General features: G+C 29.0%; 53 protein-coding genes, 1 pseudogene and 1 riboswitch. Of the genes and pseudogenes, 48 read left to right on the top strand and 6 right to left on the bottom strand.

Annotated features, from left to right (window positions below; genetic code table 11):
• Nucleotides 1–66: 66 nt before the first annotated feature.
• Nucleotides 67–792, bottom strand: coding sequence for a helix-turn-helix transcriptional regulator (locus Q5O44_RS01385; protein ID WP_022166592.1), 726 nt, complete (start codon nucleotides 790–792; stop codon nucleotides 67–69).
• A gap of 180 nt (nucleotides 793–972) precedes the next feature.
• On the opposite strand from Q5O44_RS01385, the gene Q5O44_RS01380 reads away from it, so the two are divergent.
• The 38 genes and pseudogenes from Q5O44_RS01380 to Q5O44_RS01195 all read left to right on the top strand — a co-directional run bounded on the left by Q5O44_RS01380 (nucleotide 973) and on the right by Q5O44_RS01195 (nucleotide 33,864).
• The gene (locus Q5O44_RS01380; RefSeq protein ID WP_022166591.1) at nucleotides 973–2,919 is read left to right on the top strand and encodes an NEAT domain-containing protein; all 1,947 of its coding nucleotides are present in this window, start codon (nucleotides 973–975) and stop codon (nucleotides 2,917–2,919) included.
• Nucleotides 2,920–2,978: 59 nt separating this feature from the next.
• A complete protein-coding gene (locus Q5O44_RS01375) occupies nucleotides 2,979–3,623 on the top strand; it encodes an NEAT domain-containing protein (protein ID WP_022166590.1) in 645 nt (214 codons plus the stop codon).
• A 15-nt stretch (nucleotides 3,624–3,638) separates the two neighbouring features.
• Nucleotides 3,639–4,517: a heme ABC transporter substrate-binding protein IsdE gene (gene isdE / locus Q5O44_RS01370; RefSeq protein WP_022166589.1), complete on the top strand. Its 879-nt coding sequence runs from the start codon at nucleotides 3,639–3,641 to the stop codon at nucleotides 4,515–4,517.
• A gap of 2 nt (nucleotides 4,518–4,519) precedes the next feature.
• Nucleotides 4,520–5,512: an iron ABC transporter permease gene (locus tag Q5O44_RS01365; RefSeq protein WP_022166588.1), complete on the top strand. Its 993-nt coding sequence runs from the start codon at nucleotides 4,520–4,522 to the stop codon at nucleotides 5,510–5,512.
• Nucleotides 5,509–6,294, top strand: coding sequence for an ABC transporter ATP-binding protein (locus Q5O44_RS01360; protein ID WP_022166587.1), 786 nt, complete (start codon nucleotides 5,509–5,511; stop codon nucleotides 6,292–6,294). The genes Q5O44_RS01365 and Q5O44_RS01360 overlap by 4 nt, the downstream gene beginning before the upstream one ends.
• Before the next feature lie 108 nt (nucleotides 6,295–6,402).
• Entirely contained in the window at nucleotides 6,403–6,966 is a 564-nt protein-coding gene (locus Q5O44_RS01355; RefSeq protein ID WP_022166586.1) for a GNAT family N-acetyltransferase, read from the top strand.
• A 93-nt stretch (nucleotides 6,967–7,059) separates the two neighbouring features.
• The gene (locus Q5O44_RS01350; protein WP_022166585.1) at nucleotides 7,060–8,442 is read left to right on the top strand and encodes a PH domain-containing protein; all 1,383 of its coding nucleotides are present in this window, start codon (nucleotides 7,060–7,062) and stop codon (nucleotides 8,440–8,442) included.
• Between the two features lie 115 nt (nucleotides 8,443–8,557).
• The gene (locus Q5O44_RS01345) at nucleotides 8,558–9,994 is read left to right on the top strand and encodes a deoxyguanosinetriphosphate triphosphohydrolase (protein WP_022166584.1); all 1,437 of its coding nucleotides are present in this window, start codon (nucleotides 8,558–8,560) and stop codon (nucleotides 9,992–9,994) included.
• 153 nt (nucleotides 9,995–10,147) lie between these two features.
• Entirely contained in the window at nucleotides 10,148–10,603 is a 456-nt protein-coding gene (locus tag Q5O44_RS01340) for a GNAT family N-acetyltransferase (protein WP_022166583.1), read from the top strand.
• 40 nt (nucleotides 10,604–10,643) lie between these two features.
• Entirely contained in the window at nucleotides 10,644–11,171 is a 528-nt protein-coding gene (locus Q5O44_RS01335) for a GNAT family N-acetyltransferase (protein ID WP_022166582.1), read from the top strand.
• A gap of 30 nt (nucleotides 11,172–11,201) precedes the next feature.
• Nucleotides 11,202–12,068 carry a diaminopimelate epimerase gene (gene dapF, locus Q5O44_RS01330; RefSeq protein WP_022166581.1) on the top strand — a complete coding sequence of 289 codons (867 nt, stop codon included), beginning with the start codon at nucleotides 11,202–11,204 and terminating at the stop codon, nucleotides 12,066–12,068.
• Nucleotides 12,069–12,190: 122 nt separating this feature from the next.
• Nucleotides 12,191–12,358 carry a hypothetical protein gene (locus Q5O44_RS01325; protein ID WP_022166580.1) on the top strand — a complete coding sequence of 56 codons (168 nt, stop codon included), beginning with the start codon at nucleotides 12,191–12,193 and terminating at the stop codon, nucleotides 12,356–12,358.
• A gap of 24 nt (nucleotides 12,359–12,382) precedes the next feature.
• Nucleotides 12,383–12,796 (top strand): GNAT family N-acetyltransferase, encoded by a 414-nt coding sequence (locus Q5O44_RS01320; protein WP_022166579.1) that lies wholly within the window; start codon nucleotides 12,383–12,385, stop codon nucleotides 12,794–12,796.
• Between the two features lie 31 nt (nucleotides 12,797–12,827).
• On the top strand, nucleotides 12,828–13,256 hold the full coding sequence (locus Q5O44_RS01315) for a GNAT family N-acetyltransferase (RefSeq protein WP_022166578.1): 429 nt from the start codon (nucleotides 12,828–12,830) through the stop codon (nucleotides 13,254–13,256).
• Between the two features lie 24 nt (nucleotides 13,257–13,280).
• Entirely contained in the window at nucleotides 13,281–13,442 is a 162-nt protein-coding gene (locus tag Q5O44_RS01310; RefSeq protein WP_022166577.1) for a hypothetical protein, read from the top strand.
• Between the two features lie 20 nt (nucleotides 13,443–13,462).
• On the top strand, nucleotides 13,463–13,585 hold the full coding sequence (locus Q5O44_RS01305) for a hypothetical protein (protein WP_022166576.1): 123 nt from the start codon (nucleotides 13,463–13,465) through the stop codon (nucleotides 13,583–13,585).
• Between the two features lie 47 nt (nucleotides 13,586–13,632).
• Nucleotides 13,633–14,517 (top strand): class I SAM-dependent methyltransferase, encoded by an 885-nt coding sequence (locus Q5O44_RS01300; RefSeq protein WP_022166575.1) that lies wholly within the window; start codon nucleotides 13,633–13,635, stop codon nucleotides 14,515–14,517.
• A gap of 37 nt (nucleotides 14,518–14,554) precedes the next feature.
• Complete coding sequence (locus Q5O44_RS01295) at nucleotides 14,555–15,070, top strand: DJ-1/PfpI family protein (RefSeq protein ID WP_022166574.1); 516 nt, start codon at nucleotides 14,555–14,557, stop codon at nucleotides 15,068–15,070.
• Between the two features lie 179 nt (nucleotides 15,071–15,249).
• Entirely contained in the window at nucleotides 15,250–15,939 is a 690-nt protein-coding gene (locus Q5O44_RS01290) for a Crp/Fnr family transcriptional regulator (RefSeq protein ID WP_022166573.1), read from the top strand.
• 130 nt (nucleotides 15,940–16,069) lie between these two features.
• Nucleotides 16,070–17,077 (top strand): anaerobic sulfite reductase subunit AsrA, encoded by a 1,008-nt coding sequence (gene asrA, locus Q5O44_RS01285; RefSeq protein WP_022166572.1) that lies wholly within the window; start codon nucleotides 16,070–16,072, stop codon nucleotides 17,075–17,077.
• Nucleotide 17,078: 1 nt separating this feature from the next.
• Entirely contained in the window at nucleotides 17,079–17,870 is a 792-nt protein-coding gene (asrB, locus tag Q5O44_RS01280; RefSeq protein WP_022166571.1) for an anaerobic sulfite reductase subunit AsrB, read from the top strand.
• Nucleotides 17,871–17,883: 13 nt separating this feature from the next.
• A complete protein-coding gene (gene asrC, locus Q5O44_RS01275) occupies nucleotides 17,884–18,864 on the top strand; it encodes a sulfite reductase subunit C (protein ID WP_022166570.1) in 981 nt (326 codons plus the stop codon).
• Between the two features lie 35 nt (nucleotides 18,865–18,899).
• Nucleotides 18,900–19,850, top strand: a complete 951-nt coding sequence (locus Q5O44_RS01270) for a TDT family transporter (RefSeq protein WP_022166569.1) — start codon at nucleotides 18,900–18,902, stop codon at nucleotides 19,848–19,850.
• Nucleotides 19,851–20,006: 156 nt separating this feature from the next.
• Nucleotides 20,007–22,088, top strand: coding sequence for a molybdopterin oxidoreductase family protein (locus Q5O44_RS01265; RefSeq protein ID WP_022166568.1), 2,082 nt, complete (start codon nucleotides 20,007–20,009; stop codon nucleotides 22,086–22,088).
• Nucleotides 22,089–22,121: 33 nt separating this feature from the next.
• Nucleotides 22,122–22,529 (top strand): 4Fe-4S dicluster domain-containing protein, encoded by a 408-nt coding sequence (locus Q5O44_RS01260; protein WP_022166567.1) that lies wholly within the window; start codon nucleotides 22,122–22,124, stop codon nucleotides 22,527–22,529.
• On the top strand, nucleotides 22,529–23,755 hold the full coding sequence (locus tag Q5O44_RS01255) for an NAD(P)/FAD-dependent oxidoreductase (protein WP_022166566.1): 1,227 nt from the start codon (nucleotides 22,529–22,531) through the stop codon (nucleotides 23,753–23,755). Before Q5O44_RS01260 ends, Q5O44_RS01255 begins: the two co-directional genes overlap by 1 nt.
• Before the next feature lie 141 nt (nucleotides 23,756–23,896).
• Complete coding sequence (gene mobB, locus Q5O44_RS01250) at nucleotides 23,897–24,394, top strand: molybdopterin-guanine dinucleotide biosynthesis protein B (RefSeq protein WP_022166565.1); 498 nt, start codon at nucleotides 23,897–23,899, stop codon at nucleotides 24,392–24,394.
• A riboswitch (molybdenum cofactor riboswitch) is annotated at nucleotides 24,391–24,525 on the top strand. It overlaps the preceding gene by 4 nt.
• A 229-nt stretch (nucleotides 24,526–24,754) precedes the next feature.
• The gene (glp, locus tag Q5O44_RS01245; RefSeq protein WP_022166564.1) at nucleotides 24,755–25,960 is read left to right on the top strand and encodes a gephyrin-like molybdotransferase Glp; all 1,206 of its coding nucleotides are present in this window, start codon (nucleotides 24,755–24,757) and stop codon (nucleotides 25,958–25,960) included.
• Nucleotides 25,961–25,966: 6 nt separating this feature from the next.
• Nucleotides 25,967–26,434, top strand: a pseudogene (locus tag Q5O44_RS01240) (molybdenum cofactor guanylyltransferase); the annotation flags it as partial.
• Between the two features lie 111 nt (nucleotides 26,435–26,545).
• A complete protein-coding gene (locus tag Q5O44_RS01235) occupies nucleotides 26,546–27,037 on the top strand; it encodes a molybdenum cofactor biosynthesis protein B (protein WP_186834626.1) in 492 nt (163 codons plus the stop codon).
• A gap of 33 nt (nucleotides 27,038–27,070) precedes the next feature.
• Complete coding sequence (locus Q5O44_RS01230; protein WP_291662209.1) at nucleotides 27,071–28,090, top strand: molybdopterin-binding protein; 1,020 nt, start codon at nucleotides 27,071–27,073, stop codon at nucleotides 28,088–28,090.
• A gap of 21 nt (nucleotides 28,091–28,111) precedes the next feature.
• On the top strand, nucleotides 28,112–28,588 hold the full coding sequence (moaC, locus tag Q5O44_RS01225; protein WP_022166561.1) for a cyclic pyranopterin monophosphate synthase MoaC: 477 nt from the start codon (nucleotides 28,112–28,114) through the stop codon (nucleotides 28,586–28,588).
• Nucleotides 28,589–28,611: 23 nt separating this feature from the next.
• Entirely contained in the window at nucleotides 28,612–29,583 is a 972-nt protein-coding gene (gene moaA / locus Q5O44_RS01220; RefSeq protein ID WP_022166560.1) for a GTP 3',8-cyclase MoaA, read from the top strand.
• A gap of 7 nt (nucleotides 29,584–29,590) precedes the next feature.
• Complete coding sequence (locus Q5O44_RS01215) at nucleotides 29,591–30,046, top strand: MOSC domain-containing protein (RefSeq protein WP_022166559.1); 456 nt, start codon at nucleotides 29,591–29,593, stop codon at nucleotides 30,044–30,046.
• Between the two features lie 225 nt (nucleotides 30,047–30,271).
• Nucleotides 30,272–31,081 (top strand): amino acid ABC transporter substrate-binding protein, encoded by an 810-nt coding sequence (locus Q5O44_RS01210; RefSeq protein ID WP_022166558.1) that lies wholly within the window; start codon nucleotides 30,272–30,274, stop codon nucleotides 31,079–31,081.
• Between the two features lie 21 nt (nucleotides 31,082–31,102).
• On the top strand, nucleotides 31,103–31,771 hold the full coding sequence (locus Q5O44_RS01205) for an amino acid ABC transporter permease (RefSeq protein ID WP_022166557.1): 669 nt from the start codon (nucleotides 31,103–31,105) through the stop codon (nucleotides 31,769–31,771).
• Nucleotides 31,772–31,783: 12 nt separating this feature from the next.
• The gene (locus Q5O44_RS01200) at nucleotides 31,784–32,488 is read left to right on the top strand and encodes an amino acid ABC transporter ATP-binding protein (protein WP_022166556.1); all 705 of its coding nucleotides are present in this window, start codon (nucleotides 31,784–31,786) and stop codon (nucleotides 32,486–32,488) included.
• Between the two features lie 104 nt (nucleotides 32,489–32,592).
• Nucleotides 32,593–33,864 carry a serine dehydratase subunit alpha family protein gene (locus tag Q5O44_RS01195; protein ID WP_022166555.1) on the top strand — a complete coding sequence of 424 codons (1,272 nt, stop codon included), beginning with the start codon at nucleotides 32,593–32,595 and terminating at the stop codon, nucleotides 33,862–33,864.
• A gap of 208 nt (nucleotides 33,865–34,072) precedes the next feature.
• Here the strand turns inward: Q5O44_RS01195 and rpsD are convergent, their stop codons facing one another.
• The gene (gene rpsD, locus Q5O44_RS01190; protein ID WP_022166554.1) at nucleotides 34,073–34,669 is read right to left on the bottom strand and encodes a 30S ribosomal protein S4; all 597 of its coding nucleotides are present in this window, start codon (nucleotides 34,667–34,669) and stop codon (nucleotides 34,073–34,075) included.
• A 273-nt stretch (nucleotides 34,670–34,942) separates the two neighbouring features.
• Here rpsD and Q5O44_RS01185 point away from each other — a divergent pair, with 273 nt between their 5' ends.
• From Q5O44_RS01185 to Q5O44_RS01165, 5 genes are all read left to right on the top strand, one after another.
• Entirely contained in the window at nucleotides 34,943–35,818 is an 876-nt protein-coding gene (locus Q5O44_RS01185) for an aldose 1-epimerase family protein (protein ID WP_022166553.1), read from the top strand.
• A gap of 27 nt (nucleotides 35,819–35,845) precedes the next feature.
• Nucleotides 35,846–36,472 carry an HAD family hydrolase gene (locus Q5O44_RS01180; protein ID WP_022166552.1) on the top strand — a complete coding sequence of 209 codons (627 nt, stop codon included), beginning with the start codon at nucleotides 35,846–35,848 and terminating at the stop codon, nucleotides 36,470–36,472.
• A 113-nt stretch (nucleotides 36,473–36,585) separates the two neighbouring features.
• On the top strand, nucleotides 36,586–36,789 hold the full coding sequence (locus tag Q5O44_RS01175; protein ID WP_022166551.1) for a heavy-metal-associated domain-containing protein: 204 nt from the start codon (nucleotides 36,586–36,588) through the stop codon (nucleotides 36,787–36,789).
• A 107-nt stretch (nucleotides 36,790–36,896) separates the two neighbouring features.
• On the top strand, nucleotides 36,897–37,193 hold the full coding sequence (locus Q5O44_RS01170) for a nucleotidyltransferase domain-containing protein (RefSeq protein WP_022166550.1): 297 nt from the start codon (nucleotides 36,897–36,899) through the stop codon (nucleotides 37,191–37,193).
• Nucleotides 37,174–37,569: a nucleotidyltransferase substrate binding protein gene (locus Q5O44_RS01165; RefSeq protein ID WP_022166549.1), complete on the top strand. Its 396-nt coding sequence runs from the start codon at nucleotides 37,174–37,176 to the stop codon at nucleotides 37,567–37,569. The genes Q5O44_RS01170 and Q5O44_RS01165 overlap by 20 nt, the downstream gene beginning before the upstream one ends.
• A gap of 214 nt (nucleotides 37,570–37,783) precedes the next feature.
• On the opposite strand, the gene Q5O44_RS01160 is transcribed toward Q5O44_RS01165, so the two are convergent.
• Together Q5O44_RS01160 and Q5O44_RS01155 are read right to left on the bottom strand one after the other, a co-directional pair.
• Nucleotides 37,784–39,163 carry a GntP family permease gene (locus tag Q5O44_RS01160; RefSeq protein WP_022166548.1) on the bottom strand — a complete coding sequence of 460 codons (1,380 nt, stop codon included), beginning with the start codon at nucleotides 39,161–39,163 and terminating at the stop codon, nucleotides 37,784–37,786.
• Between the two features lie 125 nt (nucleotides 39,164–39,288).
• On the bottom strand, nucleotides 39,289–39,999 hold the full coding sequence (locus tag Q5O44_RS01155; RefSeq protein ID WP_022166547.1) for a gamma-glutamyl-gamma-aminobutyrate hydrolase family protein: 711 nt from the start codon (nucleotides 39,997–39,999) through the stop codon (nucleotides 39,289–39,291).
• Nucleotides 40,000–40,146: 147 nt separating this feature from the next.
• Here Q5O44_RS01155 and Q5O44_RS01150 point away from each other — a divergent pair, with 147 nt between their 5' ends.
• The gene (locus Q5O44_RS01150) at nucleotides 40,147–40,395 is read left to right on the top strand and encodes a DUF1653 domain-containing protein (RefSeq protein WP_022166546.1); all 249 of its coding nucleotides are present in this window, start codon (nucleotides 40,147–40,149) and stop codon (nucleotides 40,393–40,395) included.
• Nucleotides 40,396–40,522: 127 nt separating this feature from the next.
• Here Q5O44_RS01150 and Q5O44_RS01145 read toward each other — a convergent pair whose 3' ends face one another.
• Nucleotides 40,523–41,305: an HAD family hydrolase gene (locus tag Q5O44_RS01145; protein ID WP_022166545.1), complete on the bottom strand. Its 783-nt coding sequence runs from the start codon at nucleotides 41,303–41,305 to the stop codon at nucleotides 40,523–40,525.
• A gap of 345 nt (nucleotides 41,306–41,650) precedes the next feature.
• On the opposite strand from Q5O44_RS01145, the gene Q5O44_RS01140 reads away from it, so the two are divergent.
• The gene (locus tag Q5O44_RS01140; RefSeq protein ID WP_291662164.1) at nucleotides 41,651–42,361 is read left to right on the top strand and encodes a PHP domain-containing protein; all 711 of its coding nucleotides are present in this window, start codon (nucleotides 41,651–41,653) and stop codon (nucleotides 42,359–42,361) included.
• Nucleotides 42,362–42,437: 76 nt separating this feature from the next.
• Here Q5O44_RS01140 and Q5O44_RS01135 read toward each other — a convergent pair whose 3' ends face one another.
• Entirely contained in the window at nucleotides 42,438–42,821 is a 384-nt protein-coding gene (locus Q5O44_RS01135) for a VOC family protein (protein ID WP_022166543.1), read from the bottom strand.
• 259 nt (nucleotides 42,822–43,080) lie between these two features.
• Here Q5O44_RS01135 and Q5O44_RS01130 point away from each other — a divergent pair, with 259 nt between their 5' ends.
• From Q5O44_RS01130 to Q5O44_RS01120, 3 genes are all read left to right on the top strand, one after another.
• Entirely contained in the window at nucleotides 43,081–43,863 is a 783-nt protein-coding gene (locus Q5O44_RS01130) for a hypothetical protein (RefSeq protein ID WP_022166542.1), read from the top strand.
• A gap of 325 nt (nucleotides 43,864–44,188) precedes the next feature.
• Nucleotides 44,189–45,028 carry a sirohydrochlorin cobaltochelatase gene (locus tag Q5O44_RS01125; protein ID WP_022166541.1) on the top strand — a complete coding sequence of 280 codons (840 nt, stop codon included), beginning with the start codon at nucleotides 44,189–44,191 and terminating at the stop codon, nucleotides 45,026–45,028.
• A gap of 97 nt (nucleotides 45,029–45,125) precedes the next feature.
• Nucleotides 45,126–45,311: a ferredoxin gene (locus Q5O44_RS01120; RefSeq protein ID WP_022166540.1), complete on the top strand. Its 186-nt coding sequence runs from the start codon at nucleotides 45,126–45,128 to the stop codon at nucleotides 45,309–45,311.
• The last annotated feature ends 117 nt before the right edge of the window (nucleotides 45,312–45,428 follow it).

Raw genomic sequence — 45,428 nt, 5'->3', positions numbered from 1 at the left:
TGTTTTTTAAACAGGGGGTTTTTCAACAAACTGAAAAAAATCACACAGCTATGGCTGTGTGATTTTTTATGCATAAAGGGCAGTTTCTCTATATTCCTGTGGAGTCATATTTGTATATTTTTTAAAAATAGTACTGTAGTAACTTTGATTATTGAAGCCCACCTCCAGTGAGATATCCAGTAGAGTCATATTAGTATTTTTTAATAAATCCTTACTTCTTTCTATTTTATAATTATTTAAATAGTTAATAAATGTCTGACCAGTTTCTTTCTTGAACATACAGCAAAAATAGCATTTGTTTATTTTAAATTTGTCACAAATATCATTAATTGTAATTTGCTTGGCATAGTTCTTATGTACATAATCCAGTGATTCTTTGATTATTGGTGAGACATCAGAGATTTTTTCATAGGAGCATGTATTCTTATAGGATAAAAATAATTTAAGGAGTTTAATAAAGTAATTAAGCCCTTTTTCACAATTAATATAGTATAAGGATTCATTTTCTTTTAATGAGGTAGTAAAGGGACCTAGTAAAAGAAAAGTAGCAGAATTTTTATTATTGTTGGCAAAAGGAATTGCCACTATTTTTAAATGTCCTGATTGAATTTCTTGTGGTAAATTTATATTATTTTTAGCAATTTTATCTACAATATTTAAATCTATTAATGTATCTTTTGATAATTTGTTTAAATTACGTTCATAAAGAAAATTTGAATTTAAATCTATTATTGAAAGAGGAACATTGCAGCAATTAAAAAAATTATCTAATTTAGTATATAAAGCAGTCATTTTATACCTCCATAGTCAAAAATCTATAAAATAAAACATAAATATCCTTAAAAACAATCTTAAAAAGATATGTTATTATAATAAAAGTAAATGATAATCAGTTTCAATTATCGCAAAAAATAATAAAATGTCAATATGAAATAAAAATAAATATACTACCAGAGTACAGGGGGATATGGAATGTTAAGGAAGAAGATATGTCGTATATTATCAGCAATAATGATTGCTACATCAGTATTTGGAGCTATCACTCCAGTGGCAAAGGCTGATGTGATAAATGCATCAGTTTTAATAAATAAAGAACAATTACAAAGTGGAATATATACTGTAAAAAATACTACTAAGTATGTAGAAGAAGGTAATGCTACAGGCGAAGGTATGGCTAGAAAAGTATTAAAGGAAGATTCAAAGATAGTAGTTCAAAATGACAAAGTATTATTAACAATGTATTTTGATGAAGGAATGTTTAAAATGCTAAGTGATATAAAAGTTTCTATGGATGATACAGAATTAATAGCTGAGGTTAATAATGATGAAAAATCAGTTACTATGGAAGTACCATCTGTGGATTCAAAGGTTAAGGTTGATGTTACAGTTAGCATGATGGGAAGACAGGTATCTTTTTATGTAGAAAATAATATGGATACATTAACATTAGAAGAAGCTTTTGAAGAAGAAACAGGTGCTGTTGTTTTAGGGGATGGTAAATATAAAGCAAGTAATATTACAAGATACTCTACAGATAGTGAGCATGGGAATTCCTCAGCAAGAAGAGCTATCGAAAGTGAAACTTTAATAAGTGTTGAAAATGGCAGAACATATCTGACAATTACTTTTTCATCTATGTATTCTATGTTAGAAAATATTTCTGTTTCTTTAGATGGAAAAAAACTAGATATAGTTGAAGATTCAAATGCAAGAACAGTTACTTTTGAAGTTCCATCAGTAGATACAGAAGTATTATTAGGAATGAACATAAAAGGAATGAATCATCCAGTTGATTTCTATGTGATTAATGATATGGATACATTGGCAAAGATAAGTGAGGAGACAGATAATCCAGCAGAAGATGACAAGAATGACACAGCACCAGAAGTGCCTGAAACTCCAGAAGTTAAACCAGAAACTACACCAGACTCAGGAAATAATGGGGAAGGTTCAGAGACAATACCAGGAACTAAGGTATACACAATAGAAAATCAGGTATATCATGAAAATGCTACTGGTATGACAATGGCAAGACAATATTTAAATTCTACTTCCAAGGTAGAAGAAGTTAATGGTAAGTACTATGTAACAATGACTTTTACAGGTGTTGAATATATGAATAATCATCAAATATATGTAAATGGTAGCAAAGTTGATGCTGAAATTGTTGAAAGCACGTCAAGTAAGATAGCTTTAAGATTTGCCGTAGAAAGCTTAAGTGATTCAATTAAGGTGGGAACTTACGTAATTCCAATGGGCAGAACCATTGATTTTGATGTAAAGATGCTAGAAGATACTCTTACATTAGTTGATGGAAATGTTGAAGAAGATAAGGAAGAAGATAGTACAAATAACTCAACTGGTAATAATTCATCTTCAACAAATAATAGTACAAGCAATTCTGCTGATAACAAGGTAGAAGAAGAAACAAATGTTAAAGAAACAGTTACAGTTAAAGTTTACAATGTGCAAAATAATGTTACTCATCATAATGCAACAGGAGTAGCAATGGCGAGAAAATACTTAAATAGCAATACAGAAGTAAAAGAAATAAATGGTAAGTATTATGTGACATTAACATTTACAGGAACTGAATTCATGCAAAATCATGAAATTTATGTAAATGGTAGTAAGGTAAGTCATAGCATAGTTTCAAGTACTGGTGATTCAGTATCAATTAAATTTACTATTGCAAGCTTAAATGATGCAATATCAGTTAAAACTTATGTTGTACCAATGGCAAGAGATGTTGAATTTGGAGTTGAATTATTATTAGATACCATGACTTTAGTTAATGAGTATACTATAGAAGCTGATTCACTTCCAGAAACAGGAGCGACAACATCATCAGCATTAGCATTATCTATGGGCTTAATGGCAATTGGTTCAGGTGCTCTTTTAAGAAAAAAAGTTAAATAAGAAAAAAATAAAATGGGCTGAAAGGCCCATTTTCAGTGTAAAGGAAAAGGTGGAAAAAAATGAAAATAATTAATAAGATAAAGATATTTATGATGATGGTGTTATCAATAGTTATCATGGGAAATATTAATGTTTATACGGCTTTAGCAGAAGAAAATATTGCAAGTGGAATATATGAAGTAGCAAATGATGTATATCATGATACTGAAATTGGCATGTCTATGGCTAGAAGTTATTTAAATGATACTATGACAGTGAAGATTACCAAAGATGAAGTTCTTTATACTATTGGCTTCTCAGGAACTGATTATATGGAAAATTATAGAGTGAAGGTCAATGATGTTGAAGTGCCAGTAGAAAGAGTTGATGGAGATGGAATAGTAACATTGAAAGTATCTGCAACTTCATTAAGTGATGAATTAAAAGCATGTATATATGTAGGTCCAATGGGAAGAGACGTAGAGTTTGGAATAATACCAAAATTAGAAACAATGTCATTAATTGAATCTATTGAAGAAGAAAGTACAGAAGAAACTACTGAAAATAGTGCTATTGAAGAAATACAAGATAATGAAATAATGCCTATAAGTGAAAATAATAATACAGAAGAAAATAATAGTATTAGTAAAGTAATTTTATTTGGTGGAGTAGCAATATTAGTGATTGGTATAGTTTGTACTATAATGTTAAAAAGAAAAAAGTAAGACTGGAGAATTAATATGAAATTTAAGAATATATTAAGAATGTTAATGGTAACAATGCTTTCTGCAACAATGATAGGTTGTAGTAATGACAAAAAAGATGTTGTTGTTAACAATGATGAAGATGTTGTAGTAGCTACTTCTGTAGCAGTAACAGAAATTTTAGATGCTTTAGGAGTAAAAGTATCAGGAGTTCCTACCACTTCATATGAACTACCAGAAAGTACAAAGGAGGCAGTAGAAGTTGGTAATCCAATGAGTCCTGATTTAGAAATAATAAAGTCATTAAATCCGTCGGTGGTAGTGTCTGTTGATACATTAGGAGCAGATTATGAAAAGCTATTTACAGATAACAATATACCAAGTGAATTTGTTTCATTATCAAGCTTGGAAGGATTAAAAGAGACAGTTAGTAATTTAGGAAATAAATTTAATAAGCAGGCTGAGGCAGAAGCTATACTTAAAGAACTAAATACTAAGGAAGAAGAAATGGCTTCAATAAGTGAAAAAGAAAAACCTAATATACTTATTTTATTTGCAGCACCAGGTTCAACAATGATTGCCACTGAAAAATCTTATATAGGAAATTTAGTTAAAATTGTGGGAGGAAAGAACATTATTGAGGATACTTCTTTAGCGTATGTAACATATAGTAAGGAAGAAATAGCAAAGTTAAATCCAGATAAAATCCTTGTGATGGTACATGCGTTGCCAGAGGAGACGAAAGCAGCATTGGAAGCAGAAATGTCAACTGATTCTGCATGGCAGAATATTGAGGCTGTAAGAAATGGTAAGATTGAATATCTAGATAATACTTATTTTGGCATGAGTGCTAATTTAAAAGTAATTGAAGGTTTAGATATGCTATATGATATAGTACATGATAAAGGTGAGTAAGGATGAAGGTTTTAAGTAAAAAAACTAAAATTGCTTTTATTTTCTCTTTGTTGATAGTATTGATGGTAACTATCTTGATTTCATTAAGATTAGGAAGCATAGATATAAGCTTTACTGAACTAATCAAGGGAATGTTATCAGGAGAAAGTACTGGCAATGTTGGCATAATAAAGGATTTAAGAATGCCTAGAGTAATAATAGCAGTACTTATTGGAGCCAATCTAGCTATTTCAGGAGTACTTTTGCAAGCAGTAATAAGAAATCCCTTAGCTGATCCATATATTACAGGTATTTCATCTGGTGCTTGCGCTATAACGGTGTTTTTTATGGTATTTGTACCAAGTGTAACCACAATGAGACCTATATTTGGATTCTTAGGAGGGCTTGTATGTTGTGCTATTGTTTATTTGATGGCTTATAAAAAGGGTTTATCGCCTATAAGGATAGTTCTAGCAGGAGCAGCTTGTAATGCACTTTTAGGTGGGCTTTCATCAATGTTTACTGTAAGTGCTGGACTTGGAGCAAGTAATATACAAAAGTGGATCACGGGAAGCTTAGCTACAGTTAATTGGGATAATGTATATATGTTATTGCCATACTCAATTATAGGAATTATCTTAGCCATATGTACAAGCAAGATATGCAATGTTCTTCTTCTAGGAAGTAAGAACGCTAAAAGCTTAGGTTTTAATAGCGATTTATATATGATTTTAGTTACTTTAATTGCTGTATTTTTAGCAAGTATCTCAACGGCAATAGGTGGTGTTATTTCCTTTGTAGGATTGGTTGTTCCACATATATGTAGAATAATAGTAGGATCTGATCATAAGTATTTAATTCCTTGTAGTGGAATCTTAGGAGCTTTCTTAGTGTTATTTGCAGATACACTGGGAAGAATTATCATGAAGCCATATGAAATACCAGTTGGCGTTGTAACTTGTATAATAGGAGCACCATTTTTCTTATATCTTTTAAGAAGGAGCGACTTAAAATGATCAATGCAAATAAAATAGCTTTTACTTATGATAAGAAAAAAGAATTTATTAAAGATTTAACCTTTAATATTGAAAAAGGAAAAATAACCACAATACTTGGCCCAAACGGTAGTGGAAAATCTACAGTGCTAAGTTTATTATGTGGACTAAATAAGATTTCAGATGGTGAAATCATCATTAATGATAAAAATATTAATAACATGAAGTATAGGGATATTGCTAAGGAAATTGCCACTGTACACCAACAAAATACTGTACCCGATGACATAACAGTAAAAGAGCTTATAGCATATGGAAGAATGCCACATAAAAAGTATTTCCAAAAGAATGTTAAGGAAGACGAAGAAATAGTCCAGTGGGCAATTGAAAGGACTGGACTTGCAAAATTACAGCACAAGGAAGTCATGAGCATGTCCGGTGGAGAACGACAAAGAGTCTTTATAGCCATGGCTTTAGCTCAAAAAAGTAAGATATTATTTTTAGATGAGCCTACTACATATTTAGATATTTATCATCAAATAGAATTGTTGGAGCTTATAAAGGAATTAAAGGAAGAAGATGGATTAACTATAGTAATGGTCTTGCATGATATAAATCAAGCATTAACATATAGTGATAATATTATGGTTATGAAAAATGGTCAGCTTATTAAAATAGGCAAAGCAAGTGAAGTAATAAGTATGAATTTATTAAATGATGTTTATAATATAGGTGGATTCTTAAGTAATCAAAAAGATAATGTGTACTTTGTACCAATGAAAAGAGAAAAGAATTGCGTTTAACGCAATTCTTTTTGCTGTTTTTAATATAATAAAAGGTATAAATAATAATATAATGATTGTGATATAATAACAAATATGTAATAAAAAATAAATTTTAAGGAGTAGTTTATGATGGGAGAAATACTTGAGATAAAAAGAAAAGATGGAGTAATACTACAAGGTCAGTTTAAGCTTCTAGAAGAAAAAGATATTAAGGATATAATGAGATTACAGAAAATTGTTATAGATGCATTGGAAGATAAGCAATTATTTGCACCATCAGAGGAAGACGAATTCCTTTTATACATTAAAGAATTAGGTAATGTAATTGGATGCTATGAAAGTGAAAGCAATGAACTTATAGCTATGGGTGTATATGGTAAACTAGGACATAGAGAAAATAACTATGGTTATGATTTGGAAATGGCTAAAGAGGAATTGTTATCAGTAGGACAAATTGAATCAACGGTGGTTTCACCAGAGTACAGAGGAAATTCACTGCAAAAGAAGATTTGTCTTGAATTAGAAAGGATATCAAAAAATAATAATGATAAGCTATTATGTGCCACTGTTTCTCCTTATAATAAATATAGTTTAAAAAGCTTCTTAGATCTTGGCTATGAAATAAAAAAGGACAAGTTGAAATATGGTGGATTGAGAAGATACGTTGTAGCTAAGAAACTTCAAAAATAAATCTAAATACAATATGATGAAAAGTTTATGAAGTTATTTATTCTCTATATAGACAATGAATTAGCTTCAACTGGAGAGAGGTAGGAGAGAGTTATGAATATTGTAATGCTGATTACATCATTAATAATTATAGCGGTATGTTACTGGGAGGCACAAAGTGCAGCAAAGCCAAATAAAAATATTATATTAGGGGTAATGATTCCGCCATTAGAATTAAGCAACATGGAAGTAACAAAGATTACAAAAGAATTTATGTATAGTATAAAAATATTATCGGTACTAGCAATTGTCGTTTATTTTCCACTGATGTTTATAAGAACTGTATGGCTATTAATTGGATGGTTTTTATGGTTTGCATTATTTTACTATATCTATTATAAGGTGATTTGTAAGTACAATGGTAAATTAAAAGAAGTGAAAAGAAAAAATCATTGGCTTTTACCTAATAAGCATATTTCAAATATGGATATAGAGCTGAATGAAACAAAGAGTAAAATGCCTATATCAAAGTGGTTCTTTCTTTTAGCTTTATTTATAGGAGTTATTCCTTTTATATTAAATTTAATTAATAAAAATGAATATTTTAGCATAGCGGCTATATGTACAGGTAGTTCAATAGCTGGAACCATTATTCTTTTTATAATATATATGACTTATGTTAAAGGTAGAACTATTGTTTATTGTGATGAAAGTGAAATAAATATTGCTTGTAATAAGATTTATAAGAGAACCTGGAGTATTGTTTATATATTATTAGCAATATTACAAAGTATCACTAATACCATTATATATGTATTTATGCTATTGCCAAGAATAAATAAAAATGCCTTTTTATTTGCCATAACTTTACCAGTTGTAGTAATTGTTTTAGGGATAGTTTATGGTCACAGACGAATTATTAATATACAAAATAAACTTATTTCAAGTGCAAAAAATCCCATTTATGTAGATAGTGATGATTATTGGATTAATGGAATATTTTATAAAAATCCTTATGATAGTAGGGTAGTAGTGGAAGGAAGAATAGGAATAAAGCCTGTATATAATTTAGCTACTAAAAAAGGAAGACTTATAACTTATGGTGAAAATATTCTTGCAGCAGTAAGTGTACTAGCTATTATATTAATGATGATATCTTTTGAATTTTATGGATTTAATATGAAAATAAATGATGATGTTGTAAAGATAAATGCACCATTATATGGCACTGAATTGAAAATAAAAGATATTGAAAAAGTTGAAATAATAGATAAACTTAAAGTGAAGTTAAGGACAAATGGAATAGGAATGGATGAATATTCCGTTGGTAATTTCAATGTAGAAGGTTATGGAAAGTGTAAGCTGTATATTTATAATGATGTTAAACCGTATATACTAATTGAAAGTGATAATGAGCAAATCTTTATTAACGGTGAAGATAAGGAAGACACTTTAAGATATTATGATGAAATTATTGCAGTGATAAATAAGAAGTAGTGATTTTCTTAGGAAAATCACTATTTTTTTGCTTTAAAAGTAAAGAAATTTTTGCATAAGAAAAAAGTTAAATTGAAAAACTATTATATAAGTTAAAGTATTGGTGAGGTTAAAAATGAGCAAATTTAAATGGGAAAAAATTTTAAATAAGAAAAGAATAAGAGATTATAAAATCAATAAGAAGAGTTCAGATTGTAGGGATGAGTTTGAAAATGATTATGATCGAATTCTTTTTAGTGCATCTTTTAGAAGACTTCAAGATAAAGCACAAGTATTTCCCTTAGAAAAGCTTGACTTCGTAAGAACCAGGCTTACTCATTCATTAGAAGTTTCATCTATAGGAAAGTCATTAGGTATTAGTATAGGTAGTAGGTTAGTGAAAAAAACCATAAATTATGAGGAAAAGGTAACCATATCCATGGTTGAAGATATAAGTAATATTTTAGCATGTGCAGGACTAATACATGATTTGGGAAACCCACCTTTTGGTCATTTTGGAGAGGTAGCCATTAGAGAGTGGTTTAAAAATAAATTATGTAAAAATGAAGATGGAAGCTATAATTTTAAGTATGATAAATATGATTTTAATTTAGATAAACAAGAAGCTTTAGATTTATTAAACTTTGAAGGTAATGCTCAAGGACTTAGAATATTAACAAAATTACATTTTGTTATTGATAGATATGGCATGAACTTAACAACAGGTGTATTAAGTGCAATAATAAAATATCCTATTTCATCTTTAGATAAAGAAAATAGTAATTTAAAAAAGATTGGATATTATAAAGCAGAGGAAAAGATATTTAAAGAAATAGCGGAAGATACTGATATATGGAAGTGTAGAAATCCTCTTGTATATATTTTAGAAGCAGCTGATGATATAGCATATCTTTTAGGGGATTTGGAAGATGCATTTAATAAAAAGATAATAACACATGATATTTTTAAAATGAAATATGAAGAATTTATTAAAGAAGAGGGATATGAAGAAAAAACACTAGAAGAAAGCTTATCATTTTATCTTTCTAAAAATTATAATATAGCAAAAGAGGAATATGGATATGAAGATCCAGGAGAATATGCATTAAAATCATTTATTATTAAGCTTAATAGATATTTAAAAGATTCAGTTATTGAAGAGTTTATTAATTCTTATGATGAAATTATGGATGGAGTTTATGAAGGTGATTTAATAAGCAACTCAAAAGCTAATAAGATATCTTTATTTTTAAGAAGTATATCAAAAGAATATGTATATACCAATGAAAAAATAGTGGCAAATGAAATAGTTGGCTATAATATAATTCATAATCTTTTAGATATCTTTGTACCAGCAGCACTTAATAAAGAAGTTAAACCTTATAAAGGTTATGATGGGAAGCTTTATTCACTTATTTCAAAAAATTATAGGTTTGTATGTGAAAATAATATTGAACAAAAAGAATGCAGTGAAGAATATTCAAGATTATTATTAGTAACGGATTTTATATGTGGCATGACAGATTCTTATGCAGCTTATTTATATGAGGAAATAAATGGGATGAAGGCCTAGATAGTTATAAATTTTGAATGGACAGTGATAAATGAATTAGATAAAGAATAAAGTTAAAATCAGTAACATAGCCAGTTGCTGATTTTTTTTTGTAAAATACCACAGTAATATGTTAATATATAACATAAAAGAGATATAAAGTAAGGTGAGAGAGTGAAATATAATTTGACTACAGAAAGTGATAAAAAAGAAATATGTAATTGGCAGTATCCTGATGAGTATGCTATCTATAATTTTTCACCATATGAGGAGCTATTGAAAAATAAGCAGAGTTTTTGTAATCCAGCAATAGAAAAGAATTTTTACTCTTATTATGATGGGGAGACTTTAGTTGGTTTTATTAATATTTTTGAGGAAGAAAATAAAGTGTTTATAGGCATTGGTGTAAACCCGCAGTACTGTAACCAGGGGTATGGGAGGATGATCTTAGATACAGCTTATAAAATTTCTAAAGAATTATATCCTCTGAAGCCATTATATTTGGAAGTTAGAACATGGAATAAAAGAGTTATTAATTGTTATAAGAAAGCTGGTTTTGTAATTGAGAAGAAATTAAGGAAAACTACTACAATTGGAGAAGGTGAATTTTATAGGATGATAAGAAAATAATTTAACATTATAGAATTTGAAATAAGAAAAGGGGTATAAGATGGGAATTTTAAAATTAGTTGAAGTTAGTGAAAATTTTAGAGAACAAGTTTTAGAATATAAAGATGAATTTGATAATAATAATGAAATTTTACATGGTACAGCAGGCTTAGGAAAAGCTGAAAACTTTGAAGAATGGTTGAAGGCAATAGTTGACAATTCATTTGAAGAAACAGTAAGGCAAGGCTTTGTTCCATCATCTACTTATTTAGCTGTAAGGGTAGAAGATGACAAATTGCTAGGAATGATAGATATAAGGCATAAGCTAAATGAATATTTATTTAATTTTGGTGGACATATTGGCTATAGCATTAGAAAAAGTGAAAGAAGAAAAGGTTATGCAAAAGAAATGTTAGGACAAGCCTTAGGAAAATGCAGAGAAATGGGATTAGATAAAGTGCTAATCACCTGTGATAAAGAAAATATAGCTTCTGCTAGTACCATTAAAAGCCAAGGTGGGGTATTAGAAAATGAAGTAAATGAAGAAGATGAAATAGTTCAAAGATATTGGATTAATTTAAATAAATAGCAATAAGCATAAATAAAAGGGGAAGAAAAAATGAAAGAAAATACTTTTGTAAAAACACATGGATTAGGAAATGAATATATAGTTTTAGATAGTGATAATATCAGTTTTCAATTAACAGAAAAGGCTATAAAAAGGATTTGTAATGTTAATTTTGGTATAGGTTCAGATGGAATTCTTTTAAAGGTTCCTTCAGATAAAGCAGATTTTGGTCTTAGAATATATAATCCAGATGGATCTGAAGCTGAAAAGAGCGGTAATGGATTAAGAATATTCTGCAAGTATATTTATGATTATAACTTTACAGAAAATAGACAGTTTACTGTTGAAACTAAAGGTGGATTAGTTAATGCTGATATTGTTGAAGTTACTGAGGCTGGAAAAGCTAAACTAATCACAGTAGATATGGGACAAGCAATATTTAACGCAAAGGAAATTCCAACAAGATTTGATTCTGAAGAAGCCATAGGTAAAAAACTAATGGCAAATGGAAAAGAATTTGAAGTTAACTGCGTATCTATGGGAAATCCCCATTGTGTTGTTTTAAAGGATAAGTTAAGTATAGATGAAATTAAAGAATATGGTAGATACTTAGAACATCATGAAATGTTTCCTAACAGAATTAATGTTCAATTTGCTAAGGTTATTTCAAGAAATGAAGCAGAAATTCTTATTTGGGAAAGAGGAGCAGAATTTACTTTAGCATCAGGAACTTCTTCTTGTGCAGTAGCTTGTGTTTTAAGAAAAAGAAATCTTATTGATAATAAGGTAAAAATAAAAATGCTTGGTGGTGAGCTTACAATTGAAATAGATGATGACTTTAATGTAAGAATGACTGGAGAAGTTAGACAAATAGCTGAAGGAATTTTAAATGGAGAACTTATTGAAGACCTTAAGTAAATGAAAAATGAAGAATTAAGAATTAAAAATGAGTGAGGAAACTCCTTGAGGGGAGTTTCTGTAAAGCATAATAGAATGTTTTGTTTATTGAAAGAGTAATATAATTTTGTGAGGTGAAAGGGATGGTGGATAATAGTAAGAGAAATAGTGCAGTGAAAAGTGGAATTTCATTTGGGACATGCTTAGCTATGGTAATATCTTATACTGCATGGAAATCAATTGGATGGGCAATTATACATGGACTGTTAAGTTGGGTATATGTAATTTATTATTTTGCAAAATATTATTAGTTTGAAAGTAAGGGTAGTGTTTAAATGGACTTTAAGGTTACTGATAAAATTAATGCAAAAGATAAAGAAATTATATTTCAAGGATTATTAGAATATAATTTGGCAAGACTAGAAGATAAAACTCCTCAAGACTTAGGTGTTTATTTAAAAGATGACAATGATGAACTTTTAGCAGGTTTAATAGGCAATACTCATGGAAATTGGCTAACAGTAAAATATTTATGGGTAAGTGAAGCTTTAAGAGGACAGAGTATTGGTAGTGATATTTTAAGAAAAGCTGAGGAAGAGGCAAAGGGGCGAGGGTGTAAGTATGTATTTTTAGATACATTTAGTTTTCAAGCACCAGAATTTTATAAAAAACATGGATATAAAGAAAAGTTTGTTTTAGAAGAATATCCATTAGAAGGAAAGCGTCATTATTTTACTAAAAGACTGTAAACAAGTATATGAGAGAAAAAGGATAATAGTGATGAAAGATTATGATATAAGAGAATGTAGTAATGAAGAAGCAGATTTTGTTATTGATAAATTAGTAGAATACAATTTATCCAAAGTAGCAAGTACACAAGAAAATGACTTTTTAAATATAGATAGAGTTGTAGAAGATGTTAAAGGTAATATCATTGCTGGAATACTTGCCAAAATGTATTGTTGGAACTGCTTATATATAGATGTTTTATGGGTTGAAGAAGGTTATAGAAAAGATGGATTAGGATCAAAGTTATTAAAAGAAATTGAAAATATTGCAATAGAAAAAGGATGTCATTTGATTCATTTGGATACTTTTGATTTTCAAGCAAAGGATTTTTATATTAAGCATGGATATGAAGTATTTGGTGTTTTAGATGAATGTCCAAAGAAGCATAAAAGATATTATCTTAAAAAGTTAATTAAATAAATATATATAGGAGGAATTAGTAATATGAATAAAAAATTAGCAATCTTAGTAATAGTCTTTAGTGGTATAGCTGCATTGTTATCTGGAGGAATAAAGATGATGGTGGCGTATGCTGCTAATATAGCTTTGATTTCATTAGGTTATTTATATATGGTAAATAACAAAAAGAATGAGATATTACCATAAATAATAAAGGGTAAAGAGTGATGAGTAAGGAAAAGAATTTTATAAAACGAGTTATTATTGGAGCAGGTAATACTTCTTATGAAGGGTGGATAGCAACACAAGATGAAGATTTAAATCTTCTAAATGTTGATGATTACTATTGATGCATATAAAGAGTAGATATATAGGATATATAAGGAGATAACCAAATATGTATAGAGAAATTTTGCAAATATTAAGATGCCCAAAGTGTAATGAGGAGCTAGCTTTAATTACTGAAAAAGAAGAAGATAGTGAAATTATTGCAGGAAAATTAAAATGTAAAAATAATCATTGCTGGCAGATAAGTGAAGGTGTGATAAATTTTCAATCAGTAGAACAAGAGCAATTTAATAATTGGACAGAATCTTATAAAGAGTATAACTATGAAGAAATGGATGAAAAAATCCTAAAAGGAACACCTAAAAATCAAAAAGAAATAAATGAGGAAGCTAAAAGAATCATTATAAATAATATAAATGAAGAAGAAAATGAGTTTATCCTTGATATAGCAACTGGCAGGGGAATGTTATTTACAGAAATGTTGAAAGAATTACAGGGTAAATCACAAATATTATGTACAGATTTAAGTTTTGAAGTATTAAAATACGATAGGCTTAAAGCCAAAAAAATAAATCCTAAAGTTAAAGTAAATTATATAGCTTGTGATGCCACTAAGCTACCGTTAAAGGATAATAGCATTGATACTGCTACTTCATTTTTTGGAATTGCTAATATGCTTAATTTAACTTTAGAGGGAATAAAAGAAGCTAATAGAGTATTAAAGAATGGTAAACATTTCTTTAATGCTTTCATTACCATTAAAGAAGATTCAAAGGGTTTTCAAAGTATAAAGCAATTTTATAAAGATAATAATGCTATTGAAATGGAAAAGTTTTTGTTAGAGCCTGCAATAGAAAAAGCCCATAGTGAAGCAAATTTTAAAGATATAAAAATAATAACTATTGGGGAGTCCATAGGAGAAAAAAGTGAATTGGATTTAATTCCTTTTGAAGGAGAATGGTTTGCAGTGATTGTAGTAGAAGGCATAAAGTAAAAAGTATGAAATATTAAGCTAAAATAAGGAGAAGATTATGAAGAATGTTTTTCTGGTATATGATGATTGTTGCTTTTATGAAATAGTGATATTAAATTACTTTATGAAATTTACAGGTCAAGATGTAGTTATTTGTTCACTAAATGGAAGTGCTATAACTTGTATGGAAGGTTATTCAGTTAATGTAGATATGGCATTAAAAGATGTAGAAATAGATAATATAAAGAGTTTGATTATTCCAGGTGGAGATATAAAGACTATATGTAATGAAGAGATATATGAACTTATCAGAGATTTAGTGAAAAAAGAAATAATTGTAGCAGCTATTTGTGCCGGAGTGAATGTACTAGAAAATGCAGGGGTATTAAAAGATACTAAATCAACTCATTCAGAGGATACTGATATTTATAATGATAAAAAGGTAATTACAGCAAGAGCTAATGCATATGTGGATTTTGCCATTGAAGTTGCTAAGGAATTAAATTTATTCAAAGATGAAATCGATTTAAAGGAAACCATAGATTTTTGGAAATTTCATAAAAGAGTTCAGTAAGATGCAAAATATGGATAATAGTTATGGAGAAAATTAATGTGAAAATATTATATGCTTAAATATAATATTGGAAATAATAAATATATAAGAATAAAAATAAAAAAAATATGTTAAATTAATAACGGCTTTATGTTATAATTGTGAAAAATTCAATCTTAGGAAATTAAGGTGTAGAAAAAATGATTAAACAAACAAAAGATATGAAGGCATTAGAGGTTTTTAATAATGTCTGTGAGGAGACTATAGAAATAATTTTAGAGCAAGGAGAAATAAGAAAATATAGTAAAGATACCATTGTTTTTTACGATAAAGAAGATGTATCAGATATTTATATAGTTATTAGTGGAACTGTATCTCTTTATAAACTAAATGAAAATGGGCAAAAAAAGGTGATATTTATTTTAGGTGAAGGAAAAGTAGTAAATGAAGTTATTATAAAAGAACTTCCTGCATCAATAAATTGTCGGGCTTTTGAGGATGCTGAGCTTTTAAAGATTAATAAAAATAAACTTCTTGAGATAATGAAGTATGACTTTGAGCTATGTAAGAATATAATAATTTCACTTTCAATGAAAACTAGAAGGATGTATAGACAACTGAAGAATACTCCGCCATCTATAAAAATAGAAAAAAAGTTAGCAGCAAAAATTTATAAATTAGGTCGTGATTATGGCGTTGAAACTGAGGAAGGCATAGTAATAAAGATGAATTTAACAGTAACTTATTTAGCAGATTTATTAGGTAGCCAAAGGGAGACAGTATCAAGGGCTTTGAAAATACTACAAGATAAAAAGCTTATTTCTTATAAAGATAAAATTATATTAATTTATGATTTAAATAAAATTTCAGAATTTTTTAAAACATCGTGATAAATATCACGGTGTTTATTTTTATCTTAACATATAATTAGCTCATGAATGGTTGTTTAATTTTTAACAACGTTGTTAAAAAACATTTATCAATAAAAATTGATATTAATAAAGAAAAAGGAGTGTTACGATGGGCTACAAGGTTATAACGGAAAATGTAAATAATATTTTAAGACAGTTATCTAAAGATTATTTAATATATGCCCCAAAAGTATTTGAAGGTGATGGAAGATTTTCAGATACTGATACTATAAGATATGGAGAAATATCTTCAATAGAAGAAATAGTGTTTGATAAAAAATCAGAATATTCATTTAAGGAAATTCTTTTACCTATTTCAGAAACTTTATTCTATTTTACAGAGGATAATGTAGTTGTTCCAGAAGGACCAAAAAAAGGAGCTATAATCTTTTTAAGAAGCTGTGATTTACATGGGTTAAAACGTATGGATCAAATATATTTAAATAATGGACCAGAAGATTTCTACTATAAGAGATTAAGAGAAAATACAAGATTCATACTTATGGGATGTAGCCATACATTTGATAATTGCTTCTGTGTAGATATGAATAGCAACAAAAGCGACAATTATGATGCATACATAGATGTTGATGGAGATTATACATATTTTGATTGTAAGTGGGATGAACTTGCAGCTTTAATTGAAAAAGAAGGAAATGTAGCTTGTGAAGTTACTCCAAAATATGTAGAAAGTAATAAAGTTAATGTAAACATACCTGAGAATTTATCTGGTAAAGTGTTTAACTCAAAAGTTTGGGATGAATATACAAGTAGATGTATAGCTTGTGGACGTTGTAATTTTGTATGTCCAACATGTACATGCTTCACTATGCAAGATATAGCATATAAGGAAAATAAGAATTCAGGTGAAAGACGTAGAGTATGGGCATCATGTATGGTTGATGGATATACAGATATGGCTGGAGGAATTACCTTTAGAAAACCTAATGGAGACCGTATGAGATTTAAAGTAATGCATAAAGTTTATGATTATAAGAAAAGATTTGGGTACAATATGTGTGTAGGATGCGGACGTTGTGATGATGTATGTCCAGAATACATATCTTTCTCAAATTGTATAAATAAGCTTGAAGATGCTGTAAAAGAGGTGGAATAAGATGAATAATGAATATATGCCATTTATGTCTGAGATAAAGGAAATAATTAAACATACAGATATTGAATATACGTTCCGTATGACTTATGAGGGAGACGTTAAGCCAGGACAATTCTTTGAAGTATCAATACCTACTTTTGGAGAAGCTCCTATATCTGTAAGTGGTATTGGTGAAGGAACAGTTGACCTTACTATTCGTAAAGTTGGAAAGGTTACTAATGAAATATTCACTAACTATGTAGGAAATAAGCTGTTCTTAAGAGGTCCTTACGGAAATGGATTTGATGTTAATGATTATAAAGGTAAGGAACTTACTATAGTAGCAGGAGGAACAGGACTTTCACCTGTAAAAGCAGTAGTTGATTACTTTGCTAAAAATATTTCTGAAGCAGTACATACTAATTTAATATGTGGATTTAAATCAACTGACGATATTTTATTTAAAGATGATATTAAAGAATGGGAAAAAAGTATCAATGTAACTTTAACAGTAGATAATGCTGAAGAAGGATATAAAGGAAATACTGGATTAGTTACTAAATATATTCCTGAATTAGAAATAAAAGATATAGAAAATACAGCATTTGTAGTTGTTGGACCTCCAATAATGATGAAATTTACAGTGGCAGAAATTCTTAAAAGAGGGGTAGCAGAAGAAAATATCTGGGTATCTTATGAAAGAAAAATGTGCTGTGGCTTAGGAAAGTGTGGTCACTGTAAGATGGATGATACTTATATCTGCCTTGATGGACCAGTATTTAACTACACTAAGGCTAAAAATTTAGTTGATTAGGAGGAGCGAAGCTGTGGATATAAATACTAAAAAGCTTAAAAAGAATGCATTTAGAATAACTAAGGAAAGAGGAATTACAGCATCAAGAGTAAGAGTTCCAGGAGGACACTTAGATGCTGAACTTCTAGGAAAAATTCAAGAAATATCTGAAAAATATGGTAATGGAAAAGTTCATATAACTTCAAGACAAGGTTTTGAAATATTAGGAATTAAATTTGAGCATATTGATGCAGTAAATGAAATGCTTCAACCTATAATTGATAAATTAGAAATAAATCAAGAAGATCCAGGTACTGGGTATTCGGCAGCAGGTACTAGAAATGTTTCTGCTTGTATAGGAAATGCAGTATGTCCATTTGCTAACTATAAAACATCTGATTTTGCTAAGAAAATTGAAAAGGTAATATTCCCAAATGACCTTCATGTAAAGATAGCGTTAACAGGATGTCCTAACGACTGTGCAAAGGTAAGAATGCATGATTTTGGTATTATAGGTATGACAGAACCACAATATGACGAAAGTAGATGTATAAACTGTCAAGCATGTTTAAAGGCTTGTAAGAAATTATCTGTTGGTGCTTTAAGTTCTGAAAATTATAAGATTGTAAGAAATACTGAAAAATGTATAGGTTGTGGTGTATGTGTGGAAAAATGTCCTACAAGAGCATTCACAAGAAGTAAGGAAAAATATTATAAACTTACTATAATGGGTAGAACAGGTAAAAAGAACCCAAGATTAGGGCAAGATTTTATTATTTGGGCTGATGAAGAAAGCATTATAAAAATAATATCAAATACTTACAAATTCACAAAAGAATATATAGCAAAGGATGCACCAGGTGGAAAAGAACACGTAGGTTACATAGTTGACAGAGTTGGCTTCCATGAGTTTAAAAAATGGGCTTTAGATGGTGTTGAATTAGGAGAAAAGGCTATAGTTAAAGAAAATGTTTATTGGGGTGGGATTCATTTTAATTCTGTAGATAACCAATAATATATATATTTACTTTAACAAAGGAGAAAGCTATAATGGAGAAAAATTTTAAAAACAAACTTAGAAATATGCCAATAGCAATAGTACCTACAATGGTAGGGGCAGCAACACTTTCTAATGTATATCAAGGATTAGGATTTACTTGGATAAAGCATATAACTATATGGGCTGCTATATTAATATTACTATCATATTTAGGAAAAATAGTATTCCACTTTGATGCTGTTAAGTCTGAGTATAGTAATACTGTTCCAGCTAGTCTTTATGCTGGATTAACAATGATAACTATGATAATAGGAAGTTATGTATTTACTTATAACCAAACTATAGGTAAAGGATTATGGTTTGTAGGGCTTATATTACATGCAATACATATATGCGTATTTACATTTAGAAATGTATTTAAAGGTATAAATAAAGAAACTTTTGTACCAAGTTGGTTCGTTACTTATAACGGAATCATGGTTGCAACTGTAGTTGGTGGAGTTATGAATGAGCCAGCTATAGGCAAGGTAATAGTATATTATGGTATAACTATATTATGTATAATAATGCCATTTATGGTTTACAGATTAGCAAAGCATTCAATAAAAGATGCTATGTATCATACACAAGCTATATTACTTGCACCTTCAAGCCTTTGCTTAGTTAGTTATTTAAACTTTATTGAAAAACCAAATAAGATAGTTGTCTATGCTTTATATGCATTAGCATTTTGTTCTTTCTTATTTATTTTATATAAAATGCCAAAATTCTTTGGATTTACTTTTAATCCAGGATTTGCAGGACTTACATTCCCTATGGCAATAGGAATTGTTGCTTCAACAAAAATGTCAGCATTTTTAATAGCACAAGGAAATGAAAGTTTTGGTAGTATAGTAAAAGAAATATCTGGAATACAAATCTATATAACAACAGCTATTATTGGTTTTGTACTTTATAACTTTGCAAGAATGCTAGTTAGAAGCTATAAAAATAATGGTTAATAGATAATTTATAATTGATATTTAATGAAGAAACTCCTTAGGGAGTTTCTTTCACTAGAAATACTTTTTTGTAAAATTATACTTAATTTTAACATTAATTATCAATTATCCATTACAAATTATCAATTATAAATTTAAAAAGTGAGGATGGTATTAATGAAAAAGATTCAATCTACTTGTAATTTATGTGCACTTGCATGTAACTTAGATTTTTATGTTGAAAATGGAAAAATTGAAAAAGTTTCTCCAACGGTAGATTACCCAGTAAATCAAGGATTCTGCTGTATAAAAGGATTAAACTTAGACAAGCAACAAACTAAGATAAAAGCAAGAAAAACTCCATTATTAAAAGATGAAAATGGAAATATGAAAGAAATTTCATGGGAAGAAGGGTTTAAAACTTTTGCAGAAAAAATGACTGCAATTCAAGAAAAGTACGGTAAAGAAAGTGTTGCTTTCATAAGTACAGGTCAAATGCCAACTGAAGATATGGCACTTTTAGGACATGTAGGTAGAAACTATATGAAAATTAATGGAGATGGAAATACAAGACTTTGTATGGCTACATCAGTTGTTGCTCATAAGCAAAGCTTTGGTTTTGATGCGCCTCCATACACATTAAATGATGCTGAACTTTCAGATACAATAATATTTATTGGAGCAAATCCAGTTATAGCTCACCCTGTATTCTGGGGAAGAGTAAGAAAAAATACAACTGCTAAGATAATTACAATAGACCCAAGAAAATCTGAAACAGCAATAAATTCAGATATATGGGTAGACATTAAACCAAAAGCAGATTTAGTACTTTTATATACATTAGCAAATGTATTAATTGAAAAGAAATGGATAGATGTAGATTATATTGAAAAGCATTCAGAAGGATTTGAAGAGTTTAAAGGTCATGTTGCTAAATTTACTTTAGAAAATGTTGAAGAAGAAACAGGAATTTCAGCAGAAAGAGTACTTGAATTAGCAGAAATAATACATAATGGGAAAAAGGTATCATTCTGGTGGACAATGGGTGTTAATCAAGGTTATCAAGCAGTAAGAACAGCTCAAGCAATAATTAACTTAGCTGTAATGACTGGAAATATTGGAAGACCAGGAACAGGAGCAAACTCTTTAACTGGACAAAGCAATGCTATGGGATCAAGAGTATTTAGTAATACAGCTGGACTTTATGGTGGTGGAGATTTCGATAATCCAGTAAGAAGAAAAGCAGTAGCAGAAGCTTTAGGTGTTGATGAAAGTGTATTAGCCACAAAACCAACAATTCCATACAATCAAATAATAGAAAGAGCTATTTCAGGTGAAATAAAAGGATTATGGGTAGTATGTACAAATCCAAGACATTCATGGGCTAATAATGAAGAATTTAGAAAAGCTGCTGAGAACTTAGATTTCTTAGTTGTACAAGATATATATGAAGATACACATACTGCAGAACTAGCAGATTTATTTTTACCATCAGTTCCAGGTATAAAGAAAGAAGGAGTATTCATAAATACTGAACGTAGATTATCTAAGATGAATCCTATTATACCTAAAGAAGAAGGAGAAAAATCTGATTTTGAAATATTATACGGAATAGGACAAGCATTAGGAATGGGAAGTCTTTTAGATAATTGGAAGACTCCAAGAGATGTATTTGAGTTATTAAAAAAATGTTCAAAAGGAATGCCTTGTGATATAACTGGTGTTACATATGAAATGTTAGAAGGAGCAGAAATGTCTGGTTCAAGAGGCGTTCAATGGCCATTTAGAGAAGGGGATGTTTTAGTAGAAGACCAAAGAAGACTTTATGAAGATGGAAATTACTACACACCATCTAAGAAAGTTAAATTTATTTTTGAAGATATAGCTGAAAATCCAATAGTGACATCTGAAAAATTCCCTTATATATTGAATTCAGGTAGAGGAACAGTTGGACAATGGCATACTCAAGTTAGATCAAGAGAAATAGAAGCTAACAAAATATATAGCAAAGAATCATATGTTTTAATGAACCCTCAATTAGCCAAAGAATTAAATATATCGGAACATGAAAGAGTTAAGATAGTATCACAAAATGGTGTTACAAGTGAGTTTAATGTTGTGTATTCAGATACAGTTAAAAAAGAACATTTATATGCTCCAATGCACTATATTGAAACAAATAGCTTAACACCTTCATTATATGATCCATATTCAAAAGAACCATCATACAAAACAGTTGCAGTAAACATTATTAAGTAGTTATGAAGTATAAATAATTAAGGAGTTCTAAAGATGAAGAGAATTAAAATTGATAGATCAAAATGTGTTGGATGCCTTACATGTACAACTGCATGTATAGTTTCACATAGTTCAGAAGATACAAGAAGCAGAATAACAATAGATAGTAATAAAAAATATGCCCCTATATTTTGTAGACATTGTGATAAACCAGAATGTGTATTTACATGTATGTCAGGTGCTATGAGTAAAGATAAGGAAACTGGAGAAGTAACATATGATAAAACTAAATGTGCAAGTTGTTATATGTGCATAATGGCATGTCCTTATGGAGTATTAAAAGCAGACAGTAGAACTAATAAACAAATAATGAAATGTGACCATTGTAAACATGCAGGTTCACCACAATGTGTTGAAAAATGTCCAATGGGAGCAATTACTTTTGAGGAGGTTAATAAGTAATGAGATATGTAGTTATAGGAGCCTCAGCAGCTGGTATAAGTGGAGCAAAGACTTTAAGAGAATTAGATAATGATGCAGAAGTAGTATTAGTTTCTAAGGATGAACATGTATATTCAAGATGTATACTTCATCACTATATTTCAAATCATAGAGATGTTGAAGCATTAAACTTCACAGGAAAAGATTTCTTTGAAAAGTATAATATAAACTGGAAAAAAGGCATAGAAATAACTTCAGTTAATGATGTAGAGCAAACATTATCATTAAGTAATGGTGAAACATTAGCTTATGATAAACTTATGATATGTAGTGGTGCTTCTGCTTTCATACCACCAGTAGAGGGCTTAAGAACATCAAACAACGTTGTTGGTTTAAGAAATCTTGAAGATGCAGTACTTATAAAAGAGCAAGCTGCAAAAGTTAAAAATGTTGTAGTGCTTGGAGCTGGACTTGTAGGTATAGATGCCTTAAGTGGACTTTTAGATTCAGGTGTTAATATTTCATTAGTGGAAATGAGCAATAAAGTACTTCCACTACAATTAGATGAATATACTTCAAATGTTTATAAAAATAAGTTTGAAGAAAAAGGTGTAAACTTAAAATTAGGTGTAAGCGCAGTAAAACTTAATGTAGATGAAAATAACAATCCAGTATCATTATCATTAAATAATGGTGAAAATGTTCCATGTGAACTTGTTATAGTTGCTACAGGAGTACGATCTAATATAGCATTTTTAGAAAATAGCAATGTAGAATGTGATAGATTTGGATTACTTATAGATGAAAAGGGTAAAACTAATATAGATAATATTTATGGTGCTGGTGATGTAACTGGAAGAAATCCTATATGGCCAACAGCTGTAAAAGAAGGTATAATAGCTGCTAACAACATGTTAGGAAAAGAAATGATAATGACAGATTTCTTTGGAAGTAAAAATACAATGAACTTTGTAGGAATTGCTACAATGTCTTTAGGAGCAGTTGAACCAGAAGATGAAACTTATATAGTAGAAGTTAAAAATGATGAAAAAGGATATAAGAAGATAATACATAAAGATGGAAAGATTTATGGAGCTTTGATTCAAGGTGATCTTGATTATGCAGGAGTACTTACTCAGCTTATAAAAGAAAAGATAGATGTATCAAAGGTTACTAAGAGTTTATTTGATATAGATTATGCTGATTTCTTTAATATTGAGAAAAATTTTGAATTTAGTTATAAATAATAGTATAATTAATTAAAGATGAAAAATTGATTTGTTGATATTTGTCTAAATAAAGCATTGACATGAGGGAACATATATTGTACTCTCATGTTAATGCAAATATATTTTTCATTTTTAAATTTAAATTTTTACGAGGTTATTATGGCTAAAGTAGTAAACATAATAGGTTCTGGAAGTAATGTAGGAAAGACATACATTATGGAAGGGATTATAAAAGAATTAAAAAGCCGTGGATTAAGCATTGCAACTATAAAGCATGATGTTCATGGATTTGACATAGATAAAGAAGGAAAAGATACATATAAGCATAGGAAAGCTGGTTCTGAAACTGTAATAATTTCTTCAAAAAACAGGCTTGCAATGATAAAAGAGCTGAAGGAAGAAACTGATTTACAGGATATAATAAAAATGACCAGTGATAAAGATATTATTTTAGTAGAAGGCTATAAGAAAAGTAATCTTAGAAAGATAGAAGTGTATAGAGATGGCATAAGTGAGAAAATAATAACACCAAAAGAAAAATTGATTGCTATAGCTAGTGATACAGATATACATATGGATGATGTCAAAGTAATTCCTAAGGAAGATTTTAAAGCTTTGGCTGATTTAATTGAAAAAGAAGAAGAATTAAAAATATAATTGGTATTTTCTAGAGTATAAAAAGCCTAAGTATTTATATATATGGATTTTATACCTGAATTTAATTCACAGGGTAGTCTTTGAAAAGAGGCTGTCTCCACGTTTTGGGAAGGAAAATAAGCTTAGGTAATTATGAATGACGAGTGATGAATTATGAATTATGGAATAAACTCCTTAATGGAGTTTAATAACATATTTTTATTTACAGAAATTCCTGATGGAATTTTTCCTTAATTCATCATTGGTAATTCATAATTCATAATTTTAATTGTGTGCTTATTGTCATTCTTAATTTGTTTGATAATAAGTTTTTTTTATATAGAAATATAACTTTAAATAGATGTTAGAAAAGAGGTTCAAATGAAGTCATTTATAAGCCTAGAAGAAGCAATAGAAATGTTGAATGAAAATGTGAAAACAATGGAAGTTGAAGAAGTTCAGCTTATTGATGCCATTGATAAAGTTCTTGCAGAAGATGTATATTCATTAATAAATAATCCACCATTCAATAAGTCTGCAATGGATGGTTATGCAGTAATGTATGAAGATACAAATGAAAGTGGAAAAGTGCTTCAGATAATTGATGAAGTATTTGCTGGAGAATCTTCAAATAAGGAAGTTACAGCAGGAACAGCTATTAAGATCATGACAGGAGCGCCTATTCCTAAGGGAGCAAATGCTGTAATAAAAAAAGAAGATGTAGAAGTTAAAGAAAATAGCATAATTTTAAAGAAACAATTAAAGGAAAATGAAAATATATGTTTCAAAGGTGAAGATATAAAAGAAGGTCAGCTCCTTGTAAGAAATGGAAAGAAGTTAAATTATGCTGATATTGGAATCATTGCTAGTTCAGGTATAAGTATGATTAAAGTTTATAAAAAGCCAAAAGTAGCCTTTATAAGCACCGGTGATGAAGTAGTAGATATTGGGCAGAACCTTAGCTATGGAAAGATTTTTAATAGTAATAAATATACTATTTTAGCAAGAATCAAGGAACTAGGATATGAAGTAATTAATGTGAAGCATGTTAATGATCAGTATGATGATATAGGAAATACCATAAATGAAATATGTAATATGGCTGATCTTGTCATAACTACAGGTGGAGCATCTGTAGGAGATAAAGATTTAATAAAGGAAGCCATTGATGAAATTAATGGTGAAAAACTCTTTTGGAAGATTAAAATTAAACCAGGATCATCAGTATTATGCAGCAAATACAATAATACAGTGATTATAAGTCTTTCAGGTAATCCTACAGCAGCACTAACTACTTTTGAACTTCTAGCAAGAACCTCTCTGGAAAGAATGAGCGGAGGCAGTAAAATAGAAATAAAAAGAGAAAAAGCTGTACTTCTTAATGATTTTAATAAGAAAAGCCCACAGAGAAGGTTTTTAAGAGGCCAGCTTCAATATATGGATGGCAAACAATGTGTATATATAACGCAAGTAAAAAGTGGTAATGGCATTTTAAGTTCAACTTTAAATTCAAATTGTATCATAGAGTTAGCAGCAGGAAATGCAGGAGTTTCGCAAGGAACAATGGTAGATATAATAAAATTTTAGAGGTGCATGATATTGAAGATAAATAAGACACTGGCAATTTTGGCAGGTGGGAAAAGTAGCAGAATGAATTATAATAATAAGGCTCTTTTAAGCTACAAGGAAAAAACATTTATTGAGCATATTATTGAAGCAGGAGAAAATTTTAAAAAAGTTGTTATTGTGGCAAATAATAAGGAGCTCTATAGTGATTTCAATGTTGATGTAATAAGTGACATTTATGTAGGAAATGGACCTTTAAGTGGAATTCATTCAGCACTTAGTTATTCAGATACTGATAAAGTCTTATGTGTGGCATGCGATATGCCATTGATAAGTAAGGATACACTGGAATTTTTAGCAAATGTAAAAGAAGAGTATGAAGTTTTAGTACCAAGAGTAAATGATAGATTACAGCCTTTATGTTCAATTTATTCTAAGAAGATACTAGGGAAAATAGAAAAGGCTTTAGAAAATGATGATAATAAGCTACAAAAGCTTATATATAGTTTAGATTATAAAGAAGTACATGAGAAAAGTTTAACAGAAGGAGAATTTTTTAATATAAATACACCTGATGATTATAAAAGATTGGAGGAAATAGATAATATGTATACAGTAGCAATTATAACAAGCAGTGATAAGGGATATGCAGGAGAAAGAGAAGACAAAAGTGGAGCTACAGTAAAGGAAATAGTTGAGGCTAATGGATTTACTGTTGTTAAACAGGTAATTCTTCCTGATGAAAGAGAAATGTTAAGAGACGAAATGATAAAGATGTGCGATGAATTAAAGGTTAATTTAATATTAAGTACAGGGGGAACTGGTTTCTCTAAAAGAGATATAACTCCAGAAGCAACAAAGGATGTTATAGAAAGAGAAGCACCAGGAATTGTTGAAGCAATAAGATATTTTAGTTTGCAAATAACTAAGAGAGCAATGCTTTCAAGAGCAGTGTCAGGAATAAGAAAAGATACACTTATAGTTAATTTACCAGGAAGTCCTAAGGCATGCAAAGAGGCTTTAGATTTTGTTTTAGATGATGTTAAGCATGGAATAGATATATTACTAGGAGAAGCAAGAGAATGCGCTAGAAAATAGCTTTTAAGAAGAGGGAGGATGAAAAGCGTTATGATGAAAATGATAAAAGTTCAAGATGCAGTAGGATCAATATTATCTCATGATGTGACACAAATTATACCAGGAGAATTTAAAGGCAGAGCCTTTAAGAAAGGTCATATAATAAAGGAAGAAGATATAGAAAAACTACTATCTATAGGAAAAGATCATGTTTATGTATGGGAACCAGAAGAAGGTCAACTTCATGAAAATGATGCAGCCATAAGATTATCAAATCTTGTGGTAGGTGAAGGAGTAGCTACTTCAGAAGAAATAAAAGAAGGAAAAGTAGACTTTTTTGCTGATAGAGATGGAGTATTAAAGATAGATAAAGAGAAATTATTTAAATTAAATTCTCTAGGTGAAATAATAGTTTCTACATTACATAACAATACTCCAATAAGAAAAGGTGAAAAGATTGGAGCTACAAGAGTAATTCCATTAATTATAGATGAAAATAAGATAATAGAAGCTGAAGAGTTAATAAAAGAAAAGATAATCAGAGTTGATGAAATCAAAACAAAAAGATGTGCAGTTATAACTACTGGTAATGAAGTTTATTATGGAAGAATCAAAGATGCATTCTTACCAGTAATAAAACAAAAACTAGGGTATTATGGTAGTGAAGTAATAAAACAAGTAATACTTCCTGATGATAAGGAAAGAATAACGGAAGAGATATTAAAAGCTGTTAATGAAGATAAAGCAGATATGATTATTTGTACAGGAGGAATGTCTGTAGATCCAGATGATGTTACTCCAACAGCAATAAAGGATTGTGGAGGAGAACTTGTTACATATGGTTCACCGATACTTCCAGGGGCAATGTTCCTTCTTGCATATTATAATGACATTCCAATACTTGGAGTACCAAGTTGTGCAATGTATTCTAAGAGAACAGTGCTAGATTTAGTACTACCAAGAGTTTTAGCAGATGAAAGACTTACTATGGAAGATATTGCGGAGTATGGTCATGGAGGATTGTGTTTAGACTGCAAAGTATGTACTTTCCCACACTGCTCATTTGGTAAATAAGTTAAAGTTTTAGGAGGAATTATGGATAATAAATTAACTCATTTTGATAATAGTGGAAATGCAAGAATGGTGGATGTAGGAAGTAAAGTTCCTACAGAAAGAGTGGCTATTGCTGTTTCTAGAATAAAAGTAAGTGAAGAAACTTTAGAACTTATTGAAAAAGGTCAGATAGGTAAAGGTGATGTATTAGGTGTAGCAAGAGTTGCTGGAATAATGGCTAGTAAGCAAACTTCTAATTTAATTCCTATGTGCCATCCACTGATGATTTCAAGCTGTAATATAGATTTTGATATAAATAAGGAAGAAAGTTATATAGGAATAAAGGCTACTGTAAAAATAGTTGATAAGACTGGTGTTGAAATGGAGGCATTAACAGCAGCTATGGTAACAGCATTAACTATTTATGATATGTGTAAAGCTGTTGATAAGAGAATGGTAATTGAAGGCACGCATTTACTTAAAAAGACAGGAGGAAAGAGCGGAGAATTTAATTTTTAAGGAAGAAGTCTCCTAAAAGCATAATGAAAGATAAGTTTGGAAGAGAAATAGATTATTTAAGAGTATCTGTAACTGACAACTGTAATTTAAGATGTGTATATTGCATGGAAGAAAAGGATAATATTTTTTTAAAAAAGGAAAATAAGCTTACAGATGATGAAATATATAGAATAGTAAAAGAAAGTGCTAGCCTTGGAATAAAGAAAATAAGGATTACAGGTGGAGAGCCTTTAGTGAGACCAGGAATAGTAGAGCTTATAGGAAGAATAAATAGTATTCCAGGTATTGAAGAAATATATATGACTACTAATGGAATTTTGCTATATGATAAAGTAGAAGCTTTAGCAAAGAATGGTCTTAAGGGAGTAAATATAAGTTTAGATTCACTAAAGGAAGAAAGATTTAAGACTTTAACAAGAAGAGGCGAGCTTAGCAGTGTTTTAAAGGCTATAGATAAATGCTTAGAGTATAATTTAAAGGTTAAAATAAACACTGTAATGGTAAATGATATAAATAAGGATGAGATCATTGATTTTGTAGATATGACCAAAAAGAAAGCTGTAGATGTGAGATTTATAGAATTGATGCCAATAGGCATTGCTGTAAATTACAAAGGTGTAACTAATGAAGAAATATTAGCTACAATAAAAGAGCATTATAAAGAAGTTATTGAAGTAAAAAGAAGTAAGATGGGTGGACCTGCTACTTATGTAAAACTTAATGAAGCAAAAGGAAAAATAGGTTTTATAAGTGCAATGAGTAATTGCTTCTGTGAAGATTGTAATAGAATAAGGCTTACACCAGAAGGATTTTTAAAGCAGTGTCTACATTTTGATTATGGTGTTGATCTAAGAAAACTTATGAGAGATGGTATAAGTGATGAAGAACTTAAAAAGGTTATATACCATAATATATATGACAAACCAGAAAAACATTTATTTTTAGAAAAATGTGAACATAAAGAAATTAAATTTATGAATCAAATTGGAGGATAAACATAAGATGAGTAAAGTATTAGCAATATGTATAAGCAAACATAAAGGAACATTAAAAAATGAAGTAAGTGAAGCAAATTTCATTGAAGAATTTGGTATTGAAGGAGATGCTCACGCAGGAAAATGGCATAGACAAGTAAGTCTTTTAGCTTTTGAAAAAATTGATGACTTTAGAAATAAAGGTGGAAATGTTGATTTTGGAGCTTTTGGAGAAAATTTAGTTGTAGATGGAATTGAACTACATAAACTACCAGTAGGACAACAGTTACAAGTGGGAGAAGTATTATTAGAAGTTACACAAATTGGTAAAGAATGCCATGACAAATGTGCAATATACTATCAAGTAGGAGAATGTATAATGCCAAAGAACGGTATATTTACAAGAGTTCTTAAAGGTGGAAAAGTTAAAGTTGGAGATCAGTGTACTTTAATAGATAGTGGTAAAAAGATATTATCTTTATAATTGATTAATGAAAATGGGGATGTCGTATTAAGAATAAATAATACAATATATTGTATATAAAATTTTTAGTGCCATATCCTCATTTTTTTATATAATAAGGATAAATTATAAGGTTATTAGATATTAAGAAGAATTTATCTTTTTTTGTTATAGAAAAATACTTGATTTTATTACTTTAGTATGATAAAGTGGTAAATAGATAAAGTAATAGGGGGATAATTCAACGTGAGCATAAAAGGAATTAGAAAAAATATTTTATTAGGAATAATTATGGGGAGTATAAGTTTTACGCTTTTAGCATGTAATAAGAAGGAAATTAAAAGTGTTATGGATAAGAATGAAGTAATTGTTGGGTTAGATGATGCTTTTGCACCTATGGGATTTAAAGATGAAAGTGGTGAAATTGTAGGATTTGATGTGGATTTGGCAAAAGAAGTAGGAGATAGATTAGGTAAGAAAGTTGTTTTTCAACCTATTGATTGGTCAATGAAGGAATCAGAATTAAATAATGGGAATATAGATTTTATATGGAATGGATATACAATTACAGAAGAAAGAAAGGAAAAGGTGAACTTTTCAGAAGCTTATCTAAATAATAAGCAAGTTATAGTAACTTTAGCAAATTCTGATATTAACGCTAAAAGTGATTTATCAGGTAAAAAAGTTGGAGCACAAAGTGAGTCTTCAGCTATTGAAGCTATGGAGAAAGATACGGAGCTATATGAAAGCCTTAGTGGTGGTGAAGCAATAACCTTTGAAGATAATAATCAGGCTCTCATGGATTTAGAAGCAGGAAGGATAGATGCAGTGGTAGCTGATGAGATTTTAGTGAAATATTATATAAAGTTAAAAGGTGAAGATAAATTTAAAGTTTTAACTGAAGATTTTGGTAGTGAAGAATATGGAGTAGGCATTAGAAAAGGAGATGCTGAAACTGTTGAAGCAATTAATAATGCTTTTGAAGAAATTAAGAAAGATGGCAAAATGGCAGAGATTTCACAAAAGTGGTTTGGGGAAGATATAACAGATAATTAAAGAAAGAGAGTGGAGAGCATAATGGAGTTTTTAAGGAACTTAGGAAGCAATATAGTAATGTTAATGCCTCAAGTTATAAGTGGTCTTAAAGTTACTTTAGAGATATTTGCCATAACTTTGATTTTATCTATACCATTAGGAATAGTAACTGCTATGGGAAGGCGATCAAAGATAAAGATAATAAATAAGATAACATCAATTTATGTTTTAATAATGAGAGGAACGCCTTTATTATTACAGATAGTTTTTATTTTCTTTGGCTTATCCATCCCAAGTATAGGAATAGTAATTGAGAGGTTTCCAGCAGCTATATTAGCATTTACATTAAACTATGGAGCTTACTTTGGTGAGATATTTAGAGCAGGAATTGATTCTATAGATGAAGGGCAGTATGAAGCAGGACAGGTTTTAGGTATGTCTAATACAGATATATTTTTTAGAATAGTATTACCTCAAGCTTTTAAGAGAGTTCTTCCACCAATAACAAATGAAATAGTAACTTTGATAAAAGATACTGCTCTTGTATATGTTATTGGATTAAGTGATTTATTAAAAGTTGGCAAGGTTGCAGCCAATAGGGATTCATCACTAATGCCCTTACTAGTAATTGGTATAGTATATTTAATCTTGATAGGAGTATTATCTAAGATTATGGAAAAAATAGAGAAAAGATATGAATATTATAATTAGGGGGAAGGATAGATGTTAAAGCTCAGGAAGATAAAAAAGAGTTTTGGTAATCTTGATGTATTGAAGTCAATAGATTTAGATATTGATGAAAAAGAAATAGTTGTGTTGGTTGGACCTTCAGGAGGAGGAAAAACAACGCTTCTTAGAATAATAAATATGCTAGAAAGATGTCATAGTGGATATATTGAAGTAAATGGGAGAGTATTATGTAATGATGGCAGATACATAGATAAAAAATCTATGATGGAGATAAGTAAAGATGTAGGAATGGTATTTCAAAATTTTAATCTATTTCCTCATAAATCTGTTATTGAAAATATAATTGAAGGACCTATGAGGGTGCTTAAAAAAAGCAAGGAACAATCTAAAAGTGAAGCTCGAGAAATATTGAGTTTTTTAGGCTTAAGTGAAAAGGAGGATAGTTATCCTCATCAGTTATCAGGTGGTCAAAAGCAAAGAGTAGCTATAGGTCGTGCTTTAGCTATGGAACCTAAGTTAATGTGTTTTGATGAACCTACTTCAGCACTAGATCCTGAGCTTACTGAGGAAGTAGCTAATGTAATCAAGATGTTACGTAAAAAAGGAATGACTATGCTGATAATAACTCATGATATGACCTTTGCAGAAAAAGTGGCCAGTAGAATAATTTCTATGGATAATGGAGAGATTGTTGAGAGGCATATATATAGAAGTAGTAAAGAGACTATTATAACATAGTTATTGTAACTGTAAGGTTGTAATGATATAATTAAGTGGTGACAATGAAGTTTTTAGAAACTCATTGTCTTTTTTTGTAAGAATCTAATAAGGGGGAGTTTTGTATGGATTTAAATACATACAAAAAATATATTCAAATTTTGAATGAAGAATTGGTTCCAGCTATGGGATGCACTGAACCAATAGCAATAGCATATGCAGCAGCAAAGGCAAGAGATGTGCTTGGCACTTTCCCAGAGAGTGTTATAGTTAAATGTAGTGGAAATATGATAAAAAATGCTAGATGTGTTACAGTGCCAAATACAGGAGATTTAGTTGGTATTGAAGCAAGTGCAATTATTGGAATTTTAGCAGGAAAATCTCATAGAAAACTGGAAGTAATTAATGAAGTAAGTGAAGAAGCAATCATAAAAACACATGAACTTATACAATCAGATTATTGTAAAGTTGAGTTTTTAGATTCAGAGATAGAATTACATATAATAGTAGATGTTTTTAATAAAGAAGAAAGTGCATCGATAGAAATAAAACATGCCCATGATAATATTTCAAGTATTATAAAAGATGGAGAAGCAATCTTTAAATTAGAAGAGGATTCCAATAAATATCTAGGAGTTTTTATAGATAGAAGTATTTTAAGTGTGGAGAAGATTTATGAATTTGCCAATACAATGAATATTGATGATGTTAAAGAACTATTAGATAATCAAATGAAGTATAATATTGATATAGCAGAAGAAGGATTAAAAGGTTCCTATGGAGTAGGGATTGGAAAAGTTATTTTAGAAGCTGGAAATTCATTAACAAACAAAGTAAAAGCTTATACAGCAGCAGCTTCTGAAGCGAGAATGAGTGGATGCTCTTTACCTGTAATGACTAATTCAGGCAGTGGAAATTCCGGTATGACAATTTCAGTACCATTGATTATATATGCTAGAGAAAAAAATATTTCTAAAGAATTATTATATAGAGCTTTAGTGTTTGCGAATTTAATTAATATACATCAAAAAGCTGGAATTGGAAGACTTTCTGCATTTTGTGGAGCAGTAACATCAGGATGTGCTAGTGGAGCAGGAATAACTTATTTAGAAGGTGGAAGTCTAGAACAAATAAATAAAACCATTAACAACACTTTAGCCAATATTTCAGGAATTGTTTGTGATGGAGCAAAAGCTTCATGTGCAGCAAAGATTGCTACAAGTTTAGATGCTGCCATGATGTCGCATTCATTGGCTATGATAAATAGAGGTTATAGTGCTAATACTGGAATACTAAAAGAAGATATAGAAGAAACCATTAGCGCCATAGGGAGACTTGGAAAAATTGGTATGAGAGAAACTGATAAAGAAATATTAGATATTATGCTTGAAGCATAATATTAAAAGTTAATTAAGTTAAATTTATTAAAAAAAAGAAAAAATCTTATGTATCTGCACATACATAAGATTTTTTCTTTTATATTTGTATTCAACAGAAGGCTTAATCTATTGACGTTAAGCAATCTTAAGGATAGATGCTTAAAGTTTTAATTGAAGTTAATTAATATATCTATATCAGATCTTAGGGAGAAAAGAATATTATATATTAATTTTTTGAGTAATATTCCACAACTAAAACTTCATTTATTTCTATTGGCACTTCATTTCTTTCAGGGTATCTTAACAGAGTACCAGAGAAATCAGCTTCGTTTTTACTTATGTATGGCAATACATTAAGTATATTAGATTGGAAGTTTTCTTTGAACATAGGATTTTTTTGAGATTTCTCTCTTAGTTTAATTTCATCACCAACTGAAACATTGAAAGATGGAATATCTACTTTTTTACCATTAACTAAAATATGGCCATGCACTACCATTTGACGTGCTTGTCTTATTGAGTTAGCAAATCCTAATCTATATACTAAGTTGTCTAATCTGCATTCTAGAAGTTTAATTAATGCAAAACCAGTTAACTCTTTAGATTTAGAAGCTTTTTCAAAGTAATTAGCAAATTGTTTTTCCATTACTCCATAATATGCTCTAAGTCTTTGTTTTTCTAAAAGTTGTGTACCATAGTCTGAAAGTTTTTTATCATTTCTTGCAGAACCTTTCGCTGCTCTTTTCATTGCTTTTGGATGACCACAGACATTTAATCCAAGTCTACGACATTGTTTAAATCTAGGTCCCATCATTTTTGCCATAAAATCATCTCCTTAAATCATTTGCCGCGATAATTTAAGCCACAAATAGAATATAACATAATCAATAGAAGATGTAAATGAAAATCATTATCATTTATAAAAATATTATAAATTTTTATTATATTTTAAACTGTAATTAGTATATGTTTCATTTTTTTCACCTCTATAAAAATAGTATTAGTAAAAATAAGCTTTAAATTCAGAAATTATTTTGTAAAGAAATAAGAAAATACTGTATAATTTTTATGAGAATAATTTTATAGGAGGTTAAAGGTGATATATACATTAGAAAATGAAAATATAAGAGTTGTAGCTAGCAGTAACGGTGGTGAGCTGCATAGTATTAAAAAAATAAATGATGAAACAGAATATTTATGGAATGGTGATGAAAGATACTGGAAATATCATGCGCCAGTTCTTTTTCCTATAGTAGGAAAGGTAAATGGAGGTAAATATAAAATTGATGGAATTGAATATGAATTACCGCAACATGGTCTTGCTAGAACAAGAGAATTTAAACTTATAGAAAAAAGTGAAAGTAGAATTGTATTTGAATTACAATATGATGAAGAAACATTAAAGGTATATCCATTTAAATTTGTTTTAAGAATAGGTTATACCTTGATGGAATATGGTGTAGAGACAAGTTATGAAGTTATTAATAAGGATAATAAGGACATATATTTTTCAATAGGTGGCCATCCAGCTTATATGTGTCCAATAAACCAAGGTGAATCTTTTGAAGATTATTATTTTGAATTTGATAAAGTTGAAAAATCTTCCAAAATACTACTAAATAGTAATGGACTATTTACAAAAAATAAAGAGCTGTTTATGGAGAATAGTAAAGAGTTACCACTAAGTATAGAGATATTTAAAGATGATGCCATAGTATTTAATGATTTAAAATCAAATAAGATTTCATTAAAAAGTAGAAAATCTGATAAATCAGTTACAATGGATTTTTCAGGATTTCCATATTTAGGGCTATGGACTAAACCTACAGGAGCACCTTTTGTTTGTATAGAGCCATGGTTTGGACATGCAGATTATGAAGATTTTAATGGTGATTTTAAAGATAAAGAAGGTATTAATAAATTGGCAGTAGGAAAAAGTTTTAAAGCTGCATATTTAGTAACAGTACAATAAATAATTAAAGTATAAGGGTATAAGGATATGAGTATAGATAGTATTATTTTTGATTTAGATGGAACTTTATGGGACTCTTCAGAAGGAGTATCAAAAACATGGAGTCTTGTTTTAAATAAATATGATTATGAAAGAAAGGAAGTTACAGTAGAGGATTTACACATATGTATGGGCAAACAGCTTGATGAAATAGGAGAAATTCTTTTTCCAAACTTAAGCAGTGAAGTTAGAAAAAATTTAATGCATGAATGTTGTACTTTAGAAAATGAATACCTAGGGGAGCATGGAGGAAAGTTATATTTAAAGGTTGAAGAGACACTAAAAGAGCTTTCAAAAAAGTATAAGTTATTTATAGTAAGTAATTGTCAAGATGGGTATATAGAGTGTTTTTTTAAAGCACATAAATTAGATAAGTATTTTACAGATTATGAATGCCCAGGAAGGACAGGCCTTTCTAAAGGTGAAAATAATAAACTTATTATAGAAAGAAATAATTTGAAAAATCCAGTGTATGTGGGAGATACAGAAGGAGATGCAGAATCGGCAAAGGCAGCAGGAATTCCTTTTGTATTTGCTAAATATGGTTTTGGAAATGTTAAAGAATATCAATATGCAATAAATAAATTTGAGGATTTATCTACTTTAAAATGGTAATTTTAATAAAAATGATATTCAAAAGATAGTGCTTACAGTTATAATTTAAAATAATATAAAAGAGTATCTTAGCACATACTATATATACCTTATAGAAAAAGGAGATGGTATGTATGGAACGAGAACATTATAATGTAGAAGGTATAGCAAATGCTAATATGAAAACGCAAATTAGAAATGCTCTTGAAAAAATTGATGGAGTAAATGGTGTATGTGTAGATTCAGCTAGAGGAACTGTGGAAGTTATGTACAATGCACCAGCAACGCCACAAGAAATAAAAGAATGCATTGAAAATACCGGCCATAATGTAGAATAGATAATAATAGTGCATAGGGTTTCACTTATGCACTATTAATTTTTATATTTATAATATATAAGAATTAGTCTATAATTAAAATATATTATAAAATACGGAGTGATATTTTGGATTTAAATAAAGAATTAGTTAATGAGATAATTGCAATAAGTAAAAAGTATGATTCAATTTATAAGGTAGTGCTTTTTGGTTCTAGAGCAAGAGAAGATAATGATTTGAAAAGTGATATTGATTTAGCTATATATAGTAATAGTGATATACTTGAATTTATTGAAGAGGTAGAAAACACTACTCATACATTGTTGGAATTTGATTTTTCAGATATGAATAAAGTAAAAGATGATTTTTTTATAGAGCAAATTAAAAAGGATGGAATTATAATATATGAGAAGTGTAGAATTTAAATATATGAATTTAAAAAAAGCATATTTAAGATTAAAGGAAGTAAGTGATTTATACGATGGAAGTAATGACATTATAAGAGATAGTTTGATACAAAGATTTGAATTTACTTATGAACTTACCCATAAAACTTTAAAAGAATTTATGAAGTATTTAGGTGTTACACTAGAAAATTCTTTTCCTAGAACAATATATAAAAAAGCGTATGTTAATAATTTGATTTCGGATGATCAAGTATGGATAAGGCTTCTTGAAGATAGAAATTGTACATCCCATATTTATAATGAAGAATTAGCTAATGAAGTAGCAAAAAGAATAACTAAAGACTATGTATTTGCAATTGAAGAATTAGTAATTAATTTAGAAAAATTATTATAGAAAATGTGAATATAGCTTTCACTCCTATTATGGATTGAAAGCTTTTTTATTTACAGTGTAATAAAAGAATTAGGAGAATTTTTAAATAGTGAAGTTAAAATTGAAGGATATGTCCATCAAATGAGAAAATTAAAATATGTTATATTTATTGTTTTAAGAGAATGTAGAATTAAAAATGGATAATTAAAATTTTCATTTTTAATTCCACATTGAATTAAATACTGTATTGTAATGATGTTATTATTACAATAACTGCTGTTGTAAGTATTGGAATCAATACTGAAGTTACAAATATATCTTTATAACTTTCTTTATGAGTTAATCCGCAAATTGCAAGAGTTGTAATTACAGCACCATTATGAGGTAGTGTATCTAATCCTCCTGAAGATAAAGAAGCAATTCTATGGAGTATTTCTGGAGAAATAGCTAATGCATCACTCATTTGTATAAAAGTAGGTGCTAAAGCATTTAAGCTTATACCAAGTCCACCAGAAGCAGAAGCAGTAAGTCCACATATTACATTGACGGAAATAGCTTCAGAAATAATTGGATTGCTAGATATATTCATTATGGTGTTTTGTATAGTTAGAAAAATTGGTAAGGATTTAATTATACTTCCATATCCTACTATAGCACTGGAATTAAGCAGTGGTAAAAAGGAATTTTTAACTCCTATGTTTAACATATCATTTAAATTAGGTAGCTTCTTAAAATTTAAAGCTAAAATAAATATAATGGCAATAACTATGGATATTATAACACTCCAAGTACCAGAAACATTATCAAGTGAAACTCCATACTTAACCAAGTAGCTTCCGTCTATATTAGGATAATAAATTTTTGATAAAGCAAAGTTGGTAACAAAGATTATTAAAATAGGAGCCACTGAAATAAAGATACCAGGAAGGTTTTCACTTTCCTTTTCTTCTAAATCAATTTTATGGTTTCCATATCCTTCTCCAGATGCTTTAGCTTTCTTTAATCGATAATTAAGCCAGGATAGACCTAAGAAAAGCATTGTAATGCTGGCTATAATTCCAAGAAGCGGGGCAGCAAATGTGTCAGTGCCAAAATAGCTCATGGGAATTACGTTTTGTATTTCAGGAGAACCTGGCAGTGCAGTCATGGTAAAGGTAAAGGCACCTAAAGCAATGGTTCCAGGAATAAGTCTTTTTGGAATATCCGCTTCCTTAAATAGTATATTTGCTAAAGGGTATAGGATAAATGCCACAACAAATAAAGAAACCCCTCCATAGGTAAGAAATGCACCAGATAAGACTACAGCAAGTATTGCTTTATCTTTTCCAAGTTTGTTGGTGATGAATAATGCAATGGATTTACCGTATTTAGCCTCTTCCATTAGCTTAGCAAAGATTGCACCTGTAAGGAATAGAGGGAAGTAGTTTTTAACGAAGTTGGCAAATCCACTCATATATATTTCCGTATAATTAACCATAAAGTGGCTATTAAAACCATAAGTTAAAAGTAGTGTAAGAAGCCCTATAATTGGAGCTGTAATAATTGTTGAATATCCTTTATATGCTAAATACATTATTAATGATAAAGAAACAATTAATGCAAGTATATTAATCATAATATAAAGTCCTTTCTTAAATGTAGTAATTAATATATGTTAATATTTAATAACATTAATATTTTAACCAATTTTTATAATTATGTGTGTAATAAAGTCACAATAAAAACTAAAGCAGAATTGCTTCAGTTTTTATGAGAAGTTGTTATTAGTTTACAAAATAGAGGTAACATCGTATCATTATCTATAAGCATCATTTCTGGATGCCATTGAACCCCCATACCAAATTGATAATTTTTAAGTTCAATTGCTTCAATAACATTATCAGAGGCAAGGGCAGAAACTTTTAAATTATTGCCTAATTGGTTAATACATTGATGATGAAAGCTATTAACATAGAGTTTTTCACCAAATAAATTATAGAGAAGCGAATCAGAGTTAATATTGATTTGATGAATAGGATCATATCTTTCAGATTTTTGGTAGTGTTGTATTGTAGGGTAGGGAACTTCGCTAAAGTCCTGATATAAATTTCCACCACAAGCTACATTAAGAATTTGAATTCCTCTACAGATTGCTAAGAAAGGCTTTTTAGATGCAATGATATTTTGCATTAATGTCAGCTGAAATAAATCAAGTTTGCTATTAAACTCACCAAGTTCCTTATGTGGATTTTTATTGTAAAAGTATGGATTAATATCAATACCACCAGTAAATAAGAATCCATCGCACAAATTTATATAGGTATCTGTATTTTCCAAATTTGAAGTGGCGGGAATTATAATTGGAAGTCCAGAAGATTTTTCTATGGCATTAATATAATCAGAACTTACACTAACTCTATTTATTTTATTATCTAAAAATAGAGTTGAAACTACACCAATTTTACTTTTCATCACTGAATATTACTCCTTTCATCAAATAATTATGATACATAATATGATGATATGAGATAAAAATACACTTGTAATTTTAAATTTAAAAAGAAAGTATTATTTAAATGTTGTATAATAATTAATATTATTAAAACAAGGAGATAAAACATGAGAGATATTACTAATTCAAAAGGAAAGATTTTTAGACATTTTAAGGGGGATTTATATTTAGTTGAAGATTTTGTAACCCATTCAGAAACACAGGAAAAGATGGTTCTTTATAGAGCACTTTATGGTAACTGTGGATTATTTGTAAGACCATATGATATGTTCTTAGAAGAAGTACCATCAGGAAAAGAAAATCCAACAGGACAAAAATATAGATTTGAAGAATATGTAGTTAAAAGCGTTAAGTAGAGATAAATGACGAATGATGAATTATGAATGATGAATTAAGGAAAAAACTCCCCTAGGGGAGTTTAAAAATAATAATTTCTTTAGAAATTATTTAGGAAATTCATCATTCTCAATTCATAATTCTTAATTAAAGCGCTACGCTTTTTATGGCTTGTATTACACCATTTTCATCATTACTTTTAGCTATAAATCTAGCAGCTTTTTTTAGGGTATCATGGGCATTAGCCATGGCATAACTATGGTAAGCACTTGACATCATTTCAAGATCATTTAAATAATCACCAAAAACCATTGTTTCTTTATAATCTATGTTTAGCAGATTTTGTATTTCATTTATGGCAACACCTTTATTTATACCTTTAGCAACAATATCAAGCCATATTTCACCTGAGACAGTTATTTGTACCTTATCTCTATATTCATCAAAATAGTTGTTGCTATTATTTTCAGAACCATTAAAATCACAAATTGTAACCTTTAATATATCATCATCAATTGATGTTAAATCTTCTACTATTTTATATCTTTCATAATATTTAGCAGTTTGCTTTATTAATCTTTCATCATGACTTTCAATATAAGCTGAATTTTTGCCACATAATATAACATAAGAGTTAGGAATAGTTCTACCGATTTCAATTAATTCTTTAGCAATATTTTTTTCTAGAGAATTAACAATAAGCTCTTTACCTTTATAAACTACAAAGGTTCCATTTTCAGCAATAAACATCATATCATCTTTTATATCTTTAAATCTTTCTAGAAGATTATAATATTGTCTTCCACTGGCAGCAGCAAAAATAATATCCTTTTCTTTTAGTGATTGAAACATTGGATAAAAATCTGCGTGTATTTCATTATTGGAATTTAATAAAGTACCATCCATATCTGTTGCAATAAATTTAATCATAAAAATCACCTTCTATCAATATTGTTTATTATCAATTGTTATTGTTTAGTTATATTTATTATCATTTTAGCATAAAAGTACGTATTAATCAATTTGTTAAGGTGATAATGCATATGAACATTATAATTAAGAATTTGCTTTTAAAAATTTTAATATTATACATAAATAAGCTCCTATATATATTTGTTATATAAATAAAGTATATAATAAAAAGGACTTTGCATAAGAAATTAAAATATTTAACTATAAAAAAGTGAAAGAATATTTTAAAATGGTAGCCATTAAGTCATATTTGAGAATTTTGGAATATAGTAAAATATAGAGTATTGCTAAAGGAAATAAAACATGTTGATGAAAGGAGATTTTCATATGCATTCAACTTGTTCAGATGGGAATTTAAGTCCTACAGAGCTGGTTAGATATGCTAAAAAAAGAAAGGTTGATATAATCTCACTTACAGATCATAACGACTGTGATGGTTTAGATGAGGCAATAAATGAAGGGAAAAGAAGTGACATAGTAGTTATTCCAGGAGTAGAATTGTCTACAAAATATAAAGAAAATAGAGTGCATATATTAGGATATTTTAAAGATGATAGCTATAATAATGAACTTTTTAGGGAGGTTTTAAAGAAAGTCAAAGGAGATAAAAGTGGTGAGTTAAGGAGTATCTTTGGTAGCGCCATAAATTTTAATGGATACAAAAAGAAACTATATGTTGAAAGTGGTATTCAGCTATTGAAATTTTTTGGTGCATCAGTTGTACTTGCACATCCAGTATTATTAAGTGAGGAATGTTTTTTTAATATAAAGAATATGGACTTTGATGGTATTGAGGCTCGCTACTTCTTAAATAGTGATGATGATACAGAATTTTATATTAAGTTTGCCAAGGAAAAAGGTTTATATTATACGGCAGGGTCAGATTTTCATACAAGAATTGAGGAATATAGAATTCATGGACTTATTGGCGATGTCTTTTTGAATGAAGAAGAAATAGAAGATTTTTTATGGCAGTCAGGACTTGATATTTGGCTTAAAGATTTGTACAAATAGATAAAGGGAAAATATTAGCATAATAAAATAAAGAAGCTCTAAAAAGCGCTTCTTTATTTTTATGTAGTTAAATTTATTAGACTAAGTCTTCTCTTATTAAATAAGCATTACCATCTTGGTCTTTGAAAGAAAACATACTTCCGTATGGCATAGTCTTAATTTCATCAACATCTACACCGTTTTCTTTCATTTTTGAATAAGTAGATTCAATATTAGTAGTGCTTAATATTATATTAGGATGACCAACATTAGCTTGAGGATTTTGTTTAGCCATCATTTCTTTGTTATATATAACAAAAGTAGTGAAAGCTTCTTTTGTAGGACCAACTTCTAGCCATTTAAAACCAGGTCCCATTTCAGCTTCGAATTTTATAATAAAGTTCATTTTTTCAAGCCAGAATTTTTTTGCTTCCTCTACATTATTAACATATATGGTGATTTTTCCAATTTCCTTTATCATAAGTGATACCTCCAAAATTAATTTTTTTTAGTATAATATAAGTAAAATCAAAACTCAAACACATGTTCACAAAAGATATTATATATTTATAATATTTACAAATAGAATAAAAATTATCTATCAGTGATTTATATTAGCAATATTAATATATAAAATATAATTATTAAGTAAAATATATATGGTATAATTGACATAATATGATATTTAATGTTATCTTAAAATGAACTAAAAGAAGAAATACTTTTTAGGAGGAGTTTGAGTGAAGAAAAAAACAAAAGAAACTATTTTGATTGGTACAGGACTTGTAGCATTATCTTTATTTTTACATTATATACATTATTTAATTTTTAAAGATGCACATCACACCATGATTTTTCTAGTTGCAGATATTGCATTTATACCAATGGATGTATTTTTTACTACATTAATATTGGATAGATTTCTAGAAAAGAGAGAAAAAGACCACCTTTTAGGAAAACTAAATATGCTCATAGGAGTATTTTATACTGAAGTAGGTACGAAACTTTTGCTTAATATAGTAGAAGGTGATAATGATAGAGAGTTTTTAAGTGGAGCATCAATCACTAATGATACATGGAAGAAAAAGTCTTTTGAAAAGCTTCATAATAGAATTCTAAAACATGATTATACTGTAGATATTAATAAAGTATCTTTAGAAGATATTAGAAAGAATTTAGATGCAAATAAAGATTTGCTTATTTCATTAATAGCAAATGAAAATCTTATAGAACATGAGACATTTACAGAAATGCTTATGTCAATTATGCATTTAAGAGAGGAACTTAATACAAGATTAAGTATGGATATGCAGGAATATGAACTTGAGCACATAGAAAAAGATATAATGCTGGCATATAAATATCTGACAATTGAATGGGCAGAATATATGAAATATTTAAGTGAAGAATATCCAGTATTATATTGTAAGGCGCTTATAAATAATCCGTTTGATACAAGAAGTAAAAGTGAAAAAGATAAGTGTTATTTAAAAGAATATAAAAAGCAATATAAAGATAATTAATAAAAATTAAAATACATTAATTTTTGTTTTTAACATCCTGAAAAAGGATGTTTTTTTAACGCTTAGGAAATTATGAGATTTTTAGTATAAGAAATACTAATAAATTAGCCATTTATTATATACGTTTTTACTAATGCGTTAAAAAGAAAATTATAGTACGCCAAAAGAACCGTAAAAGAAAAATAAATTAATTAAATTTTTGGAAGGATTTATTTTTCTTTTGGAACTTTTTTGATTATAAACAAAAGTTACTTTCTTTGACGAAGCGTGGCGTAAGCCACTTTTGTAATATAAGAAATAAAATAGTAAGAATGGAGTAGTAATAATGAAAAAAGCTATTGTAGTAGTAAGCTTTGGTACAAGTTATTTGGAACAGCTAAAGAATTCAATTGAAAATGTTGAAGGAAAAATTAGAGAGAAATTTAAAGATTATGATGTATATAGAGCATTTACTGCCCATATGATAATTAGAAAGCTTGAAAGAGTTCATGGTATTATAGTGGAGAAGCCAGAAGAAGTGCTTGAAAGGCTATATGCTGAAGGATACCAGGAAGTAATAATTCAGCCTCTTCATATAATACCAGGGGAAGAATTCGGTTATATAAAAAATATTGAAGCACATTTTAAAGAGATGTTTAAATCTATAAAAGTTGGACGTCCAATATTTTATTACCAAGGGATAGAAGGTCTTCCACAGGATTATTCATTATTTATTGAATCTATAAAAAGTATTATAGAGGGAGAAGAAGCAGTAGTTATGATGGGACATGGCACAGCTCATCCATCTAATGCTGTATATGGAGCACTTCAAACTGTTTTAAATGATGAAGGTTATGAAAAGGTATTGGTAGGAACAATGGATGGGTATCCAAATTTTACAAGTGTATTAAAGAAGATTAAGGAAAAAAGTATTAAGCAAGTATTATTAATGCCTCTTATGCTTGTTGCTGGTGATCATGCTATTAATGATATGGCTTCAGAAGAAGAAGATTCATGGAAATCTATGCTTGAAGCTGAAGGAATAGAAGTGAAACTTCATATGAAAGGGTTAGGACAGGTAGAGGAATTTGCACAACTATACATAAATAGAATAGATGATTTGATAAATAATAGATATATTGGTGCAGGACAAAGTAAAAAAGGGTACAAAAAAAGAAAAAAGTAAAAAATGAGATAAAATAAAAAAATAAATTTTATTGACAAATAATAATTATTCATTGATAATATACTTAAATAATATAAAAACTAAGGAGGAAATTACAATGAAAGCATTTGTAGATGAAAATGTATGTATAAGCTGTGGAATGTGTGAAGGAATATGTGGAGATGTATTCTCACTTGATACAGGAGTAGCAGTAGCTATAGAAGGTGATATTGCTGCAGATTTAGAAGATGCAGTTAATGAAGCTTGTGATAGCTGTCCAGTATCAGCAATATCAGTAGAATAATAATGTTATTATAAATCCTTTAAACCACCTATAAATTATATTAGAGCTGTATTTATACAGCTCTTTTTTAACGCTTAGAAAAGTATAAAATTTTTCAGTATAGGGAATACTAATAAA

The sequence above is a fragment of the Clostridium sp. CAG:221 genome (assembly GCA_000435835.1).
Taxonomy (GTDB): Bacteria; Bacillota; Clostridia; order Clostridiales; family Clostridiaceae; genus Clostridium.
The sequence above is the reverse complement of the archived record's forward strand: the minus strand, read 5'-3'. Positions and strand labels throughout refer to the sequence as shown.

Coding starts and splice junctions, on each gene's coding strand:
- Q5O44_RS01120 (WP_022166540.1), top strand. CDS start 45,126: ATGAAAGCATTTGTAGATGAAAATGTATGTATAAGCTGTGGAATGTGT.
- Q5O44_RS01375 (WP_022166590.1), top strand. CDS start 2,979: ATGAAAATAATTAATAAGATAAAGATATTTATGATGATGGTGTTATCA.
- Q5O44_RS01350 (WP_022166585.1), top strand. CDS start 7,060: ATGAATATTGTAATGCTGATTACATCATTAATAATTATAGCGGTATGT.
- Q5O44_RS01385 (WP_022166592.1), bottom strand. CDS start 792: ATGACTGCTTTATATACTAAATTAGATAATTTTTTTAATTGCTGCAAT.
- Q5O44_RS01365 (WP_022166588.1), top strand. CDS start 4,520: ATGAAGGTTTTAAGTAAAAAAACTAAAATTGCTTTTATTTTCTCTTTG.
- Q5O44_RS01380 (WP_022166591.1), top strand. CDS start 973: ATGTTAAGGAAGAAGATATGTCGTATATTATCAGCAATAATGATTGCT.
- Q5O44_RS01295 (WP_022166574.1), top strand. CDS start 14,555: ATGAAGAATGTTTTTCTGGTATATGATGATTGTTGCTTTTATGAAATA.
- Q5O44_RS01230 (WP_291662209.1), top strand. CDS start 27,071: ATGAAAATGATAAAAGTTCAAGATGCAGTAGGATCAATATTATCTCAT.
- Q5O44_RS01305 (WP_022166576.1), top strand. CDS start 13,463: ATGAGTAAGGAAAAGAATTTTATAAAACGAGTTATTATTGGAGCAGGT.
- glp (WP_022166564.1), top strand. CDS start 24,755: ATGAAGTCATTTATAAGCCTAGAAGAAGCAATAGAAATGTTGAATGAA.
- asrB (WP_022166571.1), top strand. CDS start 17,079: ATGAATAATGAATATATGCCATTTATGTCTGAGATAAAGGAAATAATT.
- mobB (WP_022166565.1), top strand. CDS start 23,897: ATGGCTAAAGTAGTAAACATAATAGGTTCTGGAAGTAATGTAGGAAAG.
- Q5O44_RS01360 (WP_022166587.1), top strand. CDS start 5,509: ATGATCAATGCAAATAAAATAGCTTTTACTTATGATAAGAAAAAAGAA.
- Q5O44_RS01260 (WP_022166567.1), top strand. CDS start 22,122: ATGAAGAGAATTAAAATTGATAGATCAAAATGTGTTGGATGCCTTACA.
- Q5O44_RS01290 (WP_022166573.1), top strand. CDS start 15,250: ATGATTAAACAAACAAAAGATATGAAGGCATTAGAGGTTTTTAATAAT.
- Q5O44_RS01320 (WP_022166579.1), top strand. CDS start 12,383: ATGGACTTTAAGGTTACTGATAAAATTAATGCAAAAGATAAAGAAATT.
- Q5O44_RS01235 (WP_186834626.1), top strand. CDS start 26,546: ATGTATACAGTAGCAATTATAACAAGCAGTGATAAGGGATATGCAGGA.
- Q5O44_RS01165 (WP_022166549.1), top strand. CDS start 37,174: ATGAGAAGTGTAGAATTTAAATATATGAATTTAAAAAAAGCATATTTA.
- rpsD (WP_022166554.1), bottom strand. CDS start 34,669: ATGGCAAAAATGATGGGACCTAGATTTAAACAATGTCGTAGACTTGGA.
- asrA (WP_022166572.1), top strand. CDS start 16,070: ATGGGCTACAAGGTTATAACGGAAAATGTAAATAATATTTTAAGACAG.
- Q5O44_RS01125 (WP_022166541.1), top strand. CDS start 44,189: ATGAAAAAAGCTATTGTAGTAGTAAGCTTTGGTACAAGTTATTTGGAA.
- Q5O44_RS01155 (WP_022166547.1), bottom strand. CDS start 39,999: ATGAAAAGTAAAATTGGTGTAGTTTCAACTCTATTTTTAGATAATAAA.
- Q5O44_RS01355 (WP_022166586.1), top strand. CDS start 6,403: ATGATGGGAGAAATACTTGAGATAAAAAGAAAAGATGGAGTAATACTA.
- Q5O44_RS01145 (WP_022166545.1), bottom strand. CDS start 41,305: ATGATTAAATTTATTGCAACAGATATGGATGGTACTTTATTAAATTCC.
- Q5O44_RS01150 (WP_022166546.1), top strand. CDS start 40,147: ATGAGAGATATTACTAATTCAAAAGGAAAGATTTTTAGACATTTTAAG.
- Q5O44_RS01140 (WP_291662164.1), top strand. CDS start 41,651: ATGTTGATGAAAGGAGATTTTCATATGCATTCAACTTGTTCAGATGGG.
- Q5O44_RS01265 (WP_022166568.1), top strand. CDS start 20,007: ATGAAAAAGATTCAATCTACTTGTAATTTATGTGCACTTGCATGTAAC.
- Q5O44_RS01315 (WP_022166578.1), top strand. CDS start 12,828: ATGAAAGATTATGATATAAGAGAATGTAGTAATGAAGAAGCAGATTTT.
- Q5O44_RS01160 (WP_022166548.1), bottom strand. CDS start 39,163: ATGATTAATATACTTGCATTAATTGTTTCTTTATCATTAATAATGTAT.
- Q5O44_RS01270 (WP_022166569.1), top strand. CDS start 18,900: ATGGAGAAAAATTTTAAAAACAAACTTAGAAATATGCCAATAGCAATA.
- Q5O44_RS01325 (WP_022166580.1), top strand. CDS start 12,191: ATGGTGGATAATAGTAAGAGAAATAGTGCAGTGAAAAGTGGAATTTCA.
- isdE (WP_022166589.1), top strand. CDS start 3,639: ATGAAATTTAAGAATATATTAAGAATGTTAATGGTAACAATGCTTTCT.
- Q5O44_RS01205 (WP_022166557.1), top strand. CDS start 31,103: ATGGAGTTTTTAAGGAACTTAGGAAGCAATATAGTAATGTTAATGCCT.
- Q5O44_RS01180 (WP_022166552.1), top strand. CDS start 35,846: ATGAGTATAGATAGTATTATTTTTGATTTAGATGGAACTTTATGGGAC.
- Q5O44_RS01300 (WP_022166575.1), top strand. CDS start 13,633: ATGTATAGAGAAATTTTGCAAATATTAAGATGCCCAAAGTGTAATGAG.
- Q5O44_RS01135 (WP_022166543.1), bottom strand. CDS start 42,821: ATGATAAAGGAAATTGGAAAAATCACCATATATGTTAATAATGTAGAG.
- Q5O44_RS01175 (WP_022166551.1), top strand. CDS start 36,586: ATGGAACGAGAACATTATAATGTAGAAGGTATAGCAAATGCTAATATG.
- Q5O44_RS01345 (WP_022166584.1), top strand. CDS start 8,558: ATGAGCAAATTTAAATGGGAAAAAATTTTAAATAAGAAAAGAATAAGA.
- Q5O44_RS01195 (WP_022166555.1), top strand. CDS start 32,593: ATGGATTTAAATACATACAAAAAATATATTCAAATTTTGAATGAAGAA.
- dapF (WP_022166581.1), top strand. CDS start 11,202: ATGAAAGAAAATACTTTTGTAAAAACACATGGATTAGGAAATGAATAT.
- moaA (WP_022166560.1), top strand. CDS start 28,612: ATGAAAGATAAGTTTGGAAGAGAAATAGATTATTTAAGAGTATCTGTA.
- moaC (WP_022166561.1), top strand. CDS start 28,112: ATGGATAATAAATTAACTCATTTTGATAATAGTGGAAATGCAAGAATG.
- Q5O44_RS01310 (WP_022166577.1), top strand. CDS start 13,281: ATGAATAAAAAATTAGCAATCTTAGTAATAGTCTTTAGTGGTATAGCT.
- Q5O44_RS01200 (WP_022166556.1), top strand. CDS start 31,784: ATGTTAAAGCTCAGGAAGATAAAAAAGAGTTTTGGTAATCTTGATGTA.
- Q5O44_RS01335 (WP_022166582.1), top strand. CDS start 10,644: ATGGGAATTTTAAAATTAGTTGAAGTTAGTGAAAATTTTAGAGAACAA.
- Q5O44_RS01255 (WP_022166566.1), top strand. CDS start 22,529: ATGAGATATGTAGTTATAGGAGCCTCAGCAGCTGGTATAAGTGGAGCA.
- Q5O44_RS01215 (WP_022166559.1), top strand. CDS start 29,591: ATGAGTAAAGTATTAGCAATATGTATAAGCAAACATAAAGGAACATTA.